Below are 57,154 nucleotides of genomic sequence, written 5' to 3' on the forward strand. Positions count from 1 at the left end.
ATTTCCTTTAAAGTAGTTGCTGAATGGTGTGGCATGTGATCATTACAAGCAAAACTCAGTTTTGCAATAGTTATATACCTTGGATCAGTTGAACCGGACGACCAATACCTGGCAGCTTCCTGTTTATCCTTAACAGTACTATTACCAATAGTGAAGGGAAAACTTGTACATCTGATAGTTAAATTAATTGAAGTATCCGAATCCTTGTGAAATGCATTAATATGATAATTAAATAAAGTTTTGAAATTATTTTCGGGATCCTGAACTGTTACAGTATCACTTATAAAAATTTCCTTTGCTGTATCAATAACTGATAATCTTTTTTCCAAATTATTAATAATGGAATTTTGCAAATCCGGAGGGAGTTTATCAAACTTAAATATTTGCTGACAATAAACAGGTTTTGTAAAAACTGTCAGCAATATTATTAAACTAATAATTCCTTTACTTAGAAAAGAATTTATCAAAGCTATTGGACATTTTTTCATAAAATTTATCTGAATATATACCACAAAATAAACACAAGAACATTAAAGAAAGAGGTTTAATCTCTGCATTGCCCTTTACAATGAGGGTAGGTATTATGTAAGAAAGCCCTAAAACAACTATCCCCGTTAGTAGCCCCAATAACGGTTTTGAAACGTAATTTGAATCTTCGATTTTTGAAGCAGAGAAAACAATTTGAATTAAGATGTTTATCATAGCGCCTAATAAACCAAAACTCATAGACGTTACCAGGAAGGAACTGAAGGTAGTTAATTGAATAGCCCAGGGGAAATAGTTTTCAAGGTTAGAGTATTCTAAAATATATTTCAATTGATACTTATTCTCTATATCTACACCGTCTAATTTAATATTAATGGTATCTTTTTTCAATGCATCTTTTTGTTTGTCTATAGTTTCTGTTACTTCATCAACACTGATCCTGGATATTCCACCGATACCAAAATACAGGCCGGCCAATAACCAAATACACAATATTATAAACGAAATAATTTTCATAATGCGTTTAAAATGAATATATTAAATATAAATTTATTTTTCTGTAAATACAATAGATGCTTACATCGTATTTAAGTATTACTTTATTCTTTTTCCTTAGCGTGTTATAGTTTGCTTTCAAATTCTTAGTAGCTTAGGGTCATAAACAACTTTTTTACTTGTTGATTATTTGCATCCCAGTTATCGAACCTGGAAAATGAACGAAGCCGCTATGCTTATATATCAAATAGACAAAGAGTCACAAGACAAAAAAAATGGGACAACTACCAGTCAAACTGTGTTGTCCCATCGGGTAATCCCATTAGGGTTCGAACCTAAGACCTACAGATTAGAAATCTGTTGCTCTATCCAGCTGAGCTGTCATTTAAAGCTCCATTTGCTAATGCTCCAGCTCGTGAGACCAATTTTTAAGTTCCTTGATAATCTTCTTGGCATGGTTGTATCGCAAGATACGGTGTGATTGCTTTTTTCCTTTGGTCTTAATAGTTACCCGGATAAGTTACACGTATAACGTTGGATGGAGATTTTGTAAAAGGATAAATGCAGGGCTATTTAAATTGCAGTTCCTGGGTTAATTTACCACCCTGGATTTCCCGCAGATCGTTCCTGGATACAGCCTGCGTGTGCCGGGCTTCATCGCTGAGGTTAAAAACCTTTTTACTGATAGCATCCATTTTGTCTCTCATACCATCGAGCATAGCGTGATTTTTTAATTCATACATCAGGATTAGATCCCAATCGCTTGCTGTAGCTGGTGGCGAAGAGAGAACTTTAAAATCTAATATAAGCCCTGCTTCTTTCGCCGCCCGCATTTGCTTTACCCAGTTTTCACTCAGGTTCTTTAAGTACAGGTCGGTCATGCCCGGTTTGGTATGTACAAATTGCACCTGCCAAAGCGGCCCTTCTGTGTAAGGCCTGTCTGTTTGAGCAAATGAAACATTAGCGCTTACCAGCAGCAAAATGATACTGATGGCAAAATTCAGGATGTTTTTTTTCATGGTCTTTTTATTTAGATTTAAATTGTGTGTGTGGCTGACATAACTTGCTGATTTAAAATCAAATAAATAACATAAGAATAAAGGAAAATGAATTTTCTTAATAAAGTTAACTAAAACATCGCGGTACCGCTGCTTCGTCTCAAGGTTGTGTATCAAAATGGGTATCGCAAAAGAAACCCACCACAGTTTTAATATCTCCACCTTGCCATAATGCGTCTGTTCAGCAGTTCGCCTGTTCGAGAATTCACTCGAATTAACTTACTGCAATGACTAAAAGTAAACAACTTCTTAAAGACTTTGAATACTTTGCTTACTGCTGCGAAAATCAACCGGCACTTAAGACTTTATGGTGCAGATCTTGACAACTGCTGTAATAAGATGACTCTGCTTAACTCTTTACAAGGTGAAAATGCAACCAGCACTGTAACTAACAGATTGATAAACTGCACATACTGCTTCAATAAACACTTTTATGCAATAAAAAAGCCCCCTAGTATAACTAAGAGGCTGTGTCAGTTGTGATCCCAATAGGATTCGAACCTATGACCTACAGATTAGAAATCTGTTGCTCTATCCAGCTGAGCTATGGGACCATCTGCGAATTTTTCGCGGTGCAAAGATGCAAAAATCTACATAAAAAGTCAAATAGATAGTTATCTTAAATTGTATCTTGTTTTACACATTGCTTATTTAAAAACTTTTTAAATGCCAATTTAATCCACCTTAAATGTAGCGTAACAATACCAAATTGGTATTTACTTTAATAATCAAACTATTGCTTACTAATATTTGTTAAATTATATATATAATTGTAAACAATTATAAACCGATTGCCTTATAAAGCAATACATTTATATTTAAAATAAACAACTGATTTTATAAACGTACTATTGATTTGGCGGGGACCATAACATGTCCCGAAATTGTAAAAAGAACACAACATTAATTTAAAATGAACATTTTTACTTTTTAAAAAGGTAAAGTGTTTTATTTACAATAAGTAAATCATATTTTTAACCGATTTTTTTTAATAAACTTATTTATGATCATAATTGCTGACGGTGGCTCTACTAAAACAAACTGGTGTCTGGTTACCGGGGAAGGAAAAAAAGTATACTTTAACACAGAAGGATACAACCCATATTTTTCAAGTACTGAATATATTATCCAATCGTTAGGGGAAAGCCTGCCTACAGATCTGGAAAAAGACGAGATCACCGAAGTAAACTATTATGGCGCAGGTTGCTCAACCGACGAAATGCGTGACGTTGTTAAAGTGGCTATGGAAGCGGTGTTCACCAAAGCAAAGGTTTATATCGGCCATGATCTGCTTGCTGCAGCCAGGGCATTGTTAGGCAACAACGAAGGTTTTGCAGCTATATTAGGTACAGGCACCAATACTTGTATCTATGATGGTAAAAACGTTGTAATGAACATTGATTCAGGAGCTTATATCCTGGGTGATGAAGGCAGCGGATGCTATATCGGTAAAAAACTGTTAACCGATTATTTACGCGGTTACATGCCCGAGCCTGTACGCAACCTGTTTTGGGAAACCTACAAGCTTACACCTGATGATGTGAACGAGCAGGTTTATACCCAGCCGCGCGCCAATCGCTTTTGTGCAAGCTTCAGCAAATTTGTATACGACAATAACGTACATATTGAATACTCAAGGAACCTGGTACGTACCTCGTTCGAAGATTTCTTCCGTAACCTAGTAACCCATTACCCTGATTATCAAAAATATTCATTCAACTGTATCGGCTCTGTAGGCTACAACTTCCGCAATGTGCTGGAAGAATTGGTACTTGAAAACGGAATGGTTGTAGGTAACATCATCCGCTCACCTATAGATAATTTGGTGAAGTACCATCTGGAGATGGCGCATCAGTTGTAGTTGGGGATAGAATCAAGATTCAAGAAGTCAAGAATCAAGATAAAGGAAAGCCGAAGAAGAATGTAAGAATAGAATCAGGATTCAAGAAATCAAGAATCAAGACATAAAAAAAAGCCGAAGAAAAACTAACTTTTTCGGCTTTTTTATTTTATGAGATCTATTAGCGATTCTATTCTTAGCTCTTGACTTCTTGATTCTTGACTTCTTGTCTCTCTTCTCCCCTCACTTATCCAGGTGTAATTCATTATTAAAGATCTTCGCGTATTTCCTGCGATCGAATTTGTAGAGTTTGGCCGCACGGTAAGATACCCCTTTTTGCTTTTCGTCAAGCTCCTTTAAAAATCCGTAGCTCAGCATTTTCTTTCTGAAATTCCTTTTATCAAGTTTTTTGTTTAAAACAGCTTCATAAAGCGATTGCAGTTGCGTAAGCGTAAATTTTTCGGGCAGCAGTTCAAAGGCAATAGGCTGGTAGTTTAAGCGGCGGCGGATCTTGTTAAAACCTGTATCAAAGATCTCGGAGTGGTCAAATGCCAGCTTGGGCAGTTCATTAACCGGGTGCCAGAAGGCTTTGCGGGCATACTGGGTAACGGGCCTTAATTCTTTTTGCCCGTTAATGCGGATCAAAGCGTAATAAGCAACGGTTATTACACGTCCTTGCGGGTGCCGGTTAACCTCGCCAAAGGTGTGAAACTGCTGCATATGCAGATCGCGCAGGCCGGTAAGCTCATATAAGATCCGTTCGGCGGCGTCATCAATGCTTTCATCCTGCTCAACAATGTAGCCGGGCAAAGCAAGCCAATCTTTAAAAGGCTCCTGGTTTCTCTCTATCAGTAATATCTTAAGCTCACCGGCTTCAAAACCGAATATTACACAATCGATTGAAAATACTGAATTAAATGTAGGCAGCGTAATTTCCAAACCTGATAATTTTAGGGAATATTTTTAAAGATAATTGGTTAAGCGCTAAAGTAAAAAAAAAAATTAAATTTAATGGTGTAAATTTTACACAGTATCTTCGTGGCTACAAATTAATGGTAAAAATGCATAAAATATCAAAACTCGCGGTTTTAACATCGGGTGGTGATGCTCCGGGAATGAATCCTTGTATCCGATCAGTAGTAAGAACAGCTATCTATAATAAGTTACAAGTTGTTGGCATACGCCGTGGTTATCAGGGACTTATTGAGGATGATATGTATGATATGGAGGCCCGCTCGGTAAGTAATATACTAAACTTAGGCGGCACCATTTTAAAAACTGCCCGCTGTTTGCCTTTCCGGTCAGACGAGGGCATGGAAACTGCTTACCAGAACTTAAAGAAGCACGGAATTGATGCATTAGTAGTTATTGGTGGCGACGGAACGTTTACCGGCGCCCTGCGTTTTTCAAAAAGGTTCCCTGATATTGCCGTTATGGGCGTACCCGGAACCATTGATAATGATCTTTACGGATCAACCTATACCCTTGGTTTTGATACGGCTACCAATACAGTAATTGAAGCGATAGATAAGATCCGCGATACCGCTGATGCGCACGACCGTTTGTTTTTTGTTGAGGTTATGGGTCGTGACTCAGGCGCTATTGCTTTGCGTGCAGGTATCTCATGCGGTGCAGAAGCTATAATGCTTCCCGAAAAAGCTACCGCAATTGATGACCTGATTGAAAACCTTAAACATGGCTCATTAAATAAAAAGTCATCAAGCATAGTTATTGTTGCCGAGGGCGATAAAAACGGCGGCGCTTATGATATCGCTAAAAAAGTACAAAAGGAAATTAAGACATACGACGTAAAGGTTACCATTCTGGGTCACCTGCAGCGCGGTGGCAGTCCTTCGGCGTTTGACAGGATCTTGGGAAGCAGGCTGGGATTTGCGGCAGTAAATGCGTTACTTAGCGGAGAATCGCAAATGATGGTGGGCCTTGAAGCTAACCACATAAAAATAACAAGTTTGGAAGAGGCCCTTAATCAACATACATTTAAACTTGAGGAAGATCTGATGCAGATGGCTGAAATACTTTCTATATAAAATAAATGACTGCAGTTGTATATAGCGGATCAAATTATGCCGAATGGCGATTGTTCGATAAGGACAGGACCATTGCTTCTTTTAAAACCAGCGGCATAAACCCCTATTTTAACGACGAAAAGCACATTATACAATTGCTCAATAAAAATATCAACCTTATTCATCATGCCGAAAGCATAAAGCGGATCTATTTTTTTGGTGCAGGCTCCTTCTCACGCGAGCTAAAAAACGTGGTTCATGCTGCTTTCTCCGCATTTTTTAAATTCGGAAAAGTAACTGTTGAGCACGATATTACCGCAGCGGCCATTGCCTGCTGCAAAAACTCACCCGGGATAATCAGCATAGTAGGCAGCGGCTCAAACGCCGGCTGGTACGATGGAAAAAAAGTAAAGCCAAACAATTACGGTCTGGGCTATATTTTAGCCGACGAGGGATCGGGCAACTGGCTGGGCAGGCAATTGGTAAAGGGATATATGAATGAAACACTTCCAGAAAATATCCGCAAAAAATTTGTTCAGCGTTATGATCCCGAGCGTAAAACCCTGCTCGAAAAAATTTACAGGCAAAAACAACCCGCTATATATTTAAGCTCGTTCACCGAGTTTTTTATTGATAACCAAGAAGATAACTATATTAAAGGCATCATAAAAAAAGGCTTTGATAAGTTAATGCACACCTATTTATTACCCCTGCATGATGAACATCCCGGAGCTTTTTTGTACTTTGCGGGCTCTGTTGCGGCAAGCTTTCAGAACCATTTACATGAAGCTGCTGCCGATGCAAATCTTAAAATTGCGACAATCATTAAAGAACCCATAAATAATTTATTAACGTACTATTCAAGTAAAAATTAGAAAAATCATGAAAATAGGAATTAACGGTTTCGGCCGTATTGGCCGCCTGGCATTCAGAGCTGCAATTGAAAGACCAGACATTGAAATTGTTGGTATTAATGACCTTGTTGAGCCTGATTATATGGCTTACATGTTAAAATACGATTCAACTCACGGTCAGTTCAATGGCACTATTGCGGTTGAAGGCGGTCATTTGGTAGTAAACGGTAAAACTATCCGTGTAACTGCCGAAAAAGATCCTGCAAACCTCAAATGGAACGAGGTTGGTGCAGAAATTATTATCGAGTCAACCGGTTTGTTCTTAACCCAGGAAACCGCACAAAAACATATTGATGCCGGCGCTAAAAAAGTTGTAATGAGCGCACCTGCAAAGGATGATACCCCTACTTTTGTAATGGGTGTTAACAACAAAAAATTAACTGCTGAGCATACCATCGTATCAAACGCATCATGTACAACCAATTGCCTTGCGCCTATTGCTAAAGTATTAAATGATAGCTTTGGCATTGAAGAAGGCTTAATGAGCACCGTACACGCTGTTACAGCTACTCAAAAAACAGTTGACAGCCCATCGGCTAAAGACTGGAGAGGCGGCCGTGGCGCTTACCAGAACATCATCCCTTCATCAACAGGTGCTGCTAAGGCGGTTACTTTGGTTATCCCTGAACTAAAGGGTAAATTAACAGGCATGTCATTCCGCGTTCCGGTTGCCGACGTTTCTGTTGTTGACTTAACCGTTCGCCTTAAAAAAGGCGCTACATACGAAGAAATTAAAACTGCTATGAAAACAGCATCAGAAGGCGACCTGAAAGGTATTTTAGGTTATACTGAGGATGATGTGGTTTCAGAAGATTTTAAAGGCGATGCACGCACATCAATTTTTGATGCAAAAGCAGGAATTGCTTTAAATGATAACTTTGTTAAAGTTGTATCATGGTATGATAACGAGTGGGGTTATTCAAACAAACTGATTGACCTTGTACAGGAATTAGCTAAAGTTTAATACAAGCTTTAATTCTTTATAATAGAGCCCCGGTTTTGCCGGGGTTTTTTTTTGTGTTTGAACCCTATCGGGCAATGTCACTAAGTTAAGCGAGATCATTTTAAAAAATGCGCCGTAGGTGCGAAATGTATGGGCATTGATTATATAAAATAAGTAAAATATAATTAATTACCTATCCGGTATCCACTGCTACCATTAATGAATTGGTGCTGAATCATCCACAGAACAATTTTACAATATACCTTTCTATCGCAACGTTAAAACAAAACACATCTATCCTCATTTATATGTTATGATATTATTTTCATTTGCAGGCAATATGGATGTTGACAAATTTGCGACGATAGTTCCTTCTGCCAAAAAGATCGGTATAGCTAAGCTTCCCGGTTATAATTTCATATTCAACAGAACTGACGACGACCAATCATCAAAAGCAAACATCCTGCATTCCGACGATCCGAATGATGCGGTTTGGGGAGTGCTTATAAAGCTTGATGATAAAGAATGGCCAAACTTTTACGATACCGGAACCTACAGCATTGATTTTAAGCTCGAAACCGTTAACTGCATTGATGCAAATGACAAAATTTACACTGCCAGGGCTTTTGTTGCTGAACCGCACGCTGTAAATACACATTTGTTGCCTTATGATTGGTATCATAAAAAAGTGATCCGCCTGGCTAAAAACGCTGTTCTTCCTGAGGATTATATTAATAAAATATGCCTTATGCCTTTTAAGGTTGATCCGGATGATGACAGGCGCCAGGAAGAATTGAGAAAGATAAAATAGGGGCTCCCATGAAGGCAAAGCTGCAGATCATATTTTTTCCATAAACAGGATACTCTGCCGGGACTAAAACCTGTCCGCCCCCGCAGAACATTCTTGCTTTCTTGTTATTTCTCCTTTAGAATTCGCGGATTTTATTTTTCAGGCATAACAAAAAGCGATCTGAATAAGTTTATTTTTTTTTGCTAATTTCCACCCTTTAGCGTTGACATGAACCGCATTGACAGATTATTTGGCATCCTCACCACCCTGCAATCAAAAAGGCATGTTACAGCCTCACAACTGGCTGATAAGTATGAGATAAGCGTGCGTACTGTTTACAGGGATGTTAAAGCCTTGGATGAGCTTGGCATACCTGTTAGCTTTGAGCAGCCAAAAGGCTATTTTATTGTACAGGGATATTTTCTGCCACCCCTTTCTTTTACTACAGACGAGGCAAACTCCCTTATATTAATGGCCTCGCTGGCCGAAAAATTTGCCGACCGGTCTATCGCCAAACACAGCAACAGTGCCCTTTCAAAAATTAAAGCCGTATTAAAATCTGCTGATAAGGACAAAACCAACCGCTTTAGCGACCATATAAACATCTACAATCCGGAGCCAGTAAAAACAGAGAATGATTACCTGATAGACATCCAGGCATCCATTACGCAGCAAATTATTATTGCTATTGATTATACCGATAATCAAAACGTTAAAACCAACCGCGAAATTGAACCGACAGGACTGGTATTCTATAATATGGAATGGCACCTGATTGCCTGGTGCTGGAAAAGAAACGACTATCGCGATTTTATAGTAAAAAAGATCAGCAACATAACCTGCACCAAGCAACCTTTCCAAAAAAAGAATCATATTAAGGCGGTAGATTTTTTGACCTGGTATAAATAAATTTAACTTTTGTAAATCGGGCTGCTAAAGTGGCTATTGCTCATGACCTGGAATTAAGGGCATATGCTGACCGCAAGCTTAAAAGCAAATGCTACCGGTGGTTTTGAACAATGTTAAATTTAAGTTGATACTAAGAATGCTTTTATTGATAAAAAAAGGGGCGGGGTACATTGAAAGTTATAAAAGAGCTGCTTAACAAACTTTTGTCAAGTGATTGAACGGTTTTTTTCATTGTTTCGAAAGAAGTTAAATTATTAACAGTAAAACCATTGCCTTGAGAATATTAAAAATCAACAAGTTTATCCTTACTTCTTTGCTGAAAATATCTAATCCAACCTACCGAAACAGATGCACTAACACCAATTGGCAATATCATAACTGGCATATGTGTAAAGTAAAAACCAAGAATCACCAAAACCGTAACTATACTTAAAATATATAATGTTTGCTTCCTCGCAAATATAGTTTCTAAGTGAACGATGTTATTTTTATTTTGTGCCTCATAGCTTTCCATAGCTGACTGAAAATCAGATAAAAATACCTTTAGCAAATCATCGTTACAGAAACTATTATTAGCGCCAATTTTGAATTTTGTACCATCTAAAAATCCTAGAGTAAATACAATCCCATTTTTCCCATCGTAAATATAATAATACTTCAAATCACTAAAGGGAATATGGATTATTTGATTCAACTCTATTGTCAAATCGGTCATAGAGAGTTTTGCAATTCCTATTCTTTTAATTCTATACTTATTTAGCAAAAAGAATGCTATCGCTAATCCTATTAGTACTATTATCGCTACACCTGGCGATATGACGTCCTTAAATAAAATTCTAAAAAGAAATAAGCCTAAAATTATAATTGCAAATGATAATCCAAGCAAAAGATAAGCAAGACCTTGTCTAGTGTATTCAAATGTATAATCCTTCATGTATTGTAAAAGTTAAGGTCGAACATAGTAAAGATACTAATTTGTAGCGGGCCTAATTAAAATGTTTTTTACATAAAATTTGGATATGTTGAAACCCTAGAATACAACCCCTCCAAAAAAAGGAACACATTAAGGCGATCAATTTTCTGACCTGGTATAAATAAATTTAACTTTTGTAAATCAGGCTGCCATAGTGTTGTCAGTGCGCGTGTTTTTCTTTGTAAAAAGAAATTAATATGAACACCAGGCTAATCCTAAAAATTATGATCTTTGACTTTGCTTTTCAGCTATCCATGGCTATGTTACCAGCTAAGGCGCAAACCATTAATAAAGCATCTGCCAATGAAATGACAAATGCTTCCATTACTAAAAAAGGCGAACTAAAGGTAATTCCCTCAAAAACATCTTCTCAAAGTGATTTTGATTTTTTCCCCGGCAGTTGGAACATCATTAATAAAAAGCTAAAAACCAGGCTGAACAATTGTACGGAATGGGAGAATTTTAATGCCCGGCAGGATGTTAACCTTATTCTAAACGGCATTGGAAATTCTGACATGTATTATGCCAACCTAAACGGTACTAATTTTGAAGGGATGACCTTAAGGCTCTTTAACCCTAAAACAAAGCTTTGGAGTATTTATTGGGCCGATAGCAATGCCGGTAAGCTGGATCTCCCGGTAACAGGTTCGTTTGAAAACAATATTGGCAGGTTTTATGCAAAAGACATTTACGAGGGCAAAAAGGTAATTGTTATGTTTAAATGGGATAAATCGGATCCTGCTAAGCCGGTATGGAGCCAGGCATTCTCTGCCGATAACGGAAAAACCTGGGAATGGAACTGGTATATGAATTTTGAAAAAACAAGCAGCAGTGCAAAAGACCCGGAACTGAGCGAAAACCAAAACATAAAAGTACTGGAGCTGCGTAATTACATTCTGAAACCCGGTAAACGGGATGATTTTATAAACTATTTTGAAAAGCACTTTATCACATCGCAAAATATTTTAGGAGGATATGTTTTAGGGCAGTTCCGGATCAAGAATGCCGGTAACAGGTTCCTTTGGTTCAGGGGTTTTAATGATATGAATTCACGAAGCGTTTACCTGCCCGAATTCTATCGCAAAAGCCTGGTATGGCAAAAATATAAAGCAGGCGCCAATGAACTTATTGCCGATAATGACGATGTGCATTTACTAAAACCTTTAAATAATACCGGCATTAATACGAACAGCTTTGCCAGGCATAAAGGAATAGTTGTGGTAGATTATTACACAGCTAATGATAACCAGCTCGATCAATTGATCAATTTATATAAAGCTAGATATGCGCTTTATTTGCAGTCTATCGGTGTAAATAATTCAAGCTTATGGGTAAGTGAATTGTCTCCAAATGATTATCCTTCGTTGCCTGTTATACAGGATAAAAATCTGTTAGTGGTTATCACTTTTTATAAAAATGAAGCAGATTATCAATCAAAATTAAAACTTGCGGAAAGAAATACAGAACTGCAAGGCGAGATCAAAAAACTGGTAAAAGGTAAAGCCACGATGATCACTTATCCTACTGAGAGATCGTTTGGTGAGATTGCCGAATAAATTTACATTAGCTCCTGATCTTTCTTCTCGTGATAGGTTTTGTAAGCCAGGTAATAAAAGAAGAATGAAATAATTACATCAAGCGCAATGCGGCCGTAATTAAGTGTTGGGTAGGTTGTGAATACCTGGTAAATAGCCAGGCCCAGCGCAAGCGTTGCAGCAATTAAATAAAGGGTAAGATATTTAGGATTCATGTTGCGGAGTTTTAATTTTTTTAGAAACCAACCCTTCACCAATATGTTTTAACCGGTGCTTTTTATATTATATAAGGCCTTAAAATAAAACAGCTTTCAGTTGAGCACACTTTGGTATGGTCAATTGAAAGCTGCTAAGCTCAAATATAAGTATTTTAATATTATATTATTGGTATGATTTCACTTTGCTGGTTTTCATAGTTATACCTTCCTCAATAGGGTAAGTTTTGTAAGCCAGGAAAAAGAAAACCATATCAGGAAATGCAATTAACAAAACCCGGCCCGGGTTAAGATCCGGAAAAGCAATAAAAGCATCATAAGCCAGGAACATCAGGCCTGCAAAGGCTATCAGTAAATACAGTGAACGATATTTTGGATTCATAATGTGGATTGACCGTTTTAGAGATTCAATGCTACTATTACGTTTTCAAACAAAAAATGTTCGATAAAAACAAATATTTTTTTTTAATATTTTATAATTATTTTTTCAATTCGTACTTAGGGGGTACTTCAGCCGCTTTTTTAAATATAACTGCTCCCAAAGGCGGCACAGTAATACTAATTGAGTTGTCCCTTCCATGCCAGTTAACACCTTCGGTAGCAAGCGGGCCGCTGTTTTCAACACCACTACCCCAATACACTTTGGCATCTGAGTTAAAGATCTCGGTCCATTTACCTTTTGATGGCATGCCAACCCTGTAACCATGATGCGTTATCGGGGTCATGTTTAGCACAATAACCAGGTCGTTTGATACATCATGCCCTTTTCTGTTATAGATCAGGATCGAGTCGTTTGAATTTCCGCCATCAACCCACTCGAAGCTGCTCCATTCAAATCCCTTTTCATACAACGCAGGTTCATCTCTGTATAAATGATTTAATGCTTTAACCGTTTCCTTTATACCCTGGTGATTTGGATATTCAAGTAAATACCAGTCTAACGAGTGCTGGAAATTCCATTCGGTCCCCTGCCCAAATTCAGCGCCCATAAACAGCAGCTTTGTGCCTGGGTGGGTGAACATATAGCTGTAAAGCAGGCGCAGGTTTGCAAATTGCTGCCACTCATCGCCCGGCATTTTGCGCAGCATTGATCCTTTGCCGTACACTACTTCATCATGCGAGAAAGGCAGCATAAAGTTTTCAGTAAAGGCGTAGATCAGGCTAAATGTTATCTGATTGTGGTGATATTTCCGGTACAGGGGGTCAGTTGAAAAATACTTGATCGAATCATGCATCCATCCCATCATCCATTTCATGCCAAAGCCTAGGCCACCGGCATAAACCGGCCGGCTAACCCCCGTAAATGAAGTCGATTCTTCGGCAATAGTTTGTGTATCGGGAAAATTGCTGTAAACAGCCTCGTTAAATTCTTTTAAAAATGATATGGCTTCCAGGTTTTCATTACCGCCATATATATTGGCTTCCCACTCCCCATGGTTACGCGAGTAGTCAAGGTACAACATTGATGCAACAGCATCCACCCTTAAACCGTCGGCGTGATACCTGTCTAACCAAAAAATGGCATTGCTTATTAAAAATGCACGTACCTCATTACGCCCGTAGTTGAATATGTATGATTTCCAGTCGGGATGAAAGCCTTTGCGTACATCGGCATGTTCATACAGGTGCGTGCCGTCAAAATTATACAGCGCATGGATATCGCCGGGAAAATGTGAAGGTACCCAGTCTAATATTACCCCTATCCCGGCCTGGTGCAATTGCTCAATAAGGTACATGAGCTGCTGCGGCGTGCCATATCTTGATGAAGCTGCAAAAAAGCCGGTGATCTGGTATCCCCAGCTTGGGTAATACGGGTGTTCCATTATCGGCATAAACTCTACATGCGTAAAGCCCATTTCTTTTATATAAGGCACCAGTTTATCAGCAAGCTGATCGTAAGTTAAAAACTCATCAGGGCTCTCCACACTTCGTGCCCACGAGCCTAAATGCATTTCGTAAACAGAGTAAGGCCTGTTTAGCGCGTTATGACCTTCACGGGTTGCCATCCAGTCGGCATCTTTCCACTCGTAAAAAGTATCGGCAACTATTGATGCGGTTTTTGGTGCAACTTCCCAGCGCAATGCGAAAGGGTCGCTTTTTTCCAGATCCTCGCCGGTTGATGATTTGATGTAATATTTGTAAGTTTCGCCAACGCCAACATTCGGAATAAATCCTTCCCAAATTCCTGATCCATCCCAGCGTACATATAAGGGATGCGAACCGCGGTTCCAGCCATTAAAATTACCTATGAGCGTTACATGTTGTGCATTAGGCGCCCAAACAGCAAAATAAGTCCCAATAACGCCGTTAAACTCAACCACATGCGACCCAAACTTTTCATATAGCTTATAATGCTTGCCCGACTTAAACAGCCCGATATCAAAATCAGTAAAACGGCTATACGCTTCAACCGCCCTTAAAACCGGGACAGTAGTTTCAGTAACCTCTTTTTTTGCTGCAGCTTTTGACTTTGGCGCAACTGTTGCTGCTTTGGCTGCAGGCTTAGCCTTTGGCGCAGCTGTTTCTTTCAGTGCTTCTGCTTTTGGCTTAACCGTTTTTTTTGCTGCCGCAGATTTAGCTTCAGGTTTTGCAGTTTCCGTTTGATCGATTTTTTTTGCCATAGTGCAGTAGGGGCCTTCAGGCCTTTAGGTTAAAATATTTGAGGTAGCTAATTGGTTGATCAAATATAGTGATTTTTAGTCCGAAAGACGGAAAGTCCGGAAGTCTGAAAGATAATATGTTAAAACCAATAAGATGGTTATAAACTTACGAAGTTTCGGAAACACTAAGTTTTTTCTTCACTCAAACTCTTTCTTTCGGACTTCCGGACTTTCGGACTCCCCCCTATTTAACAATCTCTATCTGCTTAAAGTTTTTGGTGAATTTAAATTCAACACATTTGTTTTCATCTATGCTGTATGGCACATCTTTACCGTCGGCTAATATTTTGGTCGGTGCAAATGGCAAACCAATAACGTTAAAATAATAGCTTTCATAGCGTGGTGTATAAAGCCCTTCCATTGATTGCTGAACGGTTAAAACAGTGCTTTTGCCGCTTACCACAAACTTTTTCTCCAGGTAAATATCCTGCTCGTAGGCAAATGTTTCGCCGTAATCTTCAAACAAAAAGGAGTTAACCTCATAATTGCTGTAGTAAATATTCAGCTTCACTTCTTCAATCTCTTTTTCACCCACATATTGCATTACCGGGTATTCAGGGATAACTGAACCTGCTTTTACAAATATCGGGATGGTTTCAAGCGGAGTTGGCACAGTTACTTCTTTTCCGCCATCAACCATCTCGTAGGTCCAGAAGTTATACCATTTGCCTTTTGGCAAATATACCTTTCGGCTTTGCTGACCGGGCTCAAGCACCGGGCAGATTAAAATTTTATCGCCATAAGTAAACTCATCCTGGCGGAAATGGTTGCTGATCTCGTCCTGTTCCTGCATCACTATGGACCTCAGGATTGGGAAACCATAACGATGATGCTCCCAAAAAGTAGAGTACAAATAAGGCAGCATGCGGTAACGCAATTCAATAAACTTGCGGTTAATGGCGGTAAATGGTGCGCCAAAACTCCATGGCTCGCGCTCTTTTGTATCACCTGCAGAGTGTGCCCGCATAAAAGGCGAGAAGGTACCCATCTGGATCCAGCGGGTAAACAGCTCGCCATCAGGTTCGCCGCTAAAGCCACCGATATCTGTTCCGCAAAAGGAAATCCCTGATGTAGACAAACGCTGCATCTGGATATTGCCCAGCTTTAAGTGTTCCCATGATGCCACATTATCACCCGTCCATACGGATGAGTAACGCTGCACACCCGAGTAGCCCGCCCTTGTAATTGTAAAAGGACGCTTATTCTTCATTAATTTACGCAAACCTTCATAGGTTGCACGCACCATCTGCATCCCGTAAACATTGTGTGCCTTACGGTGCGAGCCGCGGAAACCATCATACTGATGGCGCACGTCATCAGGAAAAGTGCCTGCCCCAAATACAGCAGGTTCATTCATATCATTCCAAACACCGGCAACACCCAGTTGTACCAATTCATCAAATAAACCGCCCCACCAGGTACGTACATCAGGGTTAGTAAAATCAGGAAACTGGCAACGGCCCGGCCATACGTGACCCTCCATAAAGTAATCGTCACAACGGCGGCAGAAATAGCGGTTCTCCTTACCTTCCTTAAATACCGAATAATTATCGTCTACACGAATGCCCGGATCAATAATAACCACCGTTTTAAACCCATCCGCGGCCAATTCTTTGATCATTTTTTTAGGATCGGGGAAATATTTGCGATTCCAGGTAAAGCAGCGGTAACCGTCCATATAATCTATGTCAAGATAGATCCCGTCACACGGAATTTTATTTTCGCGGAAGCCATTTGCTATTTTCTTAACTTTTGCTTCGGGATAATAGCTCCACCTGCATTGGTGATAGCCCAGTGCCCAAAGCGGCGGCATTGGATGCGTACCCGTTAATAAATGGTAGCTTTTTACCACGTCCATCATGTGCGGGCCGTGGATATAATAATATTGAAGCTCACCGCCATCAGCCCAAAAGCTTGTTTTAGTTGGGTCTTCGGCGCCAAAATCAAAATGCGCCTTAAAGGTATTGTCGAAGAAAATGCCGTGTGCTATTCCCTCGTTTACACTGATGTAAAAAGGGATGCTGCGGTAAAGCGGATCCTGGTTCCAGGCAAATGAATAAGCATCGGTGTTCCAGTTCTTTAGTCTTTTACCACGCAAGTTAAGCTCTGTTGGCTTATCTCCCAGTCCGAAAAAGCTTTCCTGGCTGGCACAGGTTTTTGTACAGTAAACATAGTAACCGCCAAATTTCACATTCTCTTCCCAGTGCATTGGCACCGCATCGGCGCTGGTTATATGGTTCTGAATATCAGAAAATGATATAAAAAAATCATCCTTACGGATGTGGCAGTTTACAACGCTGGTTGAAACACGAAACTCGTTCTCATCCTCATGCAGGGCAAAAACTGTTGCTTTGTGCTCTAATTTGGGCACAGCGTACGAAAATTCCTCCAAAAAAACACCATGCGGAGCTAATCTTACCCGGATAATTTCATCGGTAACTACAGTAACCTCAACTTTTGCGTCACCATCTGTAAAGAAAAATTTATTATCCAGCTGATCGGCATGATTTGGCACGCCAAGGTATTTTTTTATGATGGGTTTTATTCCATCCGCAGGATTATTAAGGTGATGAAACTCTTCTTCCTCTTCTTCAATTAATCTATTAGCTAACAGCTCCTGATTTAGTATATTATCTTCCATTAAAAATTATTAGTCTCTACCCCCAAATATGTACAATGTGTATGTTATACGCAATATACAATAATAGGTTTTTAATTAAACCCATTAACCGTGCCAATTACAGTTTTTTATAATATAGAACGAATGACACGAAAATTATTGCTTCAGTTAAAGACTTTGAACTTAAAATTAAGCAGTTTCTATTACCGGAATATTTTTTGCAGGGGTATTTTTACTATCCTTAACATATAAAACAGATATGGCTGCCAGCAACATAAATACCCCGGCCATAATTATAGCATACACTGAATGAGCATTAAACAAATGCTTCACAATTATACTGCCTATAAGGCTGCTTACTATCTGCGGGAAAGTAATAAAGAAATTGAAGATCCCCATATATACGCCCATTTTTTTTGCGGGTATTGAGCTTGATAGTATAGCATAAGGCATTGAAAGGATACTCCCCCATGCCAAACCAATACCAATCATTGATAATACAAGCCAGTTAGGATCAGTAATAAACCAAATGGATATAAGGCCCAAGCCCCCCATTGTTAAAGAAAATGCGTGAGCAATCTTCCTGCTTGTGGCTTTTGCTATCTTAGGTAACAGCAAAGCATAAATGGCTGATATGCCGTTATATATACCAAATAATACACCTACCCAGTTACCGGCATTATTATAAGCAACTGATGATGTATCGCCTGGTTTTACATGATATATATGCTCGGCAAGGGCCGGGGTTGTAAAAACCCACATGGTGAACAAGGCAAACCACGAAAAAAATTGAACAAAGCCCAATTGTTTCATCGTCTTAGGCATATTAGCCATATCAGTAATGATTTGGCCAAAACCTGTTTTCTTCGGACTTACCGCAACAAGCTCTTCTTCATGAAATTTCGCATGCTCTTCGGGCGAATACTCCTTTGTTCGTATAACTGTCCATAATATTGACCCGATAAGCACCGCTGCCCCAATATAAAAGGAATACAGCAGGTTAGCCGGAACATGTCCGGGTTCCGCAGTTTTTGAGATATGAAAATACTCGGCAAAAACGTAGGGCAACAATGATCCGGCTACTGCGCCAATACCAATAAGAAATGTTTGCGTAGAGAACCCGGTGCTGTATTGGCTTTCGGGCAAATTATCAGCTACCAATGCCCTGAATGGTTCCATCGCAACATTAAAAGAGGCATCCATCATCATAAATATTCCTGCGCCCACAACAATCGGCGGTATGATGGCTACCAATAAGGATGAGTTGGGCAAGATCAATAATGCAAAGCCCGACAAAATTGCGCCGGTAAGAAAGTAAGGTTTACGCCGGCCAAAACGGTTCCAGGTACCATCGCTATAATGACCGATAATGGGCTGAATGATCATCCCGGTAAGCGGAGCAGCAAGCCAGAACCAGGACAAGTTTCCTGTATCGGCACCAAAGGTTTGAAGGATCCTGCTGGCAAAGCCTGTTTGCAGGGCAAAGCCAAACTGGATCCCTAAAAATCCAAAACTCATGTTCCAGATCTGCCAAAAACTCATTTTTGGTTTTTGCAAAATGCCGCGTGTTTCCATATTATTTAATTGTCATTGATCATTAAGTCATTGGTCATTAGTGTCTGAATCAGAATTTACAGGATTTTAGAATGAACAGAATCTCGCCTGTTTCATCCTGTAAATTCTTTAATTCAGTAAATTCTGATTCAGACAATTAGAATTCCAGTAACATTCCGCTTGCAGCAGGTAAGGTTAAGTTAATTCCGGTATTTATATCGTTTGTATTATAATTGGTTCCACTCAGCAAATCCTTAAACTCCCTGCTTCCACTTAAATTTAATTGTTTAAGCAAATCATCGGGCAATTTAACAGTTATGGTTTGTTGGTTGCGGTTAAAATTGGTTATTACTAATATACGTTGTTTACCGGTATACCGAAGGAAAATATACAACCTGGTATTAAATTCGGGTTGATGCTCATTGGCTACCATCAACTCATAAAATTCTCCGGCCCTTAATGCTTCATTATTATGTACTGCATTTAGCAGGTTGCTGTAAAAGCTGCGAAGTTTTTTTTGATCTGCAGATAATTGTCCGCCATCAAATTTGCCGTTGTTCAGCCATTTTTGATGTTCGGGTACTCCCCAGTAATCAAAGATGCTTGTGCGGCCATCATCGCCGCCAAAACCTTCAATGCCTGCTCCGGGTTCGCCTGTTTCCTGCCCAAAGTAAACCATTACCGGGCCTGTTGCTAACGTAGCGGTAACTACCATTCCGGGTACGGCAAGCCATGGATCACCAGCAAAATCACGTGAGGCAATGCGCTGCTCATCATGGTTTTCCATAAAACGCAGCATGTGGCTGTCAATGCCGTTGCTCTCGTTGTGCCAAACATGGTTAATATCCCAGGTAGTGGCATTAGGCTCATTGCGGGTAAGGCGTTTTATGGCATCATATAAGCCAACTTTGTCATACAGGTAATCGAATTTACCGGTATTAATATATTTAGTATAAAGTGTGCTGTTGTAAGCTTCGCCGATAAAAACCAGGTCCGGGTACTCTGCTTTTAATTTAGGGATCACCCAACCCCAAAATTCAAAGGGCACCATCTCCACCATATCACACCTAAAGCCATCGATGCCTTTTGTTGCCCAAAAATGTAAAATATCATACATTTTATTCCAAAGCTGCGGGATGGGATCAAAATGCGGAGTACGGCTGTTTTGATAGTCCACACCATAATTAAGCTTCATGGTCTCGAACCAATCATTTATTGACGGCGACGCGCTGAACACATCATTCCCGGTTGCTTTTGCCGGATGCTCATCAAACTTACCATCCTTAAGCGGGCTCTTAAATTCATCGCCACCAGGATTATATCCTTCCGGAACAGTAAAGTACTGTGCGGGGATATAATAAAAATCGTTTTTAGGACTGAATGACTGTGTAGTATCATCATCCTGCCCAAAATCCCTTACACCCGCAGGTTTTACATCCGAGCCGTAGGTGCGGGCTACATGGTTTGGTACACAATCCATTATAACTTTAAGGCCGTTTGTATGCGTGCGTTTTATCAAAGCTTCATACTCTGCCATGCGATTTTTCACATCAACTGCCAGATCGGGGTCAACATCATAATAGTCTTTTATAGCATAAGGCGAGCCTGCGCGACCTTTTACAATATCCGGATCATCGGCCTTTATGTCAAATGCCGAGTAATCAGTCATGGTTGCATGTTCAATTATCCCGGTAAACCAAACATGGGTAAAACCCATCTTTTTTATTTCCTGTAAAGCTTTATCGCTGATGTCATTAAACTTACCCGAGCCATTTTCTTCAATAGAGCCATTGGGTTTATTAACCGTTTTGGTATTGCCAAACAAGCGGGGAAGCATTTGGTAAATGATGAGCTTATGATTGGTAGATGGTTGTTCCATTTTTTTTGTTCGTGCCGGATGCTTTGATTGCGAAAATGTGTTAAATGGCAGTATTGCTACCAAAGTTAAACATACAAATTTTCCAACTTTATCATTCAGCATACTCTTTATCATTTATGCCTCAACCAATAACTCGTCCTTTGCCTTTACTACCCGTTCCTTGCCATAAACCAAAACAGTGGTTTCAGTACCCGACAGGTTTTTTATCTGCACGCCTTCTTTGCTTACTTTTACATTAAGCACCGCGCCACGGAAACCGATATGGAAGGAGAACGACCGCCATTTACCCGGAAGAAATGGCTGGAACGATAGTTTGCCATTAATTACCCGCATGCCGCCAAAGCCTTCAATTACCGACATCCATGTACCCGCCATCGAGGTGATGTGACAGCCATCTTCGGTATCGTTGTTATAATCGTCGAGATCCAAACGGGCTGTGCGTAGGTAAAATTCGTAGGCACGCGCCTCATCGCCCAATTTTGCAGCTAAAATAGCATGCACACATGGGGATAGTGATGACTCGTGTACGGTACGCGGCTCATAAAAATCAAAGTTTCGGCGGATGGTTTCCAGGTCGTACTGATCTTCAAAAAAGTAGATTCCCTGCAATACGTCGGCTTGTTTTATATAGCATGAGCGCAGGATTCTGTCCCAACTCCATTTTTGATTAATAGGGCGATCAATAGCAGGCAGATCTTTAACCAGGATCTGCTCCTTATCAAGGTAACCATCCTGCTGCAAAAATATCTGCTGCTTTTCGTCATACGAATAGTACATTTTTGCAATGATATCCTTAAAACGGGCTGTTTCTTCCTCCTCTTTAAAGCTGATCTTATTTATCAGCGCTGTATATTTTGCAGGTTCAGCTGCTTTTACTTTCGCAGCAACTTCCATGGTATATTTCATGCACCAGGTAGCAAGCGTACTGGTGTACCAGTTGTTGTTAACGTTGTTTTCGTACTCGTTCGGCCCGGTTACACCCAGCATTACATATTGCTGCTTATCATCAGACCAGTTAACCCTTTGCGACCAAAAACGCGCAATAGCTATCAGCACCTCCAAACCATAATCGGCCAGGTGTGCTTCGTCTGCTGTGTATCTAACGTAATTAAATATAGCATAAGCAATAGCGCCATTGCGGTGGATCTCTTCAAAAGTGATCTCCCACTCGTTATGGCATTCGGTACCATCCATGGTAACCATTGGGTACAGTGCAGCACCGTTGTTAAAGCCAAGCAGCTTTGCATTGTCAATAGCTTTACCCAATTGTTTATACCTGTATAGCAGCAAATTGCGGGTAACTTTCTGATCGGCTGTTGAAAGATAAAAGGGTACGCAGTAAGCTTCGGTATCCCAATAAGTTGAGCCGCCGTATTTTTCGCCGGTAAACCCTTTGGGGCCGATGTTTAAACGATCGTCTTCGCCGGTATAAGTTTGATTGAGCTGGAAAATATTAAAGCGGATAGCCTGCTGTGCCGAGGCATCGCCTTCAATAATAATATCATTCATTTTCCACTTTTCGGCCCAGGCACGAGCCTGTTCCTGTAATAGTGTTTCAAAACCTTTTTTGCTGATGCGGGATAAGGTCTCCTTTAAATTGTGAAGCAGATCAGCAGCAGCGTAGTTCTGTGATGACAGGTTAGCGGCATACTTTATAATAGCAGTGCTTTGCCCTTCGGTTGCCTGCAATTTAAATTTTGCGGCTATATACTTTTCCTTAGTTACGGCTTGTGTATTTAGTTTAACAGGCTCATTATTTTGAAAAACACTAACCAGCATACCGGTTGCAACTTCAAAACCTGTTTTTTTGGTACGCATTTGCAGAAAACCGCCATCGTTCCAGCTTTCCTTTTTTATCTCCTCCCAAAATTTTTCGTCGTAGTTGGAGTCTTTATTAACCACATCGCCATCAATAAACGGGGTAATGGTTAGCCAGCCGGTAAAATTTACCGGGGTGATGGTATACTTAATAGCACCCGCTTCATCATCTGCCATGCTGCAAAAACGGGTAGCTTCAACCTCAACAATTTTTCCCGCAGTAGTTTTTGCAGTGAAATTTCTTTTCAGGTAACCCTCCTGCATGTTAAGCTCACGCCTGAACTTCAATACCTCGCATTTGGCAAGGTCAAGCTGTTCGCCATCAATATTAATATCAATACCAATCCAATTGGCAGCGTTAATTACTTTGGCAAAATATTCAGGATAGCCATTTTTCCACCAACCCACGCGGGTTTTATCAGGGTAGTAAACACCTGCAACGTAATTGCCCTGCAGTGTTTCGCCGCTGTATGCTTCCTCAAAGTTTGCCCGCTGTCCCATCCGCCCGTTGCCCAGGCTAAAAATACTTTCGGATACTTTATTATGATGCGGGTTAAAGCCTTGTTCTATAATCTTCCACTCATCAACTTCAATGTAGTCCTTCATTCTTTATTGTAATTGTGTCTTTGTTCTCTATAAAATTATCCTCAAGCCTCATGCTTCAAGCCCCCTCTAAATCTCCCCCGGTTGGGGAGACTTTAGCTTCGCGCTTTGTAAACTATTTTGTCATTGCGAGCGATAGCGCGGCAACCTCGTCGCGCGTTTACGCCTTGCTCCACCACTTGTATAGCGACGAGGTTGCTTCGTCGTTCCTCCTCGCAATGACAAGATTTTTTAGTTTTTTATAATTTATCCAATTTTTCCAAACTCATTTTATCCAACCCACTCACTACCAGATCAGCCTTATTAAGAACATCCGGCGAACCTATACCCACTACTTTCATGCCACCGTTTATGGCTGCCTCAACCCCGGCAATGGCATCTTCAAACACCACGCATTCCGCAGGTGCAACACCAAGAGCTTCGGCTCCTTTTAAAAATACTTCAGGATCAGGTTTGGCTTTGCTTACATGGTTGCCGTCAACAATGGCATCAAACAGGTGGGCCATATTTATTTTATCCAGTATGGTAGATGAGTTTTTGCTTGCCGAGCCTAATGCGGTTTTTATCCCGGCTGCCCTGCAGGTTTCCAAAAACTCTTTTGCGCCGGGCAATATTTCGGCCGGCGTCATGCGGTTTATCATTTCCACATACCAAATATTTTTGCGGGTTGCCAGCTCTTGCTGCTCCGCTTCGGTTTTTGTGACACCGCCAAGCTCCAATATTATTTCAAGCGAACGTACACGGCTCACGCCTTTCAGCCTTTCGTTATCGTGTTCTGTAAAGTTAATTCCCAGTTCATCGGCTAAACGTTTCCAGGCTTTAAAGTGATAAACGGCTGTGTCAACAATAACTCCATCCAAATCAAAAATACAGGCTTTAATACTACTCATTTTATTCGTTCGCAAATTTAATTAATTAGGGCTTAGTTAATTACAGATTGCCTTACCGCAATCATTTTTACGAATTCCCTAATTAATCATTCAAAAATCATCCTTCAATTACTAAATCCTAAATTATTTACTATTAGCTAACTCCAAAACTAATGTAGATTTTGCCCCGATGGTAAGTTTAGACAGATCCTGACTTTCACCGGTAATTATATTCTTAGCATTTTTAGCTCCTTTTATCCTTTCATAATAACGCGACGTTGCTGTAGTTTGCTCTTTATCAGTACTATTATAAACTACCATCACCGTTTTTTTATCATCATACCTGAAATATACATATATGCCTTTTTCGGGGATATACTGCGTCATTTTACCGGTTTGCAAAGCGGCGGTGTTTTTACGGTAATTGGCCAACGTTTTCACATAATTAAAGGCATCGTTTTCCTTGTCGTCGCGGCCATCGGCAGTAAATTTATTCTTTTTATCACCATACCATCCGCCGGGAAAATCTTCACGCACCAAACCATCAGGGTTTGAGTAGTTTTTCATCAGGATCTCATCGCCATAATACATCTGCGGCACACCCCGCAGTGTCATTAGCATGGCCATAGCCGATTTGTATTTGTTGATGTCCTCATTAACCATCGAGAGCATGCGGCTCATATCATGATTATCCAAGAATACCACATTACGGGTAGCATCCTGGTATAAAAAATCCTGTGCTACCAATCCGTAAAGGCGGTTAACGCCATCGGCCCAGCCATCGTTGCCATTTAAAGCCTCGTAAATGGCATCTTTAATTGCGCCGTCAGTCACGCCTGGCAGATGGGTGTCAAATCCCCGGTTTACGGTATTTCCCTGGGTAAAGTAAGCCTGGGTAACCGGCTGTGGTGTGAGCACCTCACCAAAAATTGAAAGGCGCGGAAATTCGTTCTTAACATCAACCGCCCATTTAGCCATATATGCGGGATCGTTATAAGGATAAGTATCCAATCTAAGCCCGTCAACCCCTGCATATTCGATCCACCAAATATGGTTTTGAGTTAAAAAATTCTGTACATATGGATTGTTCTCGTTCATATCAGCCATGCGGTGATCAAACCAGCCGTCAAGCATCAGCTTACGGTCCATTGCTGAACCATGAATATCCATTTCGGCCTCGTATTTAAAGTTCGATTTGGTATATTTTGGCCATTGATGCACCCAGCTCTTCATTGGCATGTCTAAAATGGTATAACCTTCGGTACCGGCATGGTTATGCACCAGGTCCTTAACCACTTTTAAGCCCATACTGTGGCATTTTTCGACAAACTTTTTGTAAAGATCATTGGTTCCATAACGGGGATCAACCTTGTAGTAATCGGTTACTGCATAACCGTGATAGGATGCATGCGGTTCATCGTTCTCAATTTCTGGAGTCAGCCAGATGGCGGTAACACCCAGGTCTTTCAGGTAGTCCAAATGATCCATTATCCCCTGCAGGTCACCACCGTGACGACTGAACATTGAATCGCGGTGGATGCCCTGTTCCCGCAGGTTTGAAAATGAGTCGTTTGCCTTGTCGCCGTTAGCGAATCGGTCGGGCATAATAAGATAGATCAGGTCCTTATTGGTTACCCCCTGGGCACGGCCCTGCGAGTGGTCGCGGGCTTTCAGTGTATAACTATAAGTTAACGGCTTTTCACCGGCTTTAATAAATTTTATCGGGAACGTTCCCGGTGTGGTGCCTGAAAAAATGCGCAGATCGAGGAATAAGTAATTAGGATTTTCGACCTTATGCACCGCAACAAGCTTTACGCCGGGGTAGTTCAGCTCGACTTTGCGAGTTGCAATATTGCTGCCATGAACAATCAATTGCAGGTTTGGATTATGCATACCTACCCACCAAAACATGGGTTCTACGCGTTCAAGCGCAGGAATTTGCGCAAATGAGCCTAATGCCATAGCCAGGCAACAAGCCGTAAAAAACAGTAATTTTTTCATATCAGGTTAAAACGGTATTTAATTGGGCGGTTTGATAGTTTTTCCGGTCAACCGCGTTTCAAATTTAAAATAAAAATGATTGGTTGTATGAAAAAGTAAAATTTAGTTTGGGTGGGGTTATTGAGGGAAGATTTTATTATTAATTAAATGAAATTCACATGTGATGTATTTTATCGCAGGGCGTTGCCCTGCGCTGATGTATTGGGCCCCTTCAGGGCCAGGAAAATCACAATATTCAAAGCCCTGAAAGGGCGACATTCATCAGCGCAGGGCTTCGCCCTGCTGCGTTAAAGGAGTAGTCAAATTGTATCCTCTAATTCTTTTAACTCTCTTTGCTTAACTAATCCTTCGGGTATATTAGGATAGAATTTATTTAGGATGTGCTTTATTACAGAAATACTTTCTATTGATTGGTAGGGGGGCATAGCAAGACCATCAATCAGTTCAGAGATTTGTTTCGCTTTTAACGCCTCATACTGATCAACCATTATAGATAATGTATTATTAGTTCTATGTAACGATATCATTTCATCAGTTTTTTTGATGTTTTCGATGAGCTCTTTTAAATGATGGTTTCGTTTCATGATTAACAAATTTAAACAATAATTTCCCACCTATTGCATACCACTGCCCTGCGTTAATTGGTGTAGTTTTATTGAAAACTCTTCAAATATTCCTCTTCCGTCCCCAACCCCATCTTTTTCCGCAACGCATTAACTGTTTTAGGATATTTCAATGGCCAGGGGCTTGATTTATGGGTTTTAGAGTCGGTGTGCACCTGTGTGCCGTAGATCTGTTTTTGCTTTTTATTCATTAAGACCCGGTCGGTTAAATAAGCATAATTTTCTTTGCTGCCGTTATTTTTCGCAATCTCAATTTTTAACAATCCTAATACCTTTTCCTGGAATGAGATATCATCATCGCAATGCTGAATGATCCAAAAGAAAGTATCAGACTTCTCACCTACTAAATTATATCCCGGGTAGCCGTATTTATCGATAATGGCTTTGGCCTTTATTTCGTTTATACTGTCGCCTTCAGCCCATTTGCGCTCAATTGTTTCCTGGTCATATTGTGATGGTTCTGTCTTCATCACTTTAGTATATTCCTTGCGCCAAAACTGGTCGTCCTTAAACATGGAATCAATTTTTTGGATCAATAATGTATCATGCTTTGCTGTTTGGGCAGATGATTGGGTGCAGAAAAAAGAGCAGGTAAGGATGAGTATAGCTAAAGTCTTCATACTAATAATTGAAAACTAAATATATAGTTAATATTCTTCTATTCAAATAAATATTTCAAAAATAATTTGCGGAACCAAAAAGCTCCTTATACATTTACGTAACCAAAAAGTTACGTGTTATGCAGCGAGATCTTGTTATAAAATGGCACTTCCCTCACCCCACACAAAAAGTATGGGAATGCCTTACCGACCCCGAACTGGTGAGCCAATGGCTGATGAAGAACGATTTTAAACCCATAGTTGGCCATAAATTTAATTTCCATACCAAACCTATCCCCAAAATGAGCTTTGATGGCATTGTTTATTGCGAAGTGCTTGAAATTATCCCTGGCCAAAAGCTGGTTTACACATGGAAAGGCGGCCCTAAACCCGGAGTAATCGGACTGGATACTGTGCTTACGTGGACACTGAACCCGGAAGGAGAAGGCACCCGGGTAGTACTTGAACACAGAGGCTTTAAAGGATTTAAAAACCTTATTGCCAGTGTATTTATGGAAGCCGGGTGGAAAAAGAACATTCCCCGACGCATGCGGAAAGTATTAGAAGAAATGAAATGAGAGCGAATTTAGACCCCTTCCAGGCAATTGCCGACCCCAGCAGGCGCGGGATCCTGATGCTGCTTACAAAAAATAAGCTAAGCATTAACTCGCTTGCGGGCAATTTTGATATAAGCAGACCGGCCGTATCCAAGCATGTTAAGGTTTTGTATGATGCCGGGCTGATACAGATAAAAGATCAGGGCCGCGAACGCTACTGTGAGCTTAAGCCGGATGGTTTTGACGAAGTAAAAGAATGGCTTAACTTCTTTGATAAGTTCTGGAAGAATAAGCTGCAAAACCTTGAAAATTTATTAAATGAGCGATAAAATTTAAGTTATTCAAAACTAAACATCATGGAAAAGGTACAACTACAACACCCTGAAGGAAAAAAGGCGATCTCGATGGATAAAAACAAATACTACGCGTTAAAGTCGTCGTTTGTTGAATGCCTTAAAACGAAAAAAACAGCACCTTTTAAAGACTTGTTATCTGCTGTAACGGCCGATCTTGAAAATAAAAAAACAGCAATAAAAGGCGTTATTGAATGGAACTTATTTTGGGTAACGCTTGATATGGAAGCAAGGCAGGAGCTGAAAAAAGATAAATCAGTAAGTCCGTATATGTATTCACTTTAAACCAAATTATAATATGAGAACAATTGAAATTATCTCTATGCCGGTTACAGATCAGGCCAGGGCAAAAGCATTTTACGAAAAATTGGGGTTTGCAGTTGTTGCCGAGGCCCCATTTGGCAACGGCCAGCAATGGATCCAGATGGGTTTCCCCGGACAGGATGCCTGTATCACCCTGGTAAACTGGTTCCCAAAAATGCCGGCCGGGTGTATGCAGGGCTTTATTATAAAAACAGAAAGTGTTGAAGATGATATTAAAGAGCTTACCGCCAAAGGGATTGAAGTTGGCAAAGTTGACAATACCCCCTGGGGCAAATTCCTGCCGTTTAAAGACCCGGATGGGAATACGCTGAGCTTGCACGAGGGATAAGAAGTCCATAGTCGATGGTCCATGGACCATGGTAGAAAAGGGGTAAGAAGTCCATGGTCAATAGTCCATGGACCATAGCAGAAAAGGGGTAAGAAGTCATGGTCAATAGTCCATGGACCATGGTAGAAAAGGGGTAAGAAGTCCATGGTCGATAGTCCATGGACCATGGTAGAAAAGGGGTAAGAAGTCCATGGTCGATAGTACATGGACCATGGTAGGAAAGGGGTAAGAAGTCCATGGTCGATAGTACATGGACCATGGTAGAAAAGGGGGTAAGAAGTCCATGGTCGATAGTCTATGGACCATGGCAGAAAAGGGGTAAGAAGTCCATGGTCGATAGTCCATGGACCATGGTAGAAAAGGGGTAAGAAGTCCATGGCCGATAGTCTATGGACCATGGTAGAAAAGGGGTAAGAAGTCCATGGTCAATAGTCCGTGGACCATAGTAAACATTCTATCCTAACTGTGGACTATGGACTATGGCAAACATTCTATTCCAACTATGGACTATGGACCATCGACTATGGACTATGGACTCCTTAAAACAAACCATTTGTATTTCAATTTTTAGTTGCCTAACTTTAGGGAGCTAACCTTTAATACCATGGCAGATTTTTTACCGGCATTTCAACTAACCATGCAAACCGAAGGCGGGTATAATCCCGGGATAGGTGAGGCAGAAACTTATATGGGCGTTGACCGCTCACAAAACCCAAACTGGAGCGGCTGGGCAATTATCGACCAGGTAAATGCCGAAAACCCGGGGGCAAGCGTATCAACTCTTAACGGCATTTTTGCAGCAAACCAGTCATTACAAGCTAATGTACAGCAATTTTATGAGGCTGATTACTGGAACCCGTACCAGTTAAGCACTATTAACGATCAACAGGTGGCCAATGCCATGTTTGATTGTGCCGTTAACCCCTGCCTTATCAACATATCGCGCGTGGCACAAATGGCCTGTAATACGGTGCAGCATAAGGCAGTAACGGTCGACGGGCAAATTGGCAACCTAACCCGCACCTGTATCAACTCCCTGCCGCCCGATCTGTATGTTACTGCTTTTAACGGCATAAGGGTAGCCAATTATTATGAAAGGGTAAGACTAGCCCCTGATAATGCACAGTGGCTCAGCAGCTGGCTTGGCAGATGTAAGGTTTATGCGGCGAACATTGTTTAGTCCATAGTCCATAGTCGATGGTCGATGGACCATGGTAGAATTTAGCTCATTGATCATAGTTAATGGTTCATGTAGCTGCAATTGTTCTTTTCATCATGAACTATGAATCATCACTATGAACTTTTACTATGGACCATGGACTATGGACTATGGACTTTCCCACTATGGACCATCGACCATGGACTAAATCAAAAATCATTTCCAATCCGTCCCCAAACGCCTTATCTTTAACCTCTATTTAAAAATATGGCTACAGAAGTTAAATGCCCCAACTGCGGGGTTCCATTCCCGATTGAAGAAGTGATGGCCGAAGAGTATAAAAAGGATCTTCGGGTTAAGATGCAGGAGTATACGCAGCAAAAAGAAGAGGAATACCGTAAAAAGGAAAGTGATTTTATAACGAGGGAAAAGCAGCAGGCCCTGCTGTATGAGCAGCGCCTTGCCGAAGAAAAAAAGCAATTGCAGCTAACGGTTGAGCAAAGTCTGCGTAAATCAATAGCCACCGATTTTGAGAACCAGGTGCTGATGCTGCAAAACAGCGTTAATGAAAAGGATGAAAAGCTAAAGCTGGGCCGCCAAAAGGAACTGGACTTTTTACAGAAGGAAAAAGCCCTGATGGATAGAGAAGCTGAGCTGGAGCTGGCCCTGCAGCGAAAACTGCAGGAACAACGCAACGAGCTTACCGAACAGATCCGCAAACAGGAAACCGAAAAGTTTAACCTGAAGGATACCGATTACCAGCTAAAGGTTAAAGAGCTGGAGAAACAACTTGACGACCAGAAAAAGCTGGCCGAAGAAATGAAGCGCAAAGCCGAGCAGGGCTCCATGCAATTGCAGGGCGAAGTACAGGAACTGATTTTGGAAGATTTATTACGTGTCAATTTTCCTTTTGATCTCATTAGCGAAGTTGGCAAAGGCGTACGCGGGGCGGACTGTGTGCAAACCGTGCGCAACCAGTTTGGACAGGAATGCGGCCGCATTATTTATGAGAGCAAACGTACTAAAGATTTCGGGCCCGACTGGATAGAGAAGCTGAAAAAAGATATGCGCGGCATCGGGGTTGATGTTGCTGTGATTGTTACCAATTGCTACCCCAAAGGCATGGATTGCTTTGGCGAAAAAGATGGGGTGTGGATCTGCTCATTTGATGAAGTAAAGGCTGTGGCCTATATTTTACGGGATGGCATCATTAAGCTCAGCAATCTTGCCAAATCGCAGGACAATAAGGGTGATAAAATGCACCTGCTGTATGATTACCTGATCAGCAGCGAATTCAGCGAACAATGGAAAGCTATCCGCGAAGGCTTTTTGAGCATGCGCATGAGCATCCAAAAAGAACGCGACGCCATGGAAAAACTTTGGAAAGCCCGCGAAAAACAATTGGAAAAAGTATTGCTTAATGCTGCCCACATCCAGGGTTCAATTGAAGGTATTGCAGGCAGTGATGTGATCCAATTGAGCTTAACAGATGATGAGGATGCGTTGTTGCTGGAGTAAACCTGGATTAAGGGATTTTATAGATAGTGATTAATATAATGGATAATATCTTACAATACAACAACTATTATGCGTCGGTGAATTTCAGCGTTGTTGATGAAGTGTTTTATGGAAAAATACCTGGCATCAATGATCTGGTTAGCTTTGAGGGAACATCAGTAAAAGAGCTTAAAGCGGCATTTAAGGAAGCGGTAGAAGATTATTTAGACTTATGTTTAGAGATTGGAAAATCTCCTGAGTAAATAGAGTCATCAATAATAATGGAACCTGCTTAAAGCCTATTCCATTTATTATCTATTTTACTGTCAACTGAACACTGCCGACTGAAAATTTTCCTCAAACCACCTCCCCAATTATTTGTTATCGCTAAAAACAAACAATTATGCCATGGTACAATGGGGATTACCCACCATCCTATAAAAACCAGCCTGTTAAGCTGCGGGAAAAAGCGGTTGAGATAGCCAATGCCCTGCTGGAAGAGGGCACTGAAGAAGGAATTGCCATAGCTACAGGGCTAAAACGCGCCCGGGATTTTTTCAAAAATAAGGCAGATAAAAAAAGACCCGGTAAAGAATAATATAACATTTTTTCCTTTAAGGCTCCCGTCTAACCAACCCCCGAGTTTAATTTATCGGACGCATCACAGGCATCAACACTGCCATGATCACCCTGATTGGTCTATCCCCATTAATTACTACATATGGTGCCAAATCCTTGATTTAGATACCCGTTTGTTAAAAAAATTATATAAAATGTGTTATAAGCATCGATGTTCAAAATTAGTACAGAATTAATATTTAATTTTAATATTAATTTAATATCCCTAATTAAAAGAATCATGCTTTTCCGCACTTTTATCTTACAACACGAAGATCTGTCACAGGTAATTTTTTATGCTTTAGTAATTACTTCCCTTTGGCTGGCTGAATGTTTAGTAGGAGCAATAAAACCTAGAACAAAATTGCCCCATACCTTTTTAAATGCTGGTTTTATTTTTACCGCATTACCCTTACAGCTCTTATTAACCATCTTTATAATTATTATAATGAAATGGGCAAATACCAACCATTGGGGCTTAATAAATTATATTCCCTATCATCTTAATAAGTGGGTTTATTATATAAGCTTGTTTTTGCTGCTTGACCTGGGCGAATATATTTATCATGTTATTATGCATAAAATAGATGTTTTATGGAAATTTCATTTAGTGCACCATAGTGACCTGCAGGTGGATGTTTCAACAACGGTAAGGGAACACCCCGGCGAAACCTGTATCCGTACCTGCTTTTTAATGCTATGGGTTTTTCTGTTAGGTCCGGGTATTGTAATATTGATGATAAGGCAGGTGTTTCAATCATTTTTTAATGTACTGGCACATACCGAATTCCGTTTGCCGCATAAATTAAACCGGGTGCTGGGTGCAGTATTTATTACACCAAACCTTCACCACGTGCACCACCATTACCAGCTGCCCTATACAGATTGTAATTACGGCGATGTATTATCCATTTGGGACCGTTTATTTGGCACCTACCAGGAGCTATCTGAAAATGAAACCCGTTTCGGCATCGATACACACCCTGATCCGGCAATTAATGCCCGTTTTGTCAATATTTTAAAAATACCTTTTCAAAAACTGGAACGGAAATAATTTTATCCCGGAAGGGATTTTATATAAAACAAAGTGCGAAAATACAGCCTGTTTATTTTCCTGGTGTTTTTTACGGCCAGGGCATTTTCCCAAACGGAAAGTGTCACGTCGAGGTTTTACTTTCCGGGAATGGTTGGCGTTAACCTCCATCTTTACGATCAGCACCAGCATTATAAACGGGGGTTCGTATTAAATACCGCAATAGAATACCGGCCTGATGATAAGCCCCTGTTTTTCCGCTTTAATTATGATGCCGTAAGCAGCAACTATAAAAGTGATGCCGGGCTTTACCAGCAAACCAATGTACAAAACGGCACCCTGCACGTTAATTATTTTATAGCGGGTCTTGGTTACCGCAAAAAAATAAAAGGGATAGGTTGGTATATTTTAGCGCAAACCGGCCTGGAACAACGTAATTACGACCAGGTATCGGGCAGCGCCGTGGGCTACGTAATTAACCAGGTAAGCAAAAAACAATTAGCCTTTAAATTGGCGGGAGGTTTTGAATATTACCTGGCACAGCATTTTGCGCTGGTAGCAGAACCCGCCTTTTATCCAAACCTGATTTATAAGCGTTATTCATCGTCTAACGGGAACTTGACGTTGAGCGTTGGGTTTACTACAACACTTTTTTAAGAGAGAATAATTTAGCGATAACGATTTTGAGTTGCCGCAGGGTTTCCGGAAAATTGATTGTGAGTATATGAGTATGCAGCTGAACTTGCTCACACTTTATACAAATAAGTAACATTTCTTCAAAGGCTAAAAATCTGCCCGGAGTTTGCCGTAACTTCGATAAAAGACTAAACCAATGAAAAAGTATAATTACTTATCAGTATTGGCATTAAGTGTTTTTTTTGCCTTTGCATCCTGCAAAAAAAGTGAAGACCAGCTGCACGTTCCGGCTGGAAATTTAAAATCAAACCTGGCCGGCGGCACACACCTTCCATTAACGGTTGTTACCATAGCGGGAGACCCTATTCTGAACGGTTTGCAGGACGGAGCCGGTAACCAGGCCCGGTTTTATTACCCGTTTGGAATTGATGTTGCCGGGGACGGTACCATTTATGTAGCCGACGAACACAACAACAAGATCCGTAAAATAACCCCTCCTAATATTGTCAGTACCATTAACATACCTGCCACCAGTGATGGAGTGCAATTTACAATGCCGGTGTATGTCCGTGTTTCAACTGATGGCACCCTCAATATTTTTACCCAGGGCACGACTTTTACCCGGGGCATGGAGCGCAGCATATGGATCCTGAAACCGGACGGTACGTTAATTACACCCTTACCCCCAAGTCCGTACGGAGGTTCCAGGGTTATTTATAGCGGCCTGGAGAAAGAACCTTATGGTAACTTTTTTTGGTTTACCCAGGAGCATTATTATTTTCCGGATTACAGTCCATGGGAGGTTCCAACCGCTTTAAAAAAATTTTATACAGACACAAATGGCCGGATAGGCACATCTGCATTTTATCCGCCAAGGGATTCATTGGCACTTCCGGAAAGAAATACAACCGATTACAGCATTACCAATCTTTTCTGTGGCTACAATAGTGTAAAATATTTGGTGATAAACCATAACCACATCTATAAATTAACACCATCAGGCGTGTTTACCCAAATTTATAAAGATTTAAAGTTTAATTATATTTTTAGTCTTACAGGTTCAAAAGACAACCATATATTATATGTTGCAGATAAGGGAACCATCAAGAGCATTGTGAACGGCAAGCTTCAGTTTCTTGTTGGTCCGCAAAAGTATGACATAACCGCGGTTGATGGTGTTGGCTCCAGCGCAAATGTGTATGCTTTCTCCATCGTACTGTCGCAAGATGAGAATACACTTTATTTCAGCGATCATAGTACTATCCGAAAGCTGTTGTTGAAGTAGCTATAATAGCTGTTCGGACACCTGGGGGAATCAATCCTGCCAGTTACTTTTTAAAACCTTATATTCTTCTTTTTCCTCTAATGATAACGACTCTAAAACATTTATAGATTTTCCGTTAAGACCATTTATCACATAATTGCTTTTTGCAAGAGTATCAAAAAATTGAATCTTATAGTTATCTTTCAATTTCTCATTATCTTTTACGATCTCTTCAAATCGATTTACGAAATTTTGTTTTTTAAGTGCCGTTGCCGGACTTGGGGTTTTGAGCGCCATTAATATTTAATTTAAAATAAAAACCATTTGTTGTTAAGTTAATAAATTTTAATCGTAATGGTTGTATTGTTGGCGAAATAAGACAAGGAGTTGACATAAGATACTGTTGTAATTATTTACACCGGCAAAACGGTTGGCTTAAAGTACTATCCTTTTTTACATCAGACACCCACCGGTTTACCAAACCCTCCGGTTATAATCGTTGTACCCTCCTGAACACCAAGCTGCACGTAAAAGTTCACTCTTTAGTATTGCGGCTGGTTAATATCGTCTCCTGCAAAGTTTCCGGGTTAACAGGAGCGCCGTTTTTTTCATGAGGCAAGTTTTTATTATTTACTGCTTTGTATTTTAATCTATATTTATAAAGTGCAATCCCTGGTTTTTCTATAACATAATAGGTAACTGTGCTAAATATAAATGTTGAAACCAATATATACGACAAGCTAAATAAATCATTATTTATTTTCACAAATGCTAACACACTATCATATGTATTTATAAATAAAAAATGATTTAAATACAAGGAATAAGAAATTAGCCCTGCAAAATGAACCGGCTTTGAGGATAAAAATCTATTTAAAAAGTTAGCCTGTGTTATATAAAGAATAAGAACCGGCAGTAAAAGAATGATCAGAATATCGGAATTACTAATAAAAAGCAAAGCAAATGACGGTATGATCAAATATTTTAAATATTTAAGGTAAGATCCTTTATTTTGAAACCTGTAAATAATAAAAGCAAATATGCCCAGCAGGAAAGCGGCTATTGTTCTTAATAAGCTTGCAGGGCCGCGGGTATAACCAACAATTGGATAAAAGCCATTAATTTTTTTGAAAAAACTATAACTGCCCCAGTTTATTGCATACCCCCGCACTATACTTATCAGCAATAAAAGCAACAGCGCTATGATAACCAGCAGCCAAACTTTTCGTTTGATCTTCAAGCCATAGAAAAGAAGAAACGGAAAGACAAAACATACAACCCATTCATTTGTCAGAGACCATCCGGGTGGAATGATTGAGCCGCTGTGAGAAGGAACTATGCCCTGAAACAAGGTAAGATTTATTAAAAGATCAATTACTTTTGATCCGCCAAACACTACGTAATACAATAAGGTTAAACATATATATACAGGAAACAGTCTGAAAAATCTTTTATAAATAAATTTTTTGTAATCCTGAACAGCTATTTGTTCTGAAAATAGATTATACGATGCTACACATAATACAAAGCCACTCAATGCGAAAAACAGATCTACAGATAAATATCCATGCTTAAGGAAGTTAGTAAATAATTGATCCATCTGTGAAGAAGAAAAAACCGTCTGTTTTTGAGATAAATGGTTGTACCAATGAAACATAATTACATATAATGCTGCTATACCTCTTATGCCGGTAAGGCTTTTTATTTCAATTTTGCTCATCTGCTGGTAAAAATAGTTTTGATCTAATCCCGACTATGCTTAGGTAAAAATAAGTTCAAATTAGTCCACAAAATTCATTAAGAACAATGTATACCGATAAGTAGAACCATTTTTTCTGACACTGCCAAATGCAAAAGCTTCTGATCCGGCAGAACGCTTTGTGCATGTAATTGTGTCTGTAAAAGCATAAGTAATGGGTCTAAAATATTTCTTATTAATTAAATGATGACCTTGTAAATTACTATTTAAAACCAATATCTATTAAATCTGGTAAATAATGAATTCTACAGGTAAGCTTGTATAACAAATTGTATAAGTGCGAAATTTGATGCCCTTTCCCGGCCAAACGCAGCTTTGTTCCTTGCTGTGATGTGATATTGAGGCATTCATCCGCAATTTCCGCTTTAACTTCGGACTTTCGACTTTCGTCCCCGCAGGGTCTCTCATAGAGACCCTGCGGAGACGGTAAGCGGAAAATACAGGAAAGCGCTGTGATCGATAAATTATCCGGAAAAATTTGGCAAAATCCCCGAACGCTTGTTTTTTAGAACAATTTAGCTAGATTTATTTCAAATAAACCTTGTTGTGAAAAAACTGATCCTTATCCCCATTCTGCTGCTGTTCGGTTTAAATTTGAGGGCACAAACGCCTGCACTAAAACCTGATACCGTGATTGATGCTTACCTGGATGGTAACAAAAAAGAAAAATCTGCCGCAATAAGCGATATCCTTGTTGTTGATGTTGCGCACATAAACGGCCTGCTGACCACACAAAACGCTATAAAGCAAGTCAGGCTTTTTATCAATAGCATTGAAATTGAAGGATCGGTTCCGGTTGGCTGGTATTTGCACGGAGATGGCGCCGAGCTTAAATTTTTGCTTCAGCGCACCGCTGCGAATAATAAAACATGGAACATGCTGCTCGGTTATCCCGAGTTCGACAACCAGTTTTTCAATCTGCCGCTGAGTATCAGTATAGGCCTAACCGGACAAAGCGCCCAGGCAACCAAAATTAATTCTTTTCAGCTTGTGCGCATCGACCGGGGTTGGTTTTGGGGATGTATAGTGGTGCTGCTCATTTATTTGGGGGTACTGTTGAGATATGCAAAAACGACACCGATGCTTCGTGATACGCCTGCGGACCTGACACCGCTGGGCATTCCGGGCTTAGCTGCCGGCAATGCACCGTACAGCCTTGGGAAGGTGCAGATGGCCTTTTGGTTTTCTATCATTTTGGCTTCCTATATTTTTATCTGGCTGATAACTGACAATTACGAGCTGATAACCTCGGGGATCCTGGTGCTGATTGGCATAGGCGCCGGCACCGGGCTTAGCGCAGTGAGCATTAACAATAACAAGGCAGATAAGACGATAAAGCAGGTCCAGGATTTACAGGCACAGCAGGCGGAGCTAAGACAAGCGACGGATTTGTTGAAGGCAGCGCTACCGGCTGCCGGAATAGAGGCAAAGATCGGGTACAATAATTTCCTGGATTGCCAGCTGACATCAAACATCAACAACCTGATAGATGGCCTGAAGACTGGTAAAGATAATTTTATTAATGATATACTTACCGACGAAAACGGCGTCAGCTTTCACCGGCTGCAAATGGTTGTTTTTACGACGGTATTGGGGTTTGTTTTTGTATATACCGCCTGGGCAACGCTGACTATGCCCGATTTTTCGGCAACGTTACTGACCATGCAGGGAATAACGGCCGGGACTTACCTTGGTTTTAAAATTCCGGAGAAACAGAGTTGATGGGATGGGGATAGCGTCTGTAGTTGACATTGTGGCCCCATCGCCCGTTCAAGTGTCCACACTTGAACGATTATAGTGTGAGCGTCCACGCTCACGATAACTCAGCGATTAATTTCCGTCTCCGCAGGGTCTCGCATCGCGGACCCTGCGATGTATCGCGCCAATGGTATGTAATAACCCGCCGTCTAATCACCTGGTGACAATATTTTCCGTCTCCGCAGGGTCTTGCATCGCGGACCCTGCGATGTGTGGCGCCAATGGTGTGTAATAACCTGCCATCCAATCACCAGATGGCCTGTTTCAATATAATGCAACAATTCCTATATTTACGCATGATCAGAACCCGGCACAACCTAAACGAAAAAACCTGGTTTATAACCTTTACCTGTTTTGAATGGATCTCCCTGTTTGAAATAACCAATTCGTATCACCTGGTGTATAACTGGCTAAACATTATCGACCAAAAACATCAGATCAAAACCCTGGCATTTGTGATAATGCCAAATCATGTACATGCCGTATTACAATTACCGGAGTCGGTTAAAAACCTGAATACGATAATGGCCAACGGCAAACGTTTTATGGCATATAACCTGGTTGAGCAATTGACAAACATCGGTCAGCACAAAATATTAAATCAGCTCTCTGCAGCATGTTCTGATAAAGAATTAGTGAAAGGTCAAAAGCACAAAGTATTTGAGCCTTCGTTTGATGCGAAGCCGGTTTACACGCTTCCTTTCCTTCACCAAAAATTGGATTATATTCATCACAATCCCGTTAGTGGCAAATGGAACCTTTGTGCAGAATTTACAGATTATCCCCATAGCAGCGCTGCTTTTTATCACGATGATAAATCGCATCCGTTTGTAACTATTACCAATTACAGGGAGTTTTGGGGGTGATTTTGCCACAGGGATTATGGTTCCCTTAGGCTTCATACATCGCAGGGTCCTCTATGAGAGACCCTGCGGGGACGGAAGCATAAAGCATTTCAGCCGTCGTTTGACGCAAAGCCGGTTTATACGCTCCCTTTCCTTCATCAAAAGCTGGACTACATTCATCACAATCCCGTTAGCGGCAAATGGAACCTTTGCACAGAATTTACAGATTATCCCCATAGCAGCGCAGCTTTTTATCACGATGATAAACCGCATCCTTTTGTAACTATTACCGATTACAGGGAGTTTTGGGGGTGATTTTGCCGCAGGGATTATGGTTCCCTTAGGCTTCATACATCGCAGGGTCCTCTATGAGAGACCCTGCGGGGACGGAAAAGTATTTGAGCCTTCGTTTGATGCGAAGCCGGTTTATACGCTTCCTTTCCTTCACCAAAAACTGGATTACATTCATCACAATCCCGTTAACGGCAAGTGGAGCCTTTGTGCAGAATTTACAGATTATCCCCATAGCAGCGCTGCTTTTTATCACGATGACAAACCGCATCCGTTTGTAACTATTACCGATTACAGGGACTTTTGGGGTTGATATTGCCACAGGTTTATGGTTCTCTTAGGCTTCATACATCGCAGGGTCCTCTATGAGAGACCCTGCGGGGACGGAATAAATTGATTTCGGGCGGGTTACTTATTTCTTGCCTGAATAACTTATCCTAAAAATGCTCCCCTTCAAATCATCCGAAACATACAAAGAACCATCAGGTCCCTGGGCTAAACCCATCGGACGGTATTGGATCGGCCCCTTTGGTTTGCTCAGATCTATACCGGCAAAGTTATCTGCAAAAATCTCCCAGTCGCCTGATGGCTTGCCGTTTTTGAAAGGCACAAACGCCACCAGGAATCCTTTTTTCAACGGCACCGATTGGTTATGGAAAACAATAAATGCCCCGTTCCGGTATTTTTCAGGGAACATAGTGCCGGTATAAAACAACAGGTCGTTTGGAGCTAAATGTGCCGGGAAAGCAGCGATGGGGTCAAGGTATTTACCTTCAACCGTCTTTTTACCATCCCCGCCGTATTCGGGCGAAAGCATTTTCTTTTTCTTAAACTGGTCGTAGTACACAAACGGCCAGCCTGCATCTGCGCCCTGGTGCAGTTCGTACATGGTTTCGGCAGGCAGTTCCGCACTTTGTTTAGGCGTATAATACTGCGGAAACTTGTCATCAAACGGCCCTCTGCCGTGCTGCATAACAAACAGGGACTTTGTATTGCTATTCCAGTTTAAGCCCACCACATTCTTAAGCCCGCGTGCATAGTGTACCGCATCTCCATAGCTTTGGTCAGTTTTATTTGTTTTAAACTGCCATACTCCGCCTACAGAGTCCAAAAGCGGGCAACCCGGCATCCCCTTGCCCGAGTTGGGCTCACGGCAAATTTCATTATAAGACCCAATAGTTACATACAAATTGCCCTGATCGTCAATAGCTAACGACTTGGAATTGTCACGTTTTTTTTCTACCAGCCCTTTAACAATGGTTTCTGGCTTTCCCGTATCGGTCACCATGCCCTTGTCGTTTAGTTTATATTTAAACACCCCGCTATTGGACGATGCATAAAGCTCATCGTTTTTGATCAGGATCCCCGTGCCCGGATAATCTGCAAAACCTATCCTTTTATCTATTATGCCGTCATGATTAGTATCAGTAAGGAAGTAGATCCCCTTTCCGTCCTTCAGCGTATTTAACTTTACATAGATATCGCCCTGCTTAGTAACAGCCAGGTGCCTCAATGCCCCAAGGGAATCAGCCACAATTGCAGCAGAAAAACCTGGCGGAAGTTTTAAATTAGCTTTGTGAAGTGTATCGCTTTTATTTTCAGTGATTTTATTGCCGTTGCAACTTGATAAACCGGTCGAAAAAGTGAATGCTAAAAAAGAATAAGCACAGCAAAGGGTTAATTTTCGCATAAAATTAAAGGTGAGCTATTATTAGTTATAACAAAACTATAAATATTCCCCCTGTAAAGTTCGTACCTATCAGGCTTTTTACATCAGGAAGCGCTTTTTAAACCATTTACGAACAGGTGCATCATACAGTTTCAGAGATGCATAGGCGACCGGGACACTGACAGTGAGCACCGCCACACCGCCATCGCCCGTTCATGTGTCCAACGCTTGAACAATTATAATTTTGAGCGTCTACGCTCACGATAACTCAGCGAATTAATTTAAGCGTGGACGCTTAAATCTTTTTCATTCAAGCGTGGACACTCGGGCGGGAATCATTTACAATTTAATTAGAACTATTTTTGAGTTCCTTTTCCCACAGTTTAATAGCTTTTTTTTCAGCTGCTATCGCCTTTAATTTATCACCCCCTCTTCTATACCACTCTGCCATTTCGTGGTATTGTTTTGCCATATCACCAATTGGTAAATAAGGCGGCGACCGATCTATTTTAGCCTGGTGACATTCCGCGCCTAACAGGTAGATTTCTTTCGGCGTGCTTAGTTTGCGCATATCGTCCCGGATAGCATCGATAATTCTTCCATTAGCGTACCATCCATAAGAAGACGCCATCGCCTGCTTGCCGAACTCATAAGCCTTGTGGGGATCGGTTCTGAGTAACGCAGTAAAGGTATAATGTACCATCCAGGGCGTGTATTTTAGCTTTGGCTCCTGTTTAACCATTTCATTGATCACCATCAGGGTGGAATCAGGAAAACCCAGATCATTCAGGTCGGAATACTTTCCCTGATAACGGCACACCTTGGAAATCACTGTTGTATCCAAACTATTCAAATAGTCATCATTAGTCCTTCGAACCGATGCTCCTTTTACATCCCACGTATTGTTCAATACCTTCTCTAAAACAGTATCAAGATGAATCGGGTGCCCAATCCAGGCTACCTGTCCCTGCCCATCCACCACAAAAGTAGTGGGGATAACATGTTCAAAATTGTAAGCATCAAACCAATCACGCACTGTAAAATTAGTATCTTCCGCAGCAATGTTAAAATCCATTTTACGACCCATCCCGTCAACAAAAGCCTTAAGCCGCTCCATGGAAATAGTTTTGCTTTCATGCGTCTCAAATACGTCGATGGCCGAAAACGTAACCTTACCGTTGTATTTGCGGGCTAAAGCTGAAAGATGGGGCATTGACGCAATGCAGGGAGCGCACCAGGTTGCCCAAAATTCTACTACATATACCTTGCCTTTTTCATAATCTGTAACGGGTGTGCCTTTAATCCAGCCCCTTACCCGCAATTGCGGAGCGAGATCACCTAATTTACGAGTGGCCGACGTATCTTTTTTTATACTATCAACTTTAGCGGATGAGTCTTTTTGAACATTGTGAAAGGCAGTAGATGTGTCTTTTTGTGCAATGACGGTAAGACTGATCGTACACAATAACAACAATAATTGAATTTTTAGTTTCATAAATACATCTAATGCTTTGCCGTATCTTTCAACTGCATCTGCTTGGGCTAATCAGCCTCCGCATGTAAGAAACCTACCGATGTCATAGGCATAGGGTGGTTTTTATGTATTGAAAGATAGGAATTTAAGAAAAAAACGGGAGGCAAATTGTTTCTTGATTTTTTAGTAGGATTATAAAAGCCGTAACGTACGCTGTGGCTTTTATAATTATTTATAAGCAGGCTCCGCCACATGTACAAGTACCACCTGGCCCTCCCCCACATGTGCCAGACTGACCGTCACAGGGGCCACCTGCTAGTTTACAAGAGCCAGTACCACAACCTCCACTAGGGTCAGTGCAATGCCCGCCGGGGTCAGGGGCGTTTCCGCCCAATACATTTTTCATATACGCTCTTGTAAGCACTTCTGCACCACCTATGGCAAGTGCTTTTAATCTTAACTCTTTCATAATTTATAAATTTAGTAATATAAAATAATAATTAGTTGAATGAATATGAGTCTTGGAGACAGTGGAAAAAACGGGGAGGAAAATATTTCCTTAGTTTTTAAATACACCCTTAATGACTGCAGCATACGCTAACGGTACGCTGCAGTCGTTATAAATTGCATAATTATTTACTAACAACCCCCACCACACGTACAATTTGTAGTACCTCCGCACGTGCCCTCCTTACCATCACAGGCTCCACCTTTCAGTGTACAGCTGCCACTTTTGCAGGTACCATCGCTGTTAGCGCATTGCCCACCGGGATTAGGGGCGCTTCCGCCGAATACATTTTTCATATGCGTCCTTGTAAGTACTTCAACACCGCCTATTGCAAGCGCTTTCAATCTTAACTCTTTCATAGTTTTTTTTAAATTTAATGGTTTTAAATAATAATTAGCTGCATGAATTTCAGCCTCGCAGCATGTGGCTTCGTTAAATGATTACATGATGTCTTTTGCGTTACCTCCTTATTTTACAGTCCGGGGAAATTCCTGGCACTTGCGTTTTTCTACACGGAGAAAAAGTACTTTAGATCATTTACGCTGTACATTTCGGGTAATTGATAATATGTTGCTTGTCCATTGCTTTCATCATTGGCAAGGGCGACAAAGAATGTCGGGGTAAATTCTATTTTTGTTCTGTCGCACCATGCCTTCATTTCTGCTATCTTAGCGGCTTGGCCGTTCAGTTCGCCGTTCATCGGGTACTTGCCCGCAAACTGTCCGTAGTCCTTCTTTTCCGCGGAATACCAGTCATCCAGCGCGTGCTTGGTGATGCTGTCGTTGCCCTTTTCGGCAATGGCCAGCAAGTGTCGTACCGGCGGGGTTCTATTATCGTGTTCGTCATTGGTCGCAACAAATAATATCTGCACCTGCACGTCGGGGTTGTTGTCCAACAAGTCCTCCATGGGTTGGTGCGCCTTTGCGCAGGGGCCACAATAGGGATTGCACACCTTGATCAGCTTATAGGCAGCATTGGGGTTGCCCAGGGTTATGCCCAAACCTACCGGAATTTCGGTTACTTCCTTCTGCTTTGGCAGCAGGGCTTCAAATACCTGCCGGTTATGCTTCAGTTTTTGCAGTTTGATGGTAAGTTCTTTACTGTCTTTGGCCTTTTGCAGGAAAGGCAATAGTATGGCGCTTGCAATAAAGGGTACGGCAAAAGCCACAAGGGGTTGCAAAAATATTATTGGCGTAAACAGTGTGCTGAAAGGCATGATACTGTGCCAGCCGCCAATAAGTGCAGTTGCAAATTGCAACGCAAGCAGCCCCTGCACGCCGAGACACAACACGCACCATTGTTTGACAATGCGCCATTGGTAATAAATGGAAAAAACAATATAAGGGAGCGCCAGTGTGTTGAGCCAACTTGCGGTAAATAGCGCTACCGGGTTGGCTAGTCCCAAAAACAGCAGCAGCAATAACAACCCCATAAAATAGCTGAACCCAACAGCACTCCAACTGATGCCTGCAATTTTAGCCGCGTCTGATTGCAGCACGGCACCGCAGTTTACCTTTGTGCCGGAACTGCATATTTGCTGCAAGGCCGGGTTGTGCTGATCAATCTCGTACCACAGTAACAAGGTGCTTATGGCGCAGCCCGCCAGCGTAAAGACTGAAAACAGGAAAGGCAGCAAGGCGCCATTGCCAACTTGTGTAAACGCTAGTACCCCGGCAGCACATAACAGTACCGGTAAACATAAGGTTAGAATATATTGCCCCAGGCGTGCCCTTTTTTCTGCCTTTATTTTTTGTACATAATCCTTTTCGCCTGCCTTTTCTCCGGCTTGGGCCAGTAACACAATTCCCGAAAACCTGCTTGCAAAATCATCTTTGGCAATGGATGCCCACCGACGCTTTTCTGAATCGAAAAACTGCACATGACTATCGGTTATCTCCTTCACTACGGTAAAATACTTGAAGTCGGCTTCTGTTGCCTGTATCTGTGTAATGCATGGAAGCGGGATCTCGGACAGCTTGTCGACATCTGTTTTTATGGCCAAGTTTTCAATGCCGTAATTATTCAGCACATCGCTGATGCTTAGGAGGCTGGGGCTATCGGGATGTTCTTCAATTTCTTTTTTGAGTGTAGAAGCCGATACGTTTACCCGGAGTAACGTAGCCAGTAGTGCAGCTACTTCGGGTCCATTGGTTTTTGGTTCAAGAAGATTGGAAATAAATCTTTTAATTGGTGACATGAATTTAGGTACTTGGGTGAAAGGTTAGGATTATTTTTTTAAAGTTAGAAAATTAATCATATTAAGAAACTTTTTTCAAAAAAAGTTTCTTAATAAAAAAGCGACTGCTCTCTTCCCCCTCACAGTAACCTCACATTCCACCATTCCTCCCCGCCCCTTCCCCAACTACTGGCCCGAAATTTGCCCTCGCTTACATCTATCATACATATTATAGAAAAATTAAAAGCAGCTCCCTTAACTATTGACAGCCAAAACGGACAAAGCTTGTCGGTTGTTGGCGATACTTACCGCATTTTGATTTCGGGTAAAGAAACTGATGGCGCATTTGCCACCATTGATATGCTGATCCCACCTAATGGCGGTCCCGGCCCGCATTCGCATGCTGATTTCGAGGAATCATTTTATGTAATTGAGGGTAAAATTGAATTCAAGAGTGAAGCGGGGACTTACACCGCTCAACAGGGCTCGTTTGTCAGCATTCCCAAAGGCGGCATTGTGCACTGTTTTAAAAACAAAACGGATACAATGGCCCATTTACTATGCACAGTTGTACCCTCGGGCCTGGAAGAAATGTTTATGGAAATAGGCAGGCCCGTTGCAACCGGCGCTTTTTTGCCGCCGCCCGAAATGGATGCGGAGTCGATAAAAGAGCTGCAGGCATTAGCCGAAAGATCTGGGCAAAAAGTGTATCCGCCGGATTTTTTGGATAAATGATTTTCATCATTTTTTCTTTTCCTTTCCGTTCTCATCATCCAAAGTCTGGTGAATTTGCTTGATGTCTGTTGGTGCCTTCATTTCTTCCAATTCCCTGTCGGTTTTACTACTGAGGCCAAGTTTCCGGTGGATCTCGTGCAGCATGTTGAGCATTTTGGTTACCTCGTCCTCTGCCCTTACATTTATTTCAAACTCTACCTGCTGCCTGATCTTTTCAATCCGGCCCTGGCGGTTCTGGTTTATGATCACCGAAACAGAAAGAATTATAGCAAACATGGATACCGCCAGTTCCAATATAGGAAAAGGGAAGGGGTCAAATGGTTTTAAGGGGTAAAAGAAATTTAAGTTCCAGCAGATCCACATTACGAAAATCAGGATACATAATAACAGGAATTTTATGCTGCCCAACATTTCTACCAGGAAAACAGCAAATTTATCAGGGCCGGTCTTGGTAAAATCAAGCGCCGATTTAAGCTGCGGGTCTTCCGGCTGTTTTTTTAATTCAGCCTTTGACGGATGTGCTTTTGCCATAACAGAAACATTCAGATTAACAGGATAACATCAAAATGCTATAAATGTTGTTGTTGTGGGGGTGAGTATGTTACGCGTGCATTGGCGTGAAGGCATTGGCGTGAATATCGCGCGCATATTTACCCACCCGGTCGACTCCGCTAGCCAGCGGATGGACCTGCCCTCCCTTTGCTTGCGCACAAGGAGGGAAGAAAATGCTCTAACCTATTGAAATTGTCCGCCAGCTGTCCGGGAGGATCAAAAAAAGCATGGCCGGTGCGATACCTTCCCCTAAATTTAGGGGAAGAAGGAGGATGGGGTAAAAACGCGCTACAGGTTACCTACATGCGCTGGCGTGAAGGCATTGGCGTGAATATCGCGCGCATATTTACCCACCCGGCCGACTCCGCTAGCCAGCGGATGGACCTGCCCTCCCTTTGCTTGCGCACAAGGAGGAAAGAAAATGCTCTAATCTATTGAAATTGCCCGCCAGCTGTCCGGGAGGATCAAAAAAAGCATGGCCGGTGCGATACCTTCCCCTAAATTTAGGGGAAGGAGGAGGATGGGGTAAAAACACGCGACAGGTTACCTACATGCGCTGGCGGGAAGGCATGGGCGTGAATATCGCGCGCATATTTACCACCCGGTCGACTCCGCTAGCCAGTGGATGGACCTGCCCTCCCTTTGCTGTGCTGCACAAGGGAGGGCGGGGAAATTTTCAAAGTAGCATATAAAAGATACATCATGCCTGATTCAGCGCCCTACACGCTAAGTGTAAACCATCCATGTTGGATCGTTGTCTCTATGGTGTTCGGAAGAATCAAAACAAGCAGGATGAAACTTTTAAAGCATTTATACCTTACTGCCCACTGTCCACTCAAAACTGCCAACTTTTTCAAGGCCTGTTCCACTTGTTCCAGTCGTCCCAAATCGTTCTTTTTTGTTCCACATGGCCAATTTTTGTTCCGCTTGTTAACCGCGTTTCGCGGAACAGCGTGTTTTTGACAAGAAAATCATTATAATTTCCCTTTCTGAAATCCCTCCCTTTTACCTATCTTGCCTCAATAAACTTACCCCGCATGAAGTTTGTTAAAGCTATCCTATCCATATTAGTTACCGCATTTTTGATTTGGGCCTTAGAAACAAAGTTTGGCGATGTACCAGCAGTAGGTGTGTTCCTAAACCCGTCAACCGGTTTCTGGCAAAATGCCGAAAGCAAAAATATCCTCCCAGCTGAAAAGTTAAAGCTTACCGGCCTGCAGGATGAGGTGATCATCCGCTATGACGAGAACCGGATCCCGCATGTTTTCGCCAAAAATGACCATGACCTTTACTATGCCCAGGGCTACGTCACCGCCCGCGACCGCCTGTGGCAAATGGACATTCAAACCCGCAGTGCTGCCGGCAGGCTGGCTGAAGTTGTAGGTCCGAAGGCTTTGGATATCGACCGTTATCACCGCCGCATGGGCATGGTTTACGGTGCCGAAAACGGGCTTAAGGGCATTATGGCCAATCCGCAAACCAAAACAATGGTAACCGCTTACACCGAAGGAGTAAACAGCTATATCCACGGGCTTGCACCAAAGGATTATCCCCTTGAATTTAAGCTATTGAACTATGCCCCCGAAGAATGGAAACCTATTAACTGTATATTTTTATTAAAGCTGATGTCAGAAACGCTGGCCGGCGGGTCAGATCAGTTTGCCATGACCAATAACCTGCGGCTTTTCGGCCCAAAGGCTGTAAACGATCTTTTTCCTGATTATCCTTTTCATGAAGATCCGATAATTCCGGCAGGTACAAAATGGGATTTTAAACCATTGCCTATCCCCAGGCCATCTGCCAGTTACCTCGCGCAAATGACCGAAAACATAAAGCCCCGTGAAAAAGTGGCTGGCATTGGCAGTAATAACTGGGTAATTGCCGGCAACAAATCAGCTACTGGTTACCCTATCCTGGCTAATGATCCGCATTTGGATTTAACTTTCCCGGCTATCTGGTATCAAATTCAACTTTCATCGCCAACGGTAAACGTAAACGGCGTGTCTTTGCCAGGAGCGCCTTGTGTAATTATAGGTTATAATCAAAAAATAAGCTGGGGCGTTACCAATGTTGATGCCGACGTGCTCGACTGGTACCAGGTAAAATTCAAGGATAAAACAAAAAACGAATACTGGTATAAAAACCAATGGAACCCGGTTAGAAAACGTATCGAAGTAATTAACATCCTTGGCGAACAGCCGGAAACTGATACCGTGCTTTATACCCATCATGGCCCCGTAGTTTACGAAACTGCAACTAAAAAGCCTAAAGATGGCCTTGATAACATCCCTGTTGGCGATGCTTTGAGGTGGATCGCGCACGATGAGTCGAACGAGTTTTTGTGCTTCTACAACTTAAACCGCGGAAAGAACTACGTCGATTACCGCGAAGCCATTACCCATTTTACAGCACCAGCGCAAAACTTCATTTTTGCAAGTAACGATAATGATATTGCCATTACCCCCAACGGAAAGTTCCCCTTGAAATTTAAGGAGCAGGGCAAATACATAATGGATGGCAGCGACCCGGCAAACGACTGGCACGGCTGGATCCCGGCAGAGCAGAACCCTACGGTTAAAAATCCGCCAAGAGGGTTTGTAAGCTCGGCCAACCAATCATCAACTGATCCTGCTTATCCGTACTACATCAACTGGCGGTATGAGCAATATTATCGCGGTAAACGCATAAACGACAGGCTGTCAGCAATGCAAAAAGCCACCGTAGACAGTATGCGGCTAATGCAAAGCGACAACTACAGCATCCTGGCACAGGATGTTTTGCCCACCATGCTAAAATACATAGACCCAACAAAGTTGAGCGACGACCAGGCAAAGGCATTTGAGATCATAAAACAGTGGGATAAGCATTATGCAGCAAATTCCTTAGGCGCCAGTATTTTTAGCAATTGGTGGCGTAATTTTTATAATTTGGTTTGGAATGATGAATTTGAAGTGAAAGGAACATACCTCAAATTTCCATCTTACGACCGTACCGAAAAGCTCTTGCTAACTGAACCTGGTTCAAAATGGTTTGATAATGTGCACACCCCGGTACATGAAAGTTGTGCCGATATAATTAACCGTGCATTTTACAACACTATTGATGCCCTGGTGCGCAAGCACGGTAAACCGGGCGATAAATGGCAATGGGGCGTTGTAAAGGAAACTTTTATAAATCATATGGCCAATTTGCCGGGCTTTGGTACAGGGCTGTTCCCGGCGGGCGGCACCGGCGGGGTTATCAATGCCCTGCGCAATAATAACGGCCCGTCATGGCGCATGGTGGTACAAATGGGGCCAACGGTAAAGGGGTATGGTGTTTTCCCGGGCGGCGAGTCGGGCAATCCGGGCAGCTTTTATTACCAGGATATGTTTAATACCTGGAAAGATGGCAAACTGAATGAATTGCTGTTTTTAAATTCGGCTAATGAAAATTCAGGGCGGATAAAATCGACGCTAACATTGGGGAGGAAATAGAGATTAGAGGCTGGAGATTAGAGATTAGTTAAAAAACAAAACAACATTATGCTATTTTTCATCATATTGATATTAACTTTTGGCAGCGGGTATTTTTTACCCTGGTGGGTGGTGGCAATAGCTGCTTTTTTGCCTGCATTATTTATTGGCAAAACACCGGCAAAATCGTTTTGGTCAGGATTTGGGGGCGTGTTTATTGTATGGACCATACTGGCGCTTTTTAAAACCGTACCAAATGATAATATACTGGCAAAGCATGTAGCCACACTTTTCCAGCTCCCAAACTGGATCCTGTTATTGCTGATAACCGCATTAATTGGCGGCCTTGTTGGAGGAATGTCGGCACTATCAGGTGTATTATTAAAAAGGGCCTTTGCCAAAATAAATATAAAATAACAAAGCCCCGATAAATCACCCGGGGCCCGTTTTTTATAACGCTTTCGCCTTTATGCTTTGCGCTTTCAGCTTATAATGCTGCTAACGATGCCTTCAGCGTTTTTACAGCTTCTGAATCGTTTTTGTCCATATCAAAAATTTCTTTTGAGCTTAAATCGTTACCATAAAAATTGGCATTGGCAGTTTTATCAATTGCCAGGTTTGACCCATTGATACTCACCCCTGCAAATAAACCGCGACTGCGTGAGTAGGAATAAATTTCGGCATCCAGCTTGTAATCGGTATTAGCCGATGTGCTCCTGCCTACCGGGCCAGCTGATGCCGAAGCATCACCCCCAATGGTAAAATCGTTATTCTTAACCTTTGTAAGCACCCCCTTATGGCGGAACACCAAAACCAGGTCGACAGATTGTACCCCAATTTGGGCTCCTATGCTACCACCTGTTAATGTAACAAAAACGGGATCGCTCCATTTTCCGTCATCCAGTTTTATCATAGCAACACCCCTGCCGCGTTTACCACCCACAACAAAACCAGCGTTTATTAATTTAGGTATAATAACAATGCCCTCATATTCGGATATCAGGTCGTGCGGGATGCTTTCCTTCATTTTTCCAAAGTCCCTTAATACGTTTGAAGCACTGTGTACACGTTCGGTCTCCTTACCTCCATCGGTAAATGCTGAGCCAAGAACAAAAAAGACGCTCAGTATAAATGGAAGCATCAGTACTTTTAAAGTTTTCATGAGTTGTTTTTAAGTGGATAGTTATAAAAATTAAGCAAATGTCAATTTAATAACCTTAAAAGCTGTGCCTTGTTTGTATAATTTCTGCAATTTTTTTATTCAACCCTTTCAATTTTACATATAAAGCAGCAGGCTTGGGCATTGCGGGCATGAAGGTATTTTACATCAGCATGTTGCTCAAATATTTCAACAATCAGCTCGTCAACATCCGCATCGCCCACTAATTGGGTAAACGCCATTTGCTGTTCATCATTATACCCGATAAGTGATAATGGAAAACTTTTTTTGTCGGCTTTTATTTCCGGTGGAAAGCGGTAAACATCTGCATATTCCTCAACCTCAGCACCGTTTATAAATACCGGCCCCGGCTGATTATAAGCATTATCTATTTCAAAAGGACTGTGTGTTAATAAGATCCGTTTATCAACACCTTTGTTAAAGGGCTTAATGAAACTCTGCAGGGACCTGCTCCTACAGCAATCTTTTTGGTAACCTGGTGGCCAAAATCATCCTGCATTTTTAACCTGATCTTTTGTGCATAAGCTTTTGAAACCGGTACAATTTTAAACTTGTTCATCTTATAAAAATTTAATAAACCAAAGCTCCGAATAACAAAACCACACATCAACCCGAAACTTGCTGACTTATTTCATTTTCAAATCGCCAAATTCTCAAATCTTCAAATCACTATCTTTGTAGTGATGGATAAGCAGCAGGTATTTTCAATAACCAATGAGCAACAGTTTAATGATATTGCTTTACAGATCTTCAGGCACCAGGCCGAAAGCTGCAAGGTTTATCATGATTTTATCTCTGGTCTGAATATTGTCCCTGAAAAGGTGGAAGCCATCCATCAAATTCCATTTCTGCCGATTGAATTTTTTAAATCGCACGCGGTACTTAGTACAAATATGCCCGCAGAAGTTACTTTTACCAGCTCGGGCACCACAGGTATCACTACCAGCAGCCATTTTGTAACTGATGTAAGCTGGTATACCGAAAGTTTCCGGGCTGCTTTCAAATTATTTTATGGTGATATTGAGGATTATACCATCCTTGCCTTATTACCCTCCTACCTGGAACGCGAAGGATCATCGCTTATTTACATGGCCGATGACCTGATCAAACAATCTAAAAATCCGGACAGCGGCTTTTATTTATACAATCATGATGAACTGTTCCATCAGCTTAAAAAACAACAGGAAGCACAAAAACCGACCCTGCTAATAGGAGTCACCTTTGCATTGCTTGATTTTGTGGAACAGCATACCGTAAACTTTCCGCAATTGACAGTGATGGAAACCGGGGGAATGAAGGGTCGCCGCAAAGAAATGATCCGCGAGGAGCTGCATCAGCAACTATGCGGTGGCTTTGGTGTCAATGCCATTCATTCAGAATATGGGATGACGGAATTGCTTTCGCAGGCTTATTCAAGGGGCGCTGGTATTTTTAATTGCCCGCCATGGATGAAGATCATTACCCGGGATACCAATGATCCATTGGATCTTCTGCAGAACAACAAAGCAGGGGGAATAAATGTTATTGACCTGGCAAATGTCAATTCATGCTCTTTTATGGCTACACAGGATCTTGGCAAGGTGCATCCTGGTGGGTCATTTGAGGTTTTAGGTCGGTTCGATAACTCCGATATCAGGGGCTGTAATTTGCTGATTGCTTAAAACTTAACTTGCTACTAACATAATATTATTATTTTTGCACCGTACTAATAAAGTATAGTCATGATCGAGAAATTTTTGAACGAAGAACAGGATCCGAAAGCAGTTGAAAAAATATACGTGCGCCTTGCCGACCTGCTTACAACCGGCGAAGAAATATTATATATTGCGGTTCAAAAAAAACCAATAGTAAACCTGTTTCCTGACTGTGTTGCCTTAACCAACAAACGGATTTTATTTTTCACACCCGCCAACCTGGGGTTAACTATAAAATTTGTTGACTTTGTTTGGAAAGATATTGTCGACGTTTATACCAAAGAAGAGATCATTGGCGCTATATTCAGCGTAAAAACTACCAACGGCGCCGAAATGGGGGTTGATTACCTGCCTAAAGTACAGGCCCGTAAATTATACCAATATGCACAGGAACGCAAAGAATCAGAACGCGAAGCCCGCCGCTTACGCGATTTGGAAGATAAACGCGCCGAATCAGGAGCTATCCAGTTTGAAAACGCATCGCGTTTAGCATCGCAACACCCGGTTACCCCGGTTTTAGCAACTCCTGAGTCGGAACCGGTGCATGTTCCCGAACCTGCACCTGCAGCTCCAAAACCTGATGAGCTTACAGAAAAACTTAAAAAATTAAGAATGCTGTTTGACAACGGATTGATCTCGCAGGAAGAGTATAATCATAAAAAGCTGGATTTACTAAGCGACTTATAAAAGTCATTGGTCATTGCGTCATTAGTCATTACTTTTCGACCACTCCAATGAGTATTGACCAATAACCATTGACTACTTACACCAACCTGCTATCAAAATCAAAAGGCTCTTTCTTTATTATTTTAACCTTTTTCATATCAGGATGCAATGGATTTAGCAGGTAATTATATTCTGTTGGCACAATAGAAGAAGGCACTTTCAACATTAAATGCTTTTTATTAGCCAGGAAGTTATTGCCTATTACTTTTAATATTGCCGGCGGTGAAACATCCTTCCAGTTGTCCGGCAGACCGTCAACCGTAATTTGGGAAATGCTGTTATCTGGTACCTCTATCTCAACAAGGCAATAATCACTGGGGATCATTAAAGGTTGTAAATGCACCAATACTTCTAACATACCCAACGAACAGGATGAAGCAAGATATATTGCAGACCTGCCTTCACTATTCCAGCGGCCCCCAAATAAACGGGCGCCTTCTCCGCTTAGATTATCCACGTATATGCATTTCCCTATCCGGTAAAGTACCATATCAGGAATTAAGCAAAAATACCGTGCTCAATACGGCCTAACTCCCTAAATACCATATCAAAACCGGCTGAAGTATCCAAAATGGTAACAGGCGCCTCACCGTTAAAAACAACGCTTGGTGCCTTTATCCAAAGCTTAAACTTATCAATGGACCCAAATACATCCTCGCCGCGGGTGTATAAGCGGGCTAGCTCAACAGCCTTTTCAGCGTACTCTGTTTTTATTATCGCATCATCATCATAGCGCTGTAAGGTGCGCTCACTGATGTGTAAAATGTTTGCTAACTCCTGGATGTTTAGCGATATTTTTTTTGCCAAAGCCAGCAAAATGTGTTTAGAAAAGCCTTTACGGGCTATATTGATCAAATCAAAATCATTAGATAGCTTCATTGACTTGGCACCCCCTAATAAATTATAAAAAGGGTTGCCTGAGCTTTGTGCGGCATAAGCTATCATTGGCTCACTTACAATATTGGGGGTATTCTTATGTTTTGATTCATCCGACATATGTACAAATATAAATACCATTTGTCGTAAAACAAAATTATTCAGCAATAATTAAAAAATAGTTTTTCTTCCCCTTTTGAGCTACTAAATACTTTCCGCTTATTAACGCATCTTGCTTAAAAATATCATCTGCAGAGTTGACTTTCAGCTTATTAATGGCTGTACCCCCACCCTGGATCATTTTCTTTGCCTCTCCTTTTGAAGGAAAAACTGCCGTGTGAGCTGCTAAAAGATCAACCGCATTTATTCCTTGTTGTAATTCATTCAGACTGATGTTAAAATTTGGCACCCCTTCAAATAAGGCCAATACTTCTTCATTGTTTAGCTCACTTAAAAACTCTATGCCAATATTACCAAACAAAAATTCTGATGATTTAATTGCTTTTTCATAAGCAGCTTCACCATGTACCCTAACGGTAATATCTTTTGCCAAAGCTTTTTGCAATACCCTTAAATGCGGGGCAGCATCCTGTTCAGCTTCTAAAGCTTCTATTGTTTCCTTATTAAATAAGGTGAAGATCCTGATATAGGTTTTAGCATCCGCATCACTAGTATTTAACCAAAACTGGTAGAACTTATAAGGCGAGGTTTTTTCGGCATCAAGCCAGATGTTGCCGCCTTCGGTTTTACCAAATTTGGTTCCGTCAGATTTTTTTATCAATTGCGTAGTAAGGGCAAATGCTTCGCCTGCACCTTTGCGACGGACAAGCTCAGTACCGGTTACTATATTACCCCACTGATCTGATCCACCCATTTGTAAAGCACAGTTATGATTTTTCCATAAATAATAAAAATCATAGCCCTGCACCAATTGGTATGTAAACTCGGTAAATGACATGCCGGTTTCGCCTTCAAGCCGTTTCTTTACTGAATCTTTGGCCATCATGTAATTAACGGTGATGTGCTTGCCAACCTCGCGAATAAAATCTAAAAATGTAAAATCCTTAAACCAATCGTAATTATTTACCATTTGGGCACTGTTAGCGCCACAATCAAAATCCAAAAACTTTTCAAGCTGACCTTTTATACCCGCTAAATTCTTCTGCAGCACATCTTCCGACAGTAAGTTACGCTCCTGCGATTTACCCGACGGATCACCAACCATTCCGGTGGCGCCGCCAATCAGTGCAAAAGGCTTGTGCCCTGCACGCTGAAAATGGATCATGGTCATTATCTGGGCCAGGCTGCCCACATGGAGCGAGTCGGCAGTTGGGTCAAAACCTATATAACCAGATACCATGCCTTTATTTAACAGGTCCTCAGTTCCGGGCATAATATCATGCAGCATACCCCGCCACCGTAATTCTTCAACAAAATTCATTATGTGTTCAATTCAAAAGGGGCAAATATAATAATATGATTTCACCGATTGTAAAATGATTACACCGATTATTAGTTATATGATTCTACCGGATTTAAATGATTTCATAATAGGTTATATCGGTAATTATCAAAATCACGTTACATTCAATAAAACCTTTTAACAATCGGTGGAATCATAAAAAAAATTGTATTTTGGGTTGAACGCGATATTTGAAGAGGCATGCTATGAATTTTCTATCACACTTTTATTTCGACAGGGAATCTGATAATTGTTACCATATACTGGGAACGATGTTGCCTGATCTTTTAAAAAATGCTGATAAAACCATCGTCCTTCATCCCGAAAAACTGCACCACACCGATATTGCGGTAAATTCAATGATAAAAGGCTGGAACAAACACCTGGAGGTTGACCGCTATTTTCATTCGTCTGATTTTTTCCTGCAGCATTCGCACGGGTTAAAAAAACTATTGCTGCCTGCAATTGAAGGTTCACCGGTAAAGCCGTTCTTTTTAGGCCATATTGCGCTCGAGTTGATACTGGACAACCTATTGATTACCACTAATAAAATTACAGTAGAAGGTTTTTATGATCACCTTCATGGGTGTAAAATCTCTGTAATAAATGAATTTTTAACTTTTGCCGGGTTAAAAAACAATGAAGTATTTTTTAAATTTTATGAAGAATTTAAAAAAAGTCGCTACTTATCCACCTATACCAAAACAGAGCAAATAGCCTATGCTTTAAAAAGGATCTGCATGCGCGTTTGGAAAGATCCTTTTACTGTACACCATGAGGCTGCAATTAACAAGATCCTGGCAAGCTATCGCGA

At 41.3% G+C, this 57,154-nt stretch carries 59 protein-coding genes and 1 tRNA gene (2 of these 60 only partly in view); 29 read left to right on the forward strand and 31 right to left on the reverse strand.

Translation table 11 applies throughout. The features are described 5' to 3' along the window. The 4 genes from JWQ54_RS16605 to JWQ54_RS16620 form a co-directional block, all read right to left on the reverse strand. On the reverse strand, positions 1-329 hold the 5' portion of the coding sequence (locus JWQ54_RS16605) for a hypothetical protein (protein ID WP_299586923.1). The gene continues 58 nt to the left of window position 1, outside the view; 329 of the gene's 387 nt are visible here — the first part of the coding sequence; the start codon lies at positions 327-329; its stop codon lies beyond the left edge, outside the window. Between the two features lie 115 nt (positions 330-444). Next, positions 445-1,002: a hypothetical protein gene (locus tag JWQ54_RS16610; RefSeq protein WP_299586926.1), complete on the reverse strand. Its 558-nt coding sequence runs from the start codon at positions 1,000-1,002 to the stop codon at positions 445-447. A gap of 548 nt (positions 1,003-1,550) precedes the next feature. Further along, positions 1,551-2,000, reverse strand: coding sequence for a hypothetical protein (locus tag JWQ54_RS16615; protein ID WP_299586929.1), 450 nt, complete (start codon positions 1,998-2,000; stop codon positions 1,551-1,553). Positions 2,001-2,519: 519 nt separating this feature from the next. Beyond that, a tRNA-Arg gene (locus JWQ54_RS16620) sits at positions 2,520-2,593 on the reverse strand. A 449-nt stretch (positions 2,594-3,042) separates the two neighbouring features. Between JWQ54_RS16620 and JWQ54_RS16625 the strand changes: the two genes are divergently transcribed. Next, positions 3,043-3,900, forward strand: coding sequence for an N-acetylglucosamine kinase (locus JWQ54_RS16625; RefSeq protein ID WP_299586932.1), 858 nt, complete (start codon positions 3,043-3,045; stop codon positions 3,898-3,900). Positions 3,901-4,122: 222 nt separating this feature from the next. Here JWQ54_RS16625 and JWQ54_RS16630 read toward each other — a convergent pair whose 3' ends face one another. Beyond that, on the reverse strand, positions 4,123-4,818 hold the full coding sequence (locus JWQ54_RS16630) for an NUDIX domain-containing protein (RefSeq protein WP_299586935.1): 696 nt from the start codon (positions 4,816-4,818) through the stop codon (positions 4,123-4,125). A 122-nt stretch (positions 4,819-4,940) separates the two neighbouring features. On the opposite strand from JWQ54_RS16630, the gene pfkA reads away from it, so the two are divergent. The 5 genes from pfkA to JWQ54_RS16655 all read left to right on the forward strand — a co-directional run bounded on the left by pfkA (position 4,941) and on the right by JWQ54_RS16655 (position 9,462). Next, the gene (gene pfkA, locus JWQ54_RS16635) at positions 4,941-5,927 is read left to right on the forward strand and encodes a 6-phosphofructokinase (protein WP_299586937.1); all 987 of its coding nucleotides are present in this window, start codon (positions 4,941-4,943) and stop codon (positions 5,925-5,927) included. 5 nt (positions 5,928-5,932) lie between these two features. Then, positions 5,933-6,781: a hypothetical protein gene (locus JWQ54_RS16640; protein WP_299586940.1), complete on the forward strand. Its 849-nt coding sequence runs from the start codon at positions 5,933-5,935 to the stop codon at positions 6,779-6,781. A gap of 7 nt (positions 6,782-6,788) precedes the next feature. After that, positions 6,789-7,784 carry a type I glyceraldehyde-3-phosphate dehydrogenase gene (gene gap, locus JWQ54_RS16645; protein WP_299586942.1) on the forward strand — a complete coding sequence of 332 codons (996 nt, stop codon included), beginning with the start codon at positions 6,789-6,791 and terminating at the stop codon, positions 7,782-7,784. A gap of 292 nt (positions 7,785-8,076) precedes the next feature. Then, entirely contained in the window at positions 8,077-8,574 is a 498-nt protein-coding gene (locus JWQ54_RS16650) for a gamma-glutamylcyclotransferase family protein (RefSeq protein ID WP_299586944.1), read from the forward strand. Positions 8,575-8,781: 207 nt separating this feature from the next. Then, positions 8,782-9,462: a YafY family protein gene (locus JWQ54_RS16655; protein ID WP_299586946.1), complete on the forward strand. Its 681-nt coding sequence runs from the start codon at positions 8,782-8,784 to the stop codon at positions 9,460-9,462. A gap of 283 nt (positions 9,463-9,745) precedes the next feature. Here JWQ54_RS16655 and JWQ54_RS16660 read toward each other — a convergent pair whose 3' ends face one another. Then, entirely contained in the window at positions 9,746-10,396 is a 651-nt protein-coding gene (locus JWQ54_RS16660; protein WP_299586948.1) for a hypothetical protein, read from the reverse strand. Positions 10,397-10,659: 263 nt separating this feature from the next. Between JWQ54_RS16660 and JWQ54_RS16665 the strand changes: the two genes are divergently transcribed. Continuing rightward, a complete protein-coding gene (locus JWQ54_RS16665; protein ID WP_299586950.1) occupies positions 10,660-11,991 on the forward strand; it encodes a hypothetical protein in 1,332 nt (443 codons plus the stop codon). A gap of 2 nt (positions 11,992-11,993) precedes the next feature. On the opposite strand, the gene JWQ54_RS16670 is transcribed toward JWQ54_RS16665, so the two are convergent. The 9 genes from JWQ54_RS16670 to JWQ54_RS16710 form a co-directional block, all read right to left on the reverse strand. Then, positions 11,994-12,185, reverse strand: a complete 192-nt coding sequence (locus JWQ54_RS16670; protein WP_299586953.1) for a hypothetical protein — start codon at positions 12,183-12,185, stop codon at positions 11,994-11,996. Positions 12,186-12,351: 166 nt separating this feature from the next. Then, positions 12,352-12,567 carry a hypothetical protein gene (locus JWQ54_RS16675; RefSeq protein WP_299586955.1) on the reverse strand — a complete coding sequence of 72 codons (216 nt, stop codon included), beginning with the start codon at positions 12,565-12,567 and terminating at the stop codon, positions 12,352-12,354. A gap of 97 nt (positions 12,568-12,664) precedes the next feature. Next, entirely contained in the window at positions 12,665-14,806 is a 2,142-nt protein-coding gene (gene glgB, locus JWQ54_RS16680) for a 1,4-alpha-glucan branching protein GlgB (RefSeq protein WP_299586956.1), read from the reverse strand. A 223-nt stretch (positions 14,807-15,029) separates the two neighbouring features. Further along, positions 15,030-17,486, reverse strand: a complete 2,457-nt coding sequence (locus tag JWQ54_RS16685) for a glycoside hydrolase family 31 protein (protein ID WP_299586958.1) — start codon at positions 17,484-17,486, stop codon at positions 15,030-15,032. Between the two features lie 168 nt (positions 17,487-17,654). Then, on the reverse strand, positions 17,655-19,040 hold the full coding sequence (locus tag JWQ54_RS16690) for an MFS transporter (RefSeq protein WP_299586960.1): 1,386 nt from the start codon (positions 19,038-19,040) through the stop codon (positions 17,655-17,657). Between the two features lie 136 nt (positions 19,041-19,176). After that, a complete protein-coding gene (locus JWQ54_RS16695; protein ID WP_299586962.1) occupies positions 19,177-20,898 on the reverse strand; it encodes an alpha-amylase family glycosyl hydrolase in 1,722 nt (573 codons plus the stop codon). A 114-nt stretch (positions 20,899-21,012) separates the two neighbouring features. Further along, entirely contained in the window at positions 21,013-23,322 is a 2,310-nt protein-coding gene (locus JWQ54_RS16700) for a glycoside hydrolase family 65 protein (RefSeq protein ID WP_299586964.1), read from the reverse strand. A gap of 236 nt (positions 23,323-23,558) precedes the next feature. Beyond that, the gene (gene pgmB, locus JWQ54_RS16705) at positions 23,559-24,209 is read right to left on the reverse strand and encodes a beta-phosphoglucomutase (protein WP_299586967.1); all 651 of its coding nucleotides are present in this window, start codon (positions 24,207-24,209) and stop codon (positions 23,559-23,561) included. Positions 24,210-24,332: 123 nt separating this feature from the next. Then, a complete protein-coding gene (locus JWQ54_RS16710; protein ID WP_299586969.1) occupies positions 24,333-26,189 on the reverse strand; it encodes a glycoside hydrolase family 13 protein in 1,857 nt (618 codons plus the stop codon). 147 nt (positions 26,190-26,336) lie between these two features. Here JWQ54_RS16710 and JWQ54_RS16715 point away from each other — a divergent pair, with 147 nt between their 5' ends. Then, entirely contained in the window at positions 26,337-26,480 is a 144-nt protein-coding gene (locus tag JWQ54_RS16715) for a hypothetical protein (protein ID WP_299586971.1), read from the forward strand. Between the two features lie 8 nt (positions 26,481-26,488). On the opposite strand, the gene JWQ54_RS16720 is transcribed toward JWQ54_RS16715, so the two are convergent. After that, positions 26,489-26,773, reverse strand: coding sequence for a hypothetical protein (locus JWQ54_RS16720; RefSeq protein WP_299586973.1), 285 nt, complete (start codon positions 26,771-26,773; stop codon positions 26,489-26,491). 68 nt (positions 26,774-26,841) lie between these two features. Next, positions 26,842-27,432: a DUF6624 domain-containing protein gene (locus JWQ54_RS16725; RefSeq protein ID WP_299586976.1), complete on the reverse strand. Its 591-nt coding sequence runs from the start codon at positions 27,430-27,432 to the stop codon at positions 26,842-26,844. A gap of 119 nt (positions 27,433-27,551) precedes the next feature. On the opposite strand from JWQ54_RS16725, the gene JWQ54_RS16730 reads away from it, so the two are divergent. From JWQ54_RS16730 to JWQ54_RS16780, 11 genes are all read left to right on the forward strand, one after another. Further along, positions 27,552-27,989, forward strand: coding sequence for an SRPBCC domain-containing protein (locus JWQ54_RS16730; protein ID WP_299586979.1), 438 nt, complete (start codon positions 27,552-27,554; stop codon positions 27,987-27,989). After that, the gene (locus JWQ54_RS16735) at positions 27,986-28,297 is read left to right on the forward strand and encodes a helix-turn-helix transcriptional regulator (protein ID WP_299586982.1); all 312 of its coding nucleotides are present in this window, start codon (positions 27,986-27,988) and stop codon (positions 28,295-28,297) included. Before JWQ54_RS16730 ends, JWQ54_RS16735 begins: the two co-directional genes overlap by 4 nt. Positions 28,298-28,324: 27 nt before the next feature. Next, positions 28,325-28,606 carry a hypothetical protein gene (locus JWQ54_RS16740; protein WP_299586984.1) on the forward strand — a complete coding sequence of 94 codons (282 nt, stop codon included), beginning with the start codon at positions 28,325-28,327 and terminating at the stop codon, positions 28,604-28,606. A 13-nt stretch (positions 28,607-28,619) separates the two neighbouring features. Continuing rightward, a complete protein-coding gene (locus tag JWQ54_RS16745) occupies positions 28,620-28,973 on the forward strand; it encodes a VOC family protein (protein WP_299586986.1) in 354 nt (117 codons plus the stop codon). 604 nt (positions 28,974-29,577) lie between these two features. Next, positions 29,578-30,153: a glycosyl hydrolase 108 family protein gene (locus tag JWQ54_RS16750; RefSeq protein WP_299586988.1), complete on the forward strand. Its 576-nt coding sequence runs from the start codon at positions 29,578-29,580 to the stop codon at positions 30,151-30,153. A gap of 246 nt (positions 30,154-30,399) precedes the next feature. Further along, complete coding sequence (locus JWQ54_RS16755; protein WP_299586991.1) at positions 30,400-31,650, forward strand: DUF2130 domain-containing protein; 1,251 nt, start codon at positions 30,400-30,402, stop codon at positions 31,648-31,650. Positions 31,651-31,688: 38 nt separating this feature from the next. Then, on the forward strand, positions 31,689-31,892 hold the full coding sequence (locus tag JWQ54_RS16760; protein WP_299586993.1) for a hypothetical protein: 204 nt from the start codon (positions 31,689-31,691) through the stop codon (positions 31,890-31,892). Between the two features lie 140 nt (positions 31,893-32,032). Then, positions 32,033-32,227 (forward strand): hypothetical protein, encoded by a 195-nt coding sequence (locus tag JWQ54_RS16765; protein ID WP_299586995.1) that lies wholly within the window; start codon positions 32,033-32,035, stop codon positions 32,225-32,227. 468 nt (positions 32,228-32,695) lie between these two features. Continuing rightward, positions 32,696-33,301, forward strand: a complete 606-nt coding sequence (locus tag JWQ54_RS16770; protein WP_299586998.1) for a sterol desaturase family protein — start codon at positions 32,696-32,698, stop codon at positions 33,299-33,301. Between the two features lie 33 nt (positions 33,302-33,334). Then, positions 33,335-33,937: an outer membrane beta-barrel protein gene (locus tag JWQ54_RS16775; RefSeq protein ID WP_299587000.1), complete on the forward strand. Its 603-nt coding sequence runs from the start codon at positions 33,335-33,337 to the stop codon at positions 33,935-33,937. 175 nt (positions 33,938-34,112) lie between these two features. After that, on the forward strand, positions 34,113-35,201 hold the full coding sequence (locus JWQ54_RS16780; RefSeq protein ID WP_299587002.1) for a hypothetical protein: 1,089 nt from the start codon (positions 34,113-34,115) through the stop codon (positions 35,199-35,201). Positions 35,202-35,231: 30 nt separating this feature from the next. Here JWQ54_RS16780 and JWQ54_RS16785 read toward each other — a convergent pair whose 3' ends face one another. Further along, positions 35,232-35,477: a hypothetical protein gene (locus JWQ54_RS16785; protein ID WP_299587004.1), complete on the reverse strand. Its 246-nt coding sequence runs from the start codon at positions 35,475-35,477 to the stop codon at positions 35,232-35,234. 238 nt (positions 35,478-35,715) lie between these two features. Beyond that, a complete protein-coding gene (locus JWQ54_RS16790; protein WP_299587006.1) occupies positions 35,716-36,900 on the reverse strand; it encodes an acyltransferase in 1,185 nt (394 codons plus the stop codon). Between the two features lie 585 nt (positions 36,901-37,485). Here JWQ54_RS16790 and JWQ54_RS16795 point away from each other — a divergent pair. The 3 genes from JWQ54_RS16795 to JWQ54_RS16805 all read left to right on the forward strand — a co-directional run bounded on the left by JWQ54_RS16795 (position 37,486) and on the right by JWQ54_RS16805 (position 40,146). Then, the gene (locus JWQ54_RS16795; RefSeq protein ID WP_299587009.1) at positions 37,486-38,661 is read left to right on the forward strand and encodes a hypothetical protein; all 1,176 of its coding nucleotides are present in this window, start codon (positions 37,486-37,488) and stop codon (positions 38,659-38,661) included. Positions 38,662-38,993: 332 nt separating this feature from the next. Further along, the gene (locus JWQ54_RS16800; protein ID WP_299587012.1) at positions 38,994-39,563 is read left to right on the forward strand and encodes a transposase; all 570 of its coding nucleotides are present in this window, start codon (positions 38,994-38,996) and stop codon (positions 39,561-39,563) included. Between the two features lie 310 nt (positions 39,564-39,873). Beyond that, positions 39,874-40,146: a hypothetical protein gene (locus tag JWQ54_RS16805; RefSeq protein ID WP_299587015.1), complete on the forward strand. Its 273-nt coding sequence runs from the start codon at positions 39,874-39,876 to the stop codon at positions 40,144-40,146. A gap of 99 nt (positions 40,147-40,245) precedes the next feature. On the opposite strand, the gene JWQ54_RS16810 is transcribed toward JWQ54_RS16805, so the two are convergent. From JWQ54_RS16810 to JWQ54_RS16830, 5 genes are all read right to left on the reverse strand, one after another. Next, positions 40,246-41,523, reverse strand: a complete 1,278-nt coding sequence (locus JWQ54_RS16810; RefSeq protein ID WP_299587017.1) for a PQQ-dependent sugar dehydrogenase — start codon at positions 41,521-41,523, stop codon at positions 40,246-40,248. A gap of 325 nt (positions 41,524-41,848) precedes the next feature. Then, the gene (locus JWQ54_RS16815) at positions 41,849-42,997 is read right to left on the reverse strand and encodes a TlpA disulfide reductase family protein (RefSeq protein WP_299587019.1); all 1,149 of its coding nucleotides are present in this window, start codon (positions 42,995-42,997) and stop codon (positions 41,849-41,851) included. Positions 42,998-43,208: 211 nt separating this feature from the next. Further along, a complete protein-coding gene (locus tag JWQ54_RS16820) occupies positions 43,209-43,445 on the reverse strand; it encodes a hypothetical protein (RefSeq protein WP_299587021.1) in 237 nt (78 codons plus the stop codon). Positions 43,446-43,615: 170 nt separating this feature from the next. Then, positions 43,616-43,843 (reverse strand): hypothetical protein, encoded by a 228-nt coding sequence (locus JWQ54_RS16825; protein WP_299587024.1) that lies wholly within the window; start codon positions 43,841-43,843, stop codon positions 43,616-43,618. A gap of 149 nt (positions 43,844-43,992) precedes the next feature. Beyond that, on the reverse strand, positions 43,993-45,681 hold the full coding sequence (locus JWQ54_RS16830; protein WP_299587026.1) for a vitamin K epoxide reductase family protein: 1,689 nt from the start codon (positions 45,679-45,681) through the stop codon (positions 43,993-43,995). 180 nt (positions 45,682-45,861) lie between these two features. On the opposite strand from JWQ54_RS16830, the gene JWQ54_RS16835 reads away from it, so the two are divergent. Further along, entirely contained in the window at positions 45,862-46,395 is a 534-nt protein-coding gene (locus JWQ54_RS16835; protein ID WP_299587028.1) for a cupin domain-containing protein, read from the forward strand. Between the two features lie 6 nt (positions 46,396-46,401). Here JWQ54_RS16835 and JWQ54_RS16840 read toward each other — a convergent pair whose 3' ends face one another. Next, the gene (locus JWQ54_RS16840; RefSeq protein WP_299587031.1) at positions 46,402-46,926 is read right to left on the reverse strand and encodes a DUF1003 domain-containing protein; all 525 of its coding nucleotides are present in this window, start codon (positions 46,924-46,926) and stop codon (positions 46,402-46,404) included. Between the two features lie 207 nt (positions 46,927-47,133). On the opposite strand from JWQ54_RS16840, the gene JWQ54_RS16845 reads away from it, so the two are divergent. From JWQ54_RS16845 to JWQ54_RS16855, 3 genes are all read left to right on the forward strand, one after another. After that, the gene (locus tag JWQ54_RS16845; RefSeq protein WP_299587034.1) at positions 47,134-47,385 is read left to right on the forward strand and encodes a hypothetical protein; all 252 of its coding nucleotides are present in this window, start codon (positions 47,134-47,136) and stop codon (positions 47,383-47,385) included. A gap of 599 nt (positions 47,386-47,984) precedes the next feature. After that, positions 47,985-50,423 (forward strand): penicillin acylase family protein, encoded by a 2,439-nt coding sequence (locus JWQ54_RS16850; RefSeq protein ID WP_299587036.1) that lies wholly within the window; start codon positions 47,985-47,987, stop codon positions 50,421-50,423. Positions 50,424-50,471: 48 nt separating this feature from the next. After that, the gene (locus JWQ54_RS16855; protein WP_299587039.1) at positions 50,472-50,819 is read left to right on the forward strand and encodes a hypothetical protein; all 348 of its coding nucleotides are present in this window, start codon (positions 50,472-50,474) and stop codon (positions 50,817-50,819) included. A gap of 70 nt (positions 50,820-50,889) precedes the next feature. Here the strand turns inward: JWQ54_RS16855 and JWQ54_RS16860 are convergent, their stop codons facing one another. The 3 genes from JWQ54_RS16860 to JWQ54_RS16870 all read right to left on the reverse strand — a co-directional run bounded on the left by JWQ54_RS16860 (position 50,890) and on the right by JWQ54_RS16870 (position 52,141). Further along, positions 50,890-51,564 (reverse strand): lipid-binding SYLF domain-containing protein, encoded by a 675-nt coding sequence (locus JWQ54_RS16860; protein ID WP_299587041.1) that lies wholly within the window; start codon positions 51,562-51,564, stop codon positions 50,890-50,892. Positions 51,565-51,659: 95 nt separating this feature from the next. After that, complete coding sequence (locus tag JWQ54_RS16865) at positions 51,660-52,025, reverse strand: DUF1203 domain-containing protein (RefSeq protein ID WP_367187107.1); 366 nt, start codon at positions 52,023-52,025, stop codon at positions 51,660-51,662. Further along, the gene (locus tag JWQ54_RS16870) at positions 51,971-52,141 is read right to left on the reverse strand and encodes a hypothetical protein (protein ID WP_299587044.1); all 171 of its coding nucleotides are present in this window, start codon (positions 52,139-52,141) and stop codon (positions 51,971-51,973) included. The genes JWQ54_RS16865 and JWQ54_RS16870 overlap by 55 nt, the downstream gene beginning before the upstream one ends. A 124-nt stretch (positions 52,142-52,265) precedes the next feature. Between JWQ54_RS16870 and JWQ54_RS16875 the strand changes: the two genes are divergently transcribed. Both JWQ54_RS16875 and JWQ54_RS16880 read left to right on the forward strand, forming a co-directional pair. Further along, the gene (locus tag JWQ54_RS16875) at positions 52,266-53,243 is read left to right on the forward strand and encodes an acyl transferase (protein ID WP_299587046.1); all 978 of its coding nucleotides are present in this window, start codon (positions 52,266-52,268) and stop codon (positions 53,241-53,243) included. 60 nt (positions 53,244-53,303) lie between these two features. Further along, the gene (locus tag JWQ54_RS16880) at positions 53,304-53,963 is read left to right on the forward strand and encodes a PH domain-containing protein (protein ID WP_299587049.1); all 660 of its coding nucleotides are present in this window, start codon (positions 53,304-53,306) and stop codon (positions 53,961-53,963) included. Between the two features lie 76 nt (positions 53,964-54,039). Here JWQ54_RS16880 and JWQ54_RS16885 read toward each other — a convergent pair whose 3' ends face one another. Genes JWQ54_RS16885 through tyrS form a run of 3 tightly spaced genes read right to left on the reverse strand, consistent with a single transcriptional unit; the run spans position 54,040 to position 56,319 of the window. Then, positions 54,040-54,492, reverse strand: a complete 453-nt coding sequence (locus JWQ54_RS16885) for an RES domain-containing protein (RefSeq protein ID WP_299587052.1) — start codon at positions 54,490-54,492, stop codon at positions 54,040-54,042. 8 nt (positions 54,493-54,500) lie between these two features. Next, positions 54,501-54,998, reverse strand: coding sequence for an antitoxin Xre/MbcA/ParS toxin-binding domain-containing protein (locus tag JWQ54_RS16890; protein WP_299587055.1), 498 nt, complete (start codon positions 54,996-54,998; stop codon positions 54,501-54,503). A gap of 37 nt (positions 54,999-55,035) precedes the next feature. Beyond that, on the reverse strand, positions 55,036-56,319 hold the full coding sequence (tyrS, locus tag JWQ54_RS16895) for a tyrosine--tRNA ligase (protein WP_299587057.1): 1,284 nt from the start codon (positions 56,317-56,319) through the stop codon (positions 55,036-55,038). A 227-nt stretch (positions 56,320-56,546) separates the two neighbouring features. On the opposite strand from tyrS, the gene JWQ54_RS16900 reads away from it, so the two are divergent. Next, positions 56,547-57,154: the 5' portion of a hypothetical protein gene (locus tag JWQ54_RS16900; RefSeq protein WP_299587059.1), read on the forward strand. The gene runs 64 nt beyond the window's last position; the window shows 608 of its 672 coding nt (coding positions 1-608); the start codon lies at positions 56,547-56,549; the stop codon falls past the right edge of the window.

Source organism: Mucilaginibacter sp., assembly GCF_028288225.1.
GTDB lineage: Bacteria > Bacteroidota > Bacteroidia > Sphingobacteriales > Sphingobacteriaceae > Mucilaginibacter.

Bases quoted from the DNA above. Each gene is read 5' to 3' on its own strand.
- JWQ54_RS16610 (WP_299586926.1), bottom strand. From the start codon at position 1,002: ATGAAAATTATTTCGTTTATAATATTGTGTATTTGGTTATTGGCCGGC.
- JWQ54_RS16615 (WP_299586929.1), bottom strand. From the start codon at position 2,000: ATGAAAAAAAACATCCTGAATTTTGCCATCAGTATCATTTTGCTGCTG.
- JWQ54_RS16625 (WP_299586932.1), top strand. From the start codon at position 3,043: ATGATCATAATTGCTGACGGTGGCTCTACTAAAACAAACTGGTGTCTG.
- pfkA (WP_299586937.1), top strand. From the start codon at position 4,941: ATGCATAAAATATCAAAACTCGCGGTTTTAACATCGGGTGGTGATGCT.
- JWQ54_RS16640 (WP_299586940.1), top strand. From the start codon at position 5,933: ATGACTGCAGTTGTATATAGCGGATCAAATTATGCCGAATGGCGATTG.
- gap (WP_299586942.1), top strand. From the start codon at position 6,789: ATGAAAATAGGAATTAACGGTTTCGGCCGTATTGGCCGCCTGGCATTC.
- JWQ54_RS16650 (WP_299586944.1), top strand. From the start codon at position 8,077: ATGATATTATTTTCATTTGCAGGCAATATGGATGTTGACAAATTTGCG.
- JWQ54_RS16655 (WP_299586946.1), top strand. From the start codon at position 8,782: ATGAACCGCATTGACAGATTATTTGGCATCCTCACCACCCTGCAATCA.
- JWQ54_RS16660 (WP_299586948.1), bottom strand. From the start codon at position 10,396: ATGAAGGATTATACATTTGAATACACTAGACAAGGTCTTGCTTATCTT.
- JWQ54_RS16665 (WP_299586950.1), top strand. From the start codon at position 10,660: ATGATCTTTGACTTTGCTTTTCAGCTATCCATGGCTATGTTACCAGCT.
- JWQ54_RS16670 (WP_299586953.1), bottom strand. From the start codon at position 12,185: ATGAATCCTAAATATCTTACCCTTTATTTAATTGCTGCAACGCTTGCG.
- JWQ54_RS16675 (WP_299586955.1), bottom strand. From the start codon at position 12,567: ATGAATCCAAAATATCGTTCACTGTATTTACTGATAGCCTTTGCAGGC.
- glgB (WP_299586956.1), bottom strand. From the start codon at position 14,806: ATGGCAAAAAAAATCGATCAAACGGAAACTGCAAAACCTGAAGCTAAA.
- JWQ54_RS16685 (WP_299586958.1), bottom strand. From the start codon at position 17,486: ATGGAAGATAATATACTAAATCAGGAGCTGTTAGCTAATAGATTAATT.
- JWQ54_RS16690 (WP_299586960.1), bottom strand. From the start codon at position 19,040: ATGGAAACACGCGGCATTTTGCAAAAACCAAAAATGAGTTTTTGGCAG.
- JWQ54_RS16695 (WP_299586962.1), bottom strand. From the start codon at position 20,898: ATGGAACAACCATCTACCAATCATAAGCTCATCATTTACCAAATGCTT.
- JWQ54_RS16700 (WP_299586964.1), bottom strand. From the start codon at position 23,322: ATGAAGGACTACATTGAAGTTGATGAGTGGAAGATTATAGAACAAGGC.
- pgmB (WP_299586967.1), bottom strand. From the start codon at position 24,209: ATGAGTAGTATTAAAGCCTGTATTTTTGATTTGGATGGAGTTATTGTT.
- JWQ54_RS16710 (WP_299586969.1), bottom strand. From the start codon at position 26,189: ATGAAAAAATTACTGTTTTTTACGGCTTGTTGCCTGGCTATGGCATTA.
- JWQ54_RS16715 (WP_299586971.1), top strand. From the start codon at position 26,337: ATGAAATTCACATGTGATGTATTTTATCGCAGGGCGTTGCCCTGCGCT.
- JWQ54_RS16720 (WP_299586973.1), bottom strand. From the start codon at position 26,773: ATGAAACGAAACCATCATTTAAAAGAGCTCATCGAAAACATCAAAAAA.
- JWQ54_RS16725 (WP_299586976.1), bottom strand. From the start codon at position 27,432: ATGAAGACTTTAGCTATACTCATCCTTACCTGCTCTTTTTTCTGCACC.
- JWQ54_RS16730 (WP_299586979.1), top strand. From the start codon at position 27,552: ATGCAGCGAGATCTTGTTATAAAATGGCACTTCCCTCACCCCACACAA.
- JWQ54_RS16735 (WP_299586982.1), top strand. From the start codon at position 27,986: ATGAGAGCGAATTTAGACCCCTTCCAGGCAATTGCCGACCCCAGCAGG.
- JWQ54_RS16740 (WP_299586984.1), top strand. From the start codon at position 28,325: ATGGAAAAGGTACAACTACAACACCCTGAAGGAAAAAAGGCGATCTCG.
- JWQ54_RS16745 (WP_299586986.1), top strand. From the start codon at position 28,620: ATGAGAACAATTGAAATTATCTCTATGCCGGTTACAGATCAGGCCAGG.
- JWQ54_RS16750 (WP_299586988.1), top strand. From the start codon at position 29,578: ATGGCAGATTTTTTACCGGCATTTCAACTAACCATGCAAACCGAAGGC.
- JWQ54_RS16755 (WP_299586991.1), top strand. From the start codon at position 30,400: ATGGCTACAGAAGTTAAATGCCCCAACTGCGGGGTTCCATTCCCGATT.
- JWQ54_RS16760 (WP_299586993.1), top strand. From the start codon at position 31,689: ATGGATAATATCTTACAATACAACAACTATTATGCGTCGGTGAATTTC.
- JWQ54_RS16765 (WP_299586995.1), top strand. From the start codon at position 32,033: ATGCCATGGTACAATGGGGATTACCCACCATCCTATAAAAACCAGCCT.
- JWQ54_RS16770 (WP_299586998.1), top strand. From the start codon at position 32,696: ATGAAATGGGCAAATACCAACCATTGGGGCTTAATAAATTATATTCCC.
- JWQ54_RS16780 (WP_299587002.1), top strand. From the start codon at position 34,113: ATGAAAAAGTATAATTACTTATCAGTATTGGCATTAAGTGTTTTTTTT.
- JWQ54_RS16785 (WP_299587004.1), bottom strand. From the start codon at position 35,477: ATGGCGCTCAAAACCCCAAGTCCGGCAACGGCACTTAAAAAACAAAAT.
- JWQ54_RS16790 (WP_299587006.1), bottom strand. From the start codon at position 36,900: ATGAGCAAAATTGAAATAAAAAGCCTTACCGGCATAAGAGGTATAGCA.
- JWQ54_RS16800 (WP_299587012.1), top strand. From the start codon at position 38,994: ATGATCAGAACCCGGCACAACCTAAACGAAAAAACCTGGTTTATAACC.
- JWQ54_RS16805 (WP_299587015.1), top strand. From the start codon at position 39,874: ATGGTTCCCTTAGGCTTCATACATCGCAGGGTCCTCTATGAGAGACCC.
- JWQ54_RS16810 (WP_299587017.1), bottom strand. From the start codon at position 41,523: ATGCGAAAATTAACCCTTTGCTGTGCTTATTCTTTTTTAGCATTCACT.
- JWQ54_RS16815 (WP_299587019.1), bottom strand. From the start codon at position 42,997: ATGAAACTAAAAATTCAATTATTGTTGTTATTGTGTACGATCAGTCTT.
- JWQ54_RS16820 (WP_299587021.1), bottom strand. From the start codon at position 43,445: ATGAAAGAGTTAAGATTAAAAGCACTTGCCATAGGTGGTGCAGAAGTG.
- JWQ54_RS16825 (WP_299587024.1), bottom strand. From the start codon at position 43,843: ATGAAAGAGTTAAGATTGAAAGCGCTTGCAATAGGCGGTGTTGAAGTA.
- JWQ54_RS16830 (WP_299587026.1), bottom strand. From the start codon at position 45,681: ATGTCACCAATTAAAAGATTTATTTCCAATCTTCTTGAACCAAAAACC.
- JWQ54_RS16840 (WP_299587031.1), bottom strand. From the start codon at position 46,926: ATGGCAAAAGCACATCCGTCAAAGGCTGAATTAAAAAAACAGCCGGAA.
- JWQ54_RS16850 (WP_299587036.1), top strand. From the start codon at position 47,985: ATGAAGTTTGTTAAAGCTATCCTATCCATATTAGTTACCGCATTTTTG.
- JWQ54_RS16855 (WP_299587039.1), top strand. From the start codon at position 50,472: ATGCTATTTTTCATCATATTGATATTAACTTTTGGCAGCGGGTATTTT.
- JWQ54_RS16860 (WP_299587041.1), bottom strand. From the start codon at position 51,564: ATGAAAACTTTAAAAGTACTGATGCTTCCATTTATACTGAGCGTCTTT.
- JWQ54_RS16870 (WP_299587044.1), bottom strand. From the start codon at position 52,141: ATGAACAAGTTTAAAATTGTACCGGTTTCAAAAGCTTATGCACAAAAG.
- JWQ54_RS16875 (WP_299587046.1), top strand. From the start codon at position 52,266: ATGGATAAGCAGCAGGTATTTTCAATAACCAATGAGCAACAGTTTAAT.
- JWQ54_RS16880 (WP_299587049.1), top strand. From the start codon at position 53,304: ATGATCGAGAAATTTTTGAACGAAGAACAGGATCCGAAAGCAGTTGAA.
- JWQ54_RS16885 (WP_299587052.1), bottom strand. From the start codon at position 54,492: ATGGTACTTTACCGGATAGGGAAATGCATATACGTGGATAATCTAAGC.
- JWQ54_RS16890 (WP_299587055.1), bottom strand. From the start codon at position 54,998: ATGTCGGATGAATCAAAACATAAGAATACCCCCAATATTGTAAGTGAG.
- tyrS (WP_299587057.1), bottom strand. From the start codon at position 56,319: ATGAATTTTGTTGAAGAATTACGGTGGCGGGGTATGCTGCATGATATT.